This window comes from uncultured Roseibium sp., from assembly GCF_963675095.2.
Lineage (GTDB): Bacteria > Pseudomonadota > Alphaproteobacteria > Rhizobiales > Stappiaceae > Roseibium.
Genome location: NZ_CAXXSJ010000072.1, coordinates 55,988 through 108,342, shown reverse-complemented (window position 1 = coordinate 108,342; position 52,355 = coordinate 55,988). Strand labels below are relative to the sequence as shown.

Genomic DNA, 52,355 nt, shown 5'->3' with positions numbered 1-52,355 from the left:
GGGCATACTTAAAGAATTCACTTCGATTTGGCCTGCACGCCTAGGGAAAGCCCAATCATTACAAAAGACTGTCAGGCACAGTAACCCATGTTTTTCATTTTCTGGAAGGGTAGAAAACGCTCTCTAGCGCCGTTGCTGAATCGTGTTTGGCGCAAAGGCCTGCATTCTTGTTTTTAAATACCCGTCGGCGTGAGGCCAGGTGACAGTTCCCGTAAAGCAGATTTGAGACGGGTGTCTTCAACGACCGCCCCGCTGAAAATCAACGTCTTCAGGTCTTCACTGTTCACGATAGAGCTTTCCAGAAAGGACAAACTTCCCGTTTTCTGGAGTTCCTCATATTGCTTTCGCCAAGTTGCGCCCACGTTCAAAGGAAGCTCGGCATTGTTCATCAAGGCCCTTCCGCCAACGCGTATCTTGTTGGTGTACTGAGCGCGGGATCGAAGCGGAAAGTGCAATATCTCCAACCCTTCCTTCAACTTGCGGGGCTTTTCGATACCGGAAACGGCATGATTTCCATCCGCAACAACCGCCTTTTCCGATGGGCGATGCGCGACCTTGGGCGGCAAAGGGTTTCCAAGGGGGTTCAATGAAACCGTCTTGCGATAGGTCATCCGCTCCCAGAAGGGACGTGGCAGATCCCCTGCCGTTTCATCCTGCACACAGACGAAATCATGGCGCCGCGCTTCGATGATATTCCATTCCTGGCACTGCGAAAAAAACGTTGCCAGGTTCTGATGTCCAACCGGCATCCAGAATTCATCCGCGTCTGAATGAACAACCCAGTCAGCATGAAATGTCTCACATGCCATGCGCGCCATGCGCGTAACCCACCTGGATTGAGAGTGGGTATCTGAGTCTTCAAAAAGATATGTCGCAACACCCTGGCTTACGAAGCTTTGTATTATTTCGCGTGACCTGTCCGAACTCAGGTTGTCGGTGACAATGATATGATCAATTCCCTGGTCCAGATGGTAGCACATGTTTGCTTCAAGGATTTCTTCTTCGTCCCGCACCAGAAGGGTCATGACCAGGACCATCGGATATCCTCTCCTGCGCCGGTGTCCGGCGCGCCTCCATATTGCTATATCCCCTACGCGTTTTTTCATCCCATCGGCAAACAGCGTCGGTCTACCATGGACGTTTTGCCGGAGGACAAACGACTTGGGGTAATAGCATCAGAGTGCCGATGCCTGTTGTCGCCGACAGCAGGTGCGCGGATCGACCCCTTTAGCTAAAGGGCAGCCAAAGCGCGATCTTCGGGAAGACGATCAACAGCACCACGCCCGCCAGGAGTAGCAGGACGAAGGGGAGAGACCCCAGGGTGATATCCTTCAATGGTATTTCACCTGCGACCGCCTTGATCGTGAACAGGTTCATTCCCACGGGCGGCGTTACCAGGCCGATTTCCAGCAGGAGAACCAGAAGCACGCCAAACCAGATCGGGTCGTATCCGAGCATCGTGATCACCGGATGGACGACCGGCACGGTCATCAGCAGCAGTGAGATGGCATCCACGAACATGCCGAGCACGAGATAGATCAGGATCAGAACGCCGAGGATCGCAACGGGCGGCCACGGAAGAGTGCCCACCTGCTCCACGATGATCTGGTTGAAGCCCCAGGTGTAGACCGCATAGGAAAATAGTTGCGCGCCGGTTACGACGAACAGGATCATGGCCGAAAGCCGCGCCGATTCCACGATTGCCCGGAAGAGCAGCTCGCGTGAGAGCGTGCGGGCAATGGCGGCAACGATGACGGAGATCGCAACCCCACCGGCGGCCGCTTCGGATGCGGTCATCAAGCCGCTGTAGATCGTTCCCAGGATGACCAGAATAATCACGGTCAGCGGCAACACGTCCCGGACGAACCGCGCCATCCGGCCGTCGTCGTCGACACTTTTTTCCGGCACCGGCGCACAGGATGGGTTCGCCACGGCACGCACCAGAATGTAGCCGTGGAACATCGCTAACAACATGAGTGCCGGCACAAGGGCCGCAATGAAGGTCAGGCCGACGGATTCCTCGACCAGCGAACAATAGACGATCAGCGGGATACTCGGCGGGATCAGGATCCCCAGGGTCCCGCCCGCGGCCAACGACCCCGTGCTGAGGCGCAGGTCGTAGCCAAAACGGCGCTGGCTCGGGATGGCGGCCGTGGCGATGGTCGACGCGGTCGCGATACTGCTGCCGCTGACGGCGGAAAAAATACCGCAGGCCAGGACGTTTGCGTGCAACAGTCCGCCCGGGAGCCGGACAAGCATGCGGGCTAGCGCTTCGTAAAACCGCTCCGCGATCCGGGCCTTCTGGACGATCTGTCCCATCAGGATAAAGAGCGGGATGGCAATCAGCGTTTCGCTCGAAACCGTGTTGTAGACCGTGTGGGCGAGGCCGGGCAGATATGCCGGGCTGTAGGCCCAGGTCCAGAATATCCCCGTAAGCCCCAGAACCAGCGCGATCGGGAATCCGGCCAGAAGCATCACGATGACGCTCAGGCCCATCAAAAGGAGTTCGGTCATTGCTCCAGTTCGTGCCTTTCGCCTTCGTGGAAGAGAAGACGGAGCTGACTCAGGAAGGTCAGAGCAAGTCCCAGAACCACACCGAATTGCAGGATGGACAGCGGCAGGCGCAGAATGCCCGCGTCACGTGCGCCGCTATGATAGTTTTTCAGGGCCAGATCCCCGCAATACCAGATCAGCACGCCCAGGTACCCCAACATCAGAATGTAGCCGAGAAACCTCAAGGCCCGTCGAAGCAGGGGCGGCAAAGTGCCGGAGGCGATGTCCGTGGAAAGATGCGCCCGGTTTCGGGTGAGCCAGGGCAGGCACAGCACGGTCAGCCAGGCCATCAGGATGCCGCTGAGTTCGGAGCCCCAGTAGAATTCAATCCGCATCATGCGGCAGACCACTCCGATCAGGAGCAGGAAGAAAATCGCGACGAGGCAGAAGGCCCCCAAAGACTGGGCAAGGCGTTCCATGCCTTGCCCGATCTTCCGCGCGCCTGATTGCGTGCCTGACGGCATCAGTCGCCTCCGAGTTGCACGCCCAGTTCCTCGAGCATCTTGCGGCCTTCAGGTCCGGCCCGTTCCGCCCAGGCGGGGTAGGTCACGGTCACCGCGGCGTTGCGCAGCTGCTGGTACATCTCCGGTGACGGCTCGATGAGGTTCAGCCCCTGCTCGCGCAGCCCATCCTGCTGGGCTTGCGTGAACTTCGGCATGAAGTCCCGAAGATCGGCCTGGGCCTTGTTCAGTTCGTCCATAAGGACCGTCTTGTAGTCGTCCGGCAGTTCCGCAAAGCGGTCCTTGTTCACGATCGGTCCGGAGGATGACATCATCACGTTCGCAAGGAAACCGGTCTTCAGCACTTCAGACCATTTGAAACCGGTCACGGCCCCCTGTCCGGTGATCGTACCGTCGACCGTTCCGCGCTGGAGCGCGGTGTAAAGCTCGGCAGGCTGGATGTTAATGGGGCTTGCGCCAATGCCGGTCAGCAGCTCTGCCTGCTCGGGCGTGGAACCGCGGATCTTCATTCCCTTGAGCGCATCGACGCTATCTACTTCCGACGAAACCCAAAGCTGGTAGGGGTCGTAGAACCATGTGATCAGCGGCTGGGCATTGTAGTCGTCAAAGATCTTGCCGAGATAGGCGCTGATGGTCGGCTTCGACCAGGCCTCGACCTTCTGTGCCTGGAGTTCGGCCGGCGTCGTCAGCTTCTCCGGCAGCAGCGGAAGTTCCGGGCCGGCCAGCAGCGGATAGGTCGACGCATTGTAGTTGCGCAGCCATTCGGCCATGTCGATCAGGCCGTCGCGGGTGATCGTCAGGGCGTCATTCACCTTGAACGGCGTCTCGCCGTAGGTCACGAAGCGGATCTTGAAATTGCTGTCGGTGCGTTCCTCCACACCCTTGAAGGCTTCGATCATACGCGCGGCATAACCGTGGCCCGCAGGCACCACGCTGACATAGCGCCATTCCACTTTTTCCTGAGCCATCGCAGGCGTTGCCAGCGCGCAAGCGGCAGCAAGCAGCGGCAAAATGAGTCTTTTCATTTAATCCTCCCTAGCGAGTCCGATCCCACCGACCTCGCTTGATTCATGGACGGGCTCCAGTCAATGGATGCCGCAGCACCAGAATGTGCACATGTGGAGATAATTTGTCTACCCCTGTGATCATTTTCTTTTCAGCGCGCTGATCGGCAGAGATGCTTCATCGTGCCCGTTCCGCCTCCAGCCGCTTCCGGAGTTCGGTCTTGAGAACCTTACCGTAGTTGTTCTTGGGCAGCTCCTCGACGAAGATATACCGCTTGGGTTTCTTGAACCGCGCGATCATGGAGGAACAGGCCGCATCAAGGTCGTCCGCATCGAGCTGCGCGCCCTCGCTGGGTACGATGAAAGCCACGACGATTTCACCCCATTCAGGATCCGGTGTGCCGACGACCGCGATCTCGCTGACGCCGGCGTGGGTCAGGAGCGCCTCCTCCACCTCGCGCGGATAGATATTCGAGCCGCCGGAGATGACGAGATCCCTGGCGCGGTCATGCAGATAGAGATACCCGTCTTCATCCACGTTCCCCATATCGCCGGTCATCAGCCAGCCATCTACGAGCGACTTGGCGTTGGCCTCCGGGTTGTCGAGATAGCCTTTCATGACCTGCGTTCCACGAACGGCGATCTCGCCAATGCCGCCCACCGGCTGTTCGGTTCCGTCACTGCCGAGGATCCGCACCTCGGCGACACTGTGCGGCCTGCCGACCGATGACAGACGCTGTTCCCATTTCGGATGGGTCTTCGCCGCCAGATCCGCGCGCGACAGGGTGGAGATCGTCATCGGCGCTTCCCCCTGACCGTAAATCTGCACGAATTTGGGGCCCATCGCCTCCAGCGCCGCCTGGATATCGGCGACATACATCGGACCGCCGCCATAAACGATGGTCTTGATCCCGTCCCCAGTCCCGCCGGCGGCGCGCACGTGATCGACCAGTCGCTTCACCATCGTCGGCGCCGCGAACATGGAGACATTCCGAAGCGTTTCTGCCAGTGACAGGATTTCCCCGGGATCGAAGCCGCCGCTCTCCGGTACGACGTGGCGCGCACCGCGCAAAACATGCACGAAGTTGTAAAGGCCCGCGCCATGGGACAAGGGCGCGGCGTAGAGGGCCGCATCATCGCCAGAGACATCGTCCACATCGGCAAGATAAGCCAGCGACATCGCCATCAGGTTGCCCGCGGTAAGCATCGCTCCCTTCGGGCGCCCGGTGGTTCCGGACGTGTAGAAAAGCCAAGCGGTATCGTCGGCTGCCATCGGTTCCGGCCATGCCATCGGCCGCTGCGCCAGAAGGCCTTCAAAGTCGCCCCCCCGCGGGGCAATGCAGTCCAGACCGTCGGCGATGTCGCCGGTTTCCCGCAAGGCTTGCGGGTCCTTGGCAAACACCAGTCTGGCCTTCGAATGATTGACGATCCAGGCCGCTTCCTTCGCATGCAGTTTGCCGTTGATCGGCACCACTTCCGCGCCCGCATACCAGATGCCATAGAGGATCGGCAGATAATCGATCGAGTTGGGCAGGAAGAGCGCGACCCGGTCACCCCGGCCAATGCCCCGTGCTCTCAGAGCCGATCCGATCGCCGCCGCGCGTTTCCCAAAGCCGGCGTAATCGGCGACCTGGGTCGCTCCGAGAAAGAGGGCGGGCGCCTGAGGCGTGTTCCGCGCTGTGCGCGCAAGCCATTCCGCCGGATTCATTTCTGCAGCTCCAAAACGCATGAGACGCGGATGGTCGGGACCTGTTCGAAATCAGGGTGTCCGTTTTTGATATGGCCCCCGGCGACAATACATGATTGCATGACATCCTCCATTTTGGTGCCGCATCATAGGAGCCGACCCGAGGCAGACTATTCGGCATTATTACCTAACTGCATGGCTGTGGGATGACTCGCAAGGATTTCGAAAGCCGGATTTTCGAGAATGCACCGATCGGTCTGCTCTACACGGAAGAGCGCATCATTCTTCGCTGCAACTACCGTTTTGCCGAGATGTTCGGATACGAGCGCCAGGAGCTAGAAGGCCAGTCCCTGGCGATTCTCTATCCAAGCCTCGACGACTTCGACACCACCGGCCTGCACTGGACAAAAGAGCTGAGCCTGCACGGGCAGTTCTCCGATGAGCGCATCATGCGCCGGAAGGGCGACATTCTTTTCTGGTGCCGGGTCCGCGGTCAGTCGCTGACGCCGGCCCAACCTCTCGCCCAGGCCGTGTGGACCTTTTCCGATCTTTCCGGAGAGCGCCCCGTTGCGGCTTTGACCCGTCGGGAGCGCCAGGTCGGGATGCTGCTCGTCGAGGGCCTGACCGCAAAGGAGATCGCGCGCCGTCTCGATATCTCGCCGCGCACGGTCCATGTGCACAAGAACCGGCTGATGTCCCGCTTTGGGGTGCGCAATTCCCTCGAACTGGTGAGGTGCCTGACGACCATGCCGATCTGAGCAGGCTCAGAAATTTATTCTTGTGTATGGACAAATAATTTCTGCTGGTGTCTTTTGGCGACATCCTGGGCGAACGCATTCCTTGTCGCCTGTTATCAGGGAGGTCGCAGAAAATGGAACCGAGTCCATCGGACAGATATTGGAAACCGCTTGCGGACCCGGACTATGTCCACCGGGTCCGTGAGCATGTTCAGGCGCATGTCGCCCCCATCGCCGCGGAGATCGACCGGGAAGACAAGTTTCCGCTGCAAATGGTGCGCGATTTCGCAAAGGCGGGCCTGACGCAAAGCATCTTTGCCCCGGAATTCGGAGGGCATGGCGACTATCGCAAAACGATCGCCCTGTTCGAAGAGCTCGGCTATACCAGCTGCGCGGCCGCCGTTTCCGTCATCACCGTCCTGCAGGCGCAGACGATGATCAACAAGTTCGGTAGCCAGGAGCTGAAGGAGCTCTACATCCCGCGCCTCGCCCGGGGCATGACGGCTTCCTATTCCCTGACGGAGACCAGTCACGGCAGCGATATCCGCTCGCTCGACACGAAGGCGGTCCGTGACGGCGACCATTGGGTGCTGAACGGCGAGAAAAGCTTCATGACCTCGGGTGAGGACGCCGAACTCATCGTTCTGCTGGCCGAAACCGAAAAAGGCGTCTCCGTCTTTGCCGTCACGGAGGACATGCCGGGGATCGAGAAATATATCGGCGAACACTCCGCCACGTTCGGCCTGCGGAACGGCCCCCACGTGAACATGAAGCTCAACGATGTCCGCATCCCGGCAAGCCACATGATCGGCGAAGAAGGACGCGGCGTGAAACAGGCGGTCATGACCATGGCCCATTCGCGCACCTGTACCGCCGGCATCTTCGTCGGCATCGCCCGGGCCGCTTTCGACGGCGCGCTCGGCCGGGCCAGCGGCCGTGTCGCTTTCGACAACACGGTCCTGAGCTTCCAGGGCATCCAGTGGTACTTCTCGGAAATGTTCACCGAGATCGAGGCCGCCCGCCTGCTGACCTACCGCGCGGCGGATGCGTTGAACGACGGCGAGGAAGTGGACCGCCATACCAGCGTCGCCAAGTTCAAGGCCGGCTCCGTTGCCACGGACGTATCGCTGAAGGCCATGCAGATCTGCGGCGCATGGGGCACGTCCGACAAGACCCCCTTCTCGCGCTACATCCGCGATTCCAAGACCTACGAGATCGGCGCCGGATCGTCCGAAATCATGAAAAACACGATTGCCAAATACCTGCTTCGGGAGATCAACACATGACACCGCGTACGATCAGCGAGCTTTTACGGGAACACGGAGACAGGGAGTTCCTGGTCACGGACGGCGGACGCTACACATTTGCCGAAGTCCACGACCTGGCCCGCAGGTTCTCTACGCTGCTGCGGGAGAAAGGGATCCAGAAGGGAGACCACGTCGCGATCCTCGCCGGCAACAGCGCCGCCTATGTGGTCGCGTGGTTCGGCTCCGCCCTTGCCGGCTGCGTGACGGCCACGCTCAACAACATGCTTCTCGCGGAGGGAATGCGCTACACGATCGATCAGTCGGAAAGCCGGATCCTGATCTGCGACCGGGCCTGGATCGATACCAGCCACAAGCATCTGGACAAGCGCCAGAAGGACCTCCCCCTGGTTGCGATCGAAAGCGAGGCTGCGTTCTTCGACATGCTGCGCACCTATGCGCCAGGCGAAGAGACCATGTTGCCCATCACCGAGCCGCTGGCAATCCTGTACACCTCCGGCACCACCGGACTGCCGAAGGGCGTGATGAACAGCCAGGCGACCTATTACCGCTCGGGCGCGCAAGCGGTCAGACTGCTGGAACTGACGCCGGACGACAACGTGATGGTCGTCCTGCCGATGTTCCATGTGAACCCCCAGATGATGGGAACGATGTCGTGTCTCGTTTCCGGGGCGACCATGGTTCTGCGTCCCAGGTTTTCGGCCAGCGCCTTTTTCGAGGACGCCGAACGGTTCGGCGCGACGGGATGCACCTTCGTGGGCACGATCCTGTCGATCCTGGTGAACCGGCACCGGGGCGACCAGAAGAACCACAAGATGCGTTTCTGCTTCGGCGGCGGCGCGCCGCGCGAGGTCTGGAAGGTGGTCGAGGACCGGTTCGGCATCATGGTCTACGAAGCCTACGGGATGACCGAGCTCGGCGGCTGGACCAGCTGCAATTCCCGCACGGTGCGCCGGTTCGGGTCCTGCGGCAAGGTTCGCGACGATATCGAGCTGATCGTGGTGAACGAACACGACGAGCCCGTCCCGCCCGGCGTGAACGGCGAAATCATCGGCCGGCCGAGGGTCCCGAACGCGGTCCTGTCGGGCTACTGGAACAAGCCGGACAAGATGGTCGAATCCTGTTCGAACCTCTGGTTTCACAGCGGCGACCTCGGTTCCTACGACGAGGACGGCTTTCTCTATTACCACGGGCGCATCAAGGAACTGATCCGGCGGGGCGGCGAAAACATCTCGCCCATCGAGATTGAATCGAGCCTGATCCAGATGGACGGCATTGCCGATTGCGCCATCGCAGGCGTGCCCGATCCGGTCATGGACGAGGAGATCAAGGCCGTCGTCGTGCGCAAGGATGACATTAGCCCGGAGGATATCATCGCCTACCTCTCCGAGCGTTTCCCGCGTTACATGCTGCCGCGTTATCTGGAATTCGTCGACAGCATTCCGAAGACGGCAAACGAAAAGGTCCGGCGCGAGCTGATCAAGACGATCGAGCCGCCGGTGATCGACCTTGGCGCGAAATCCATCGATCGCGGCAAGCCGGTCAGTGCCGGTCAGGAAGCTGCGGGGTAGATCCGAGGTACTCCTCGACGGCGTCACGCAGCGTGGCGCCGATCTCGCTCATCCGGTCTTTCATCCGTTCGGTCGGACCGGAAACGAGCAATGCGTAACTGTAGGGCGGCATCGCCAATGGAACGGCGATGCCGGCCAGGTTTTCCGAGTAGCCTTCGCTGCCCTGAAACCAACCCCGCTCGAGAGACGCGCTGATGTCCGCCTCGATGTCCTCAAGGCTCATCAGCGTCTTCGGCGTGAACCGGGTGAACTTCGTCTTGCGCAGCACGTTTTCCCGTTGCGCCTTTGTCAATTGAGCCAGCAGCGCCCGGCCGAGAACGGTGGCGAAAAGCGGCACGGTCTGCCCCACCGAAGCGGTAAACCGGACAAGGCTGGTCGACTCGTGAACCTGGTAGAACAGGGCCTGCGTGCCGCTGATCACCCCGACCACGGCCACCCAAGATGGCGGGGCACCTCGGCCAATGTTGCGAGCCTGCGAAATCGGTGAAAATGCGCCCGGAGAACGCGACGCAGGATTTTTTAGCAAGGTGATGGCTGCGTCCCAAGCTAGAATATCTGCTTCAATTAAGTATTCTGCCCACCGTTACACATTTCCCATAGAAAGAACTCAAAAATTCTTTCAAGTTTTGACGCATGTCAATTTGTGACCGTTATCACATCATCGATACAGGCCGTGTCATATATTGAAATCATGCGGCTTAATTCGAAGGAATAGAAATGAACTTGCCGAAAGCAGATCTGCTGACATCGGCCTTAACGCTAACAAACGGCTGCGTTTGACGCAGTGCGGGCTGATCCGCTTTATTCGCAAGCGTATTTTTAAAGGAGTTTCTTATGGGCTTTTACAGGAAGTCATTCACTGTTGCCGCATTCCTTTGCGCATCAGGCGCACCTGGCACATCCGCTCTTGCCGATGTCTGGACCTTCGAGACGCCCTCGAAAAACATCCAGTGCACCGTAGAGCAGGAAGCCGGTGTCCAGTCCGATATCACCTGTACCATTATCGACCGATCCGGGCCGCTGGCCTTGCCGCGCCCGATCGGCTGCAATTCAGACTGGGGGCATACATTCTCGATGCGGGAGCGCGGTCCCGTCGGGATCCTGTGCCAGACGACCGACCGCTCAAAGAACGGCTTCGAAACGGCCGCCTATGGGGTGACCGGGAATTTCGGCGGGTTTAACTGCCATTCCTCGACACAGGGGCTGACATGCACCAATCGCGATGGCAACGGCTTTATGCTTGCCCGGCAGCGGCAGACCGTTATCGGTTCGGCGCTTCAGCCTGACAGTGCTGCCGTCTCGCCAGCGCAGCCCCGCTTCTTCGCAGCTCCCCAACCTCTGTCCAACGCAGCGGCCTATCTGAGGGACCAACAGATCAGTCTTGCCTGCCAGGGAAGGGGCGGAACGATCAGCCCGGACGGACTGATCCAGCGCGATCTGACCGGCGACGGCAACGACGATCTGATCATCGATCACAGCGGCATCAGCTGCAACGGTCCCAAGGCCTCCAGCCTTGAGTGCGGAACGCAGGCCTGTTCGGTTAATCTCTATGTTCGAGAAGGCCGGCTGTTAAAACTCAAGGCCCAATTCCTCGGGCGCAATGTCATCGTGGGAGAGGGAGACATTCCAGCTATCCATGCGCGCGGCCGTGAAAACAGTGACGGGGCCGTCTACTGGACCGGCAACAATTTTGAATGGCGGCAAAACCCTGTTGCCGCCGGTGTTGTGTCAAGCCAACCGGCCACCCCTGCCCCGGGTCAAAAGTTTGCCGATTACCCGCCGGCCGACACATTGAAGACGGCTGCACAATTCCCGGACTTCAACGGACGGGATCGCGCGTTCAGATCCTACCGGACGAGAATCCGGGAAGGGGTCAGCGCAGGCGTGAACTTTGCCGGACACTATTCATTTGTCACCGTCGGATGCGGAACGAATTGCCGGTTCGGATATGTGGTCGATCTCCGCACGGGAGAGGTCTTTGACTTTCCCTATGGCGGTGAAGAGCAGTATCAGATGGACCTGCTCTTCTCTCCCGACAGCCGCCTTCTCAAGGTCCGTTGGAAAGAAAGCTGGGACAGCGAAACCTGCGCAGAAAAGGACATGCTGGTCGAGGGAACGAAATGGCGAATTCTCGCTGAGCGAACCGTTCCCGCAGACGACGGTCTTTGCTACTACGGCCCCGACGCGGCGCCGGACCAAGTTGCCACCACGGCAGGTCCGGCAGAAACGATTGCCTCCGGCACAGCTCCTGCGACGACTGCCGCGGCACAAGGCATCAATGATGACCTGAAACAACACTGGCTGGTCACGGAACAATATCTGCAGACACTGGGTTTCGATCCGGGTCCTGTCGACGGCGCAATCGACGTGGCGACCATCATGGCCGTCAAAGCCTTTCAGAAGGCCTATGGGCTCGAAGCCATCAATGAATTTCCGCCACAGCAATTCGCCGTTCTGGAAGCTTTGGCGAAGGCAAAGACGGCCGTCGCGGAGGCACCGGCGGAAGTGCCCGGGCCGCAGGTTTCAAAGGTAAATTCCTTCGCGCCGAAAGCCGGCCCTGCACCAGACGCCAACCCGACCGCGCAAGGCGCGCGGCCGGAAGACCTGCGCGCGGGCCTGCGCCTGAATTCCAGCCCGGAACCGGTCCGGAACGAGCTCTATCCTGACGCCCGTTTCAGGCTGATCGACGGCCATGCCGCGTTCGATGAAAACGGCGAAGGGACACCGGATGACTATCGTGCCTGGGCGTCCTGGATGCTCGCGAACCTTCCCCTCGCCGTTCCGGAAATCATCGAAAAGAACGACGAGCTGGCGGTGCTTTACGCGCATGTTCTGTTGACAGAGGCGGAAAGGATCGGGATCGAGCAGAATCTTGGCCTGCCTTTCAAGCTGTTCCTGTATCAGAACGACTATCAAAACGTCCGGTCTAGAAATCGGAATATCTGGGCCTTGTCCACCGCGGTAATGCGACATTCCCAGGACCTCGTGAATCGAAAGCTGGACGAGTTCACCCGGCCATCGGCGATGGCCGAAGTCCGAAGGGTATTGGCACAAAAAACGTCCGTCGCTTCGGCCCGGATGCCGCTTGCCGCGGTCCAGATCTACAATGTCACGTTGGGCGAATACGACTTTGCTTCGAAAAGCTTCCCGATCGAAGCCATCCGGGGGGCAGGAAACGCCGCACAATCCAATCCCGCAACAAGCAAGATCCGTGAGTTTGCAAAAGATTCCTATGGTCTGTCGGCGAAGATCGACACCGACGTCAAGGAATTCCCGATCTCCCTTCCCATGGACCCGCAAGCCGCCAAACGCTTCGTGGACGAACTTGCAGCACGGCGCGGCGATCAATATCGCAAGATCCAGGTCGGTATTTTCGGCAAGCTCAATTCCGTCGCCTATGCTCCCGAAGACAGTACCGAGCGCAGGACCGCCGTCCTGTTCTCCCAGAACGTCTCCCGCATCGATTTTGCGATGGACGATGAATTCCAGGAGGTCATCCACCGGGTCATTCCGGACAAGCTGGAGGATGCGGAAATCGCCGCCGCGGTGGAAACCGGACAGAAGGGTCCGGCAACGCTTTACGAGCCGGAGTACCTTGTTGCCGCTATCTCAAACGCCTTTCCCGATTTCCTCGAGGCGCAAGGCGTTGCGGAAACGATGATGCAGGGCCGAATAGAAATCGAGAAAGCCGATCTCGAATCCTACGGGCTCGACGGCAATATGGTCAGCCGGATCCTTCGGCCGGAAGTGGTCGATGGAACCCGCACGCCGAATTCGGATGACCTGCAAAAATACCTTTCGTTCCTGGAAGGCCGTAAAAAGGCGGGGCTGAGCAGGGAAATCATCCTGCCGCTGTCGGTCTGGGTGCGTCAGGGGAACGATGGTGGCAAGTTCATTGAACCGGCCCGTCCGGTCGACCTCGTCGCCAGAGGGCTCAACCTGGCTTCAATGCGCTTTGGCGGCATCGGGTCGAACACAAACTACAGCGGCAATGCCTTTGCAGAACCTGGACGTATCGTCCTGCCCGCTTCGAGCCTGCGCGGCAAGGAAAGGCATAGTGATGCGCCGGTGTTCTTTTCCCTCAAGCTGGACAAGTCCGACACCAATCTGCCCCTGCCGCTTCAAGGCCGGCTGAAAGAGCCTGCCACAGACAGGTCGGGAGACCCGAGGCCCTTCGCCGAAGAACACTATGACGGCGAATTGCGCGGCCATGTCGTGCTCACCCTGGAGGGTTCCCCGACGGTTCTGGAAAATCAGAAGAACATCCGCAGCGGCAGGGCGGTCATCCTCAACGTGTCCCTGAAACGGATCGCGCTTCTGGACCGGGGAACGCCGATACGCTTCGACTATGACAACAACGGACCGGCGGATGCCGCGAAAAGCAGCCAGGCGCAAAATGTCGACGTGCCGCAGTCGCTGTTCCTGGACGCCGAAACGAGCGACCTCCTGGTTCTTCATCACCTTCCCGAGACTGTCACCGATCCGGACTTCGTCCGCATGCTGCTCGCGCGCTGGGATTATGAAAACAGGCACCGGAACATCAACGAAAAACCGGTCTGGGGACGTTTCTTTGAAATCGGCCAGCCCAGGCCCGACGATCAGGCCATTCAGGCCCTGCTCCCCTCGTTCCGGAAATGGTCCGAAGCACGGGCGGCGAACCTGCCCGAAACGATAAGGATCCTGACCAATACGGCCTATATGCCGGGCAACGAGACCCGTGGATTCGGAACAACCTTCGCCAACCCCAACCTGGTCAACACCGGATTGATGAGTTGCGAAACGGAAGTACGGGTCATGAAAGGGCAGACCGGTACGCCCGCGAACAAGCAGAAGACGGTGGAAAATGCCTGTGCCTACATCCGCTCGGCATTCACCAAACCGAGCAACGTCGCCTACATCGGCCGGACGGAGAGCCTGCCCGTGGATATCCGGCGGAACCGAGTGGCAACTACGGGCGCGGGAAATCCCGGCCGGCACGGCACCGTTGGCATCCGGGTCGAATGCGGCCGATATTCGGACGGTCGTGACGACTATTGCCTCGCTGCCCAGAAGCTTCTGAAGGAGGCCTATTGGGGCAAGAAGGTCTTCGCGCTCGATGATGCCTACATATTCGACAAATACGCCGCCTTCACGGACCAAATTGCGGCCGGAACAAAGGGAAAGTCCCATGATGTCCTGCTGACCGTGAAAGTCACCGGCATCGAGCGAAGCAACCGGGCCAAGCTGTCACCAAAGGAAATGGCAATCACAGACGCAAACCGGTTCCTCGTTGCGCAGAAAATCAGAGACGGCAGAAGCGGCGATTTCAACGAAACGCCGGAAGTCGTCGACATGAATTTCTTCACGCTCGAAGTGCAATCCGCGACGCTCTATGACCGGGAAACGCACAAGACTACGATTGCATTTCCATTGGCGGTAGCCTCACCGGCAGCGGACCAGGCGCTTTTGACACCGGTTGCGCAGGAAAAGGTCGAGACACCGACACAAGCCTACGGACAGGACATCGTCGGCCTCCAGCTCGGCATGTCGTTTTCCGAAGCCGACCGTATCATCCGCGACCACATGGATGTCGGACGGGTGATCACCGCCAATGGCGGTTGGGACAGTTTCGAAGTCACCAACCAGATCACCCCCTACACCTCCGGTCTTGCCTATGAGTCCAGGGACCGCAAGGAACTCATCATTATCTTCGACCAGCCGCCGTCCGCCTCGAAAGTGGTCCTCGGAGCCGTCCGGCAAGTGGCTTTCGAAAAAGGCAAGGTCAGCATCTCCCAGGTCTTTTCAGCCGCGCGCAAGAAATACGGTCCGGCGGCTTTCCAGGACAACGGAACATTGTCATGGGGCGACAATCTGGCGTCAGGCATTACCTGCACCGCCTTCATCGGCGCGCGCCAGAATAAAAACGTCTGGACAACCGAAGATCAGTCAGACCCCTGGCCGTACAAGAACAGCACCTTCCGCGGTGGTGGCGGCAATCCACCGGTGCCGACCAACAACGAAACCAGATCGCTTGAGTACAAGGCCAAATGCGGCCCCGGTCTCACGATCACTTTCGACACCCAGGAAAACAGAGACTGGGACCGCCTGGTGTTCCGGCTCTATGACCGGAAGAGCTATCTGGATCATCTGACTCAGAGCGAACAGATGGTGCGGCAGGGGCATATGCCGACAAGTGAAGGTGCCAAAAAGAGCGAGGACCTCAAGATCAAATTCTGAAGGCGGCTCTCGGTTTCCCGGGCGGGGGGCTTAGCCCCCTCGTCATTTCGTCAGGCCTCGATCACTTGACGTCATGTTCTGCCGGACGCAGGTCATGAGTCGACCTCCTCTCGGAGCGTTTCCCGCACAGATCTGCTGGATATCCGGGCCGCCTGTGTCGACCTTGGCGTAAAGTCCGTCGATCGCGGCAAGCCGGTCAGTGCCGGTCAGGAAGCTGCGGGGTCGTTCTAAGGTACTCCTCGACGGCGTCACGCAACGTGGCGCCGATCTCGCTCATCCGGTCTTTCATCCGTTCGGTCGGACCGGAAACGAGCAACGCGTAACTGTAGGGCGGCATCGCCAATGGAACGGCGATGCCGGCCAGGTTTTCCGAATAGCCTTCGCTGCCCTGAAACCAGCCCCGCTCGAGAGACGCGCTGATGTCCGCCTCGATGTCCTCGAGGCTCATCAGCGTCTTCGGCGTGAACTGGGTGAACTTGGTCTTGCGCAGCACGTTCTCCCGTTGCGCCTTTGTCAGTTGCGCCAGAAGCGCCCGGCCGAGAACCGTGGCGAAAAGCGGTACGGTCTGCCCGACCGCGGCGGTAAACCGGACCAGGCTGGTCGACTCGTGAACCTGGTAGAACAGGGCCTGCGTGCCGCTGATCACCCCGATCACGGCCGTCTCCCCGGTGATTTGCGACACATGGGCGAGCAGGTTCTGCATGGCTTCCGACGGCGGCTCCGCCAAACGGATCTTCTCCACCATGCTGGCCCAGCGGGTCGATGGAAAGAAGCCGCCCTTCAATGCAGGCTCGTAGAGATATCCGAGCCTCGCCAGCGTCATCAGAAGATTGTATGTGCTCGAACGCGGCCACCCGAGATGGCGTGACACCTCGGCCAATGTCGCGGGCCTGCCGAAGTTGGCAAAGAATTCGAGAAGCTCAACGACCTGCGCCGCCTGCTTGACGATCTTCTCCTGACTTTCGCTGTTCATCGCCCCCCCTTCGCCACCTGTTCCAAACCCGTCGTTTCACGCAACATAAGCCCGTGTCGATCCGTCCGCAGCGGGAAAATGTCCGCGCGGAGCCTGCCGAGAATCACGCTGCGGGATCCTATGACCGGGAACACTTGGCTGCAATGGGGCTGCAATGGGCGCCGCAGATCCCTGCCGACTGGCATTGTGCCCGATCCTGCCTTTCCCGGTTCTTCGCTTTCCGGAAACCGCTTTAGTTCTGATCAGTTTCCTCTGCCAATGCCTGCTGGATCATGGTCGCGTGTTTCAACTCCTTGCCCTGCACACGCGACAGCGGTCCGGCAACCGTCACCGAAAACGGCCGGCCGCTCACGGTCACGGGAACAGATACCCCACCGAGGTCGGTGGAATAGTTCGAGGCGGAATGAAACCATCCACGTGCGCGCCCTTCGTCGATCCGTTGCAGGACTTCCTCCACGCTCTTGGGGGCATTCGGTCCGGAATCGTCAAAGGTGACCTTGTTGAGAATGACCTCAATGTCGCGCGGGGGCATCTGGGTAAGCAATGCCTGGCCGGAGGCCGTGATATGGATCGGGACCCGTTTGCCGGGCTTGGCGGCGTAGCGGATGGCCTGGAAGGATTCCACGACATCCAGAAAGACCGCGAAGACGCCGCTCGGCGCCGAAACCCAGACCGTTTCGCCCGTTTCTTCCGCCAGCCGGCGAAGTACGCGTGCCAGGGATTCCGGAAGCGGTTCGGCTTCGGAAATCGCCGAGATGACCTGCATCCATTTCGGCGACGGATAAAAGCCGCCCCGTGCCCGCGGTTCGTAGAGATACCCGTTTTCAACCAGCGTCGTCAGGATGTTGAACGCGCTGGAGCGCGGCCAACCGAAATGCCGGACCACATCCGCAAGGGTCGCCGGTTCCCTTCGCTCCGCAAAAAACTCAAGCAAACCCAACATGTTCTCGATCTGGCGGACGGTCATACGCGCTTCCTTTTACGGCCCCGAACCCCGAATGACAGGCTCCGGCTTCAGTCGGTGATTGACTTCAGATTCGTTTAGCGTTTAGCATTGTTTCAAATAGTGACGTATTTGTCCATATATAAGAACAAAATAGAGAGGAGAGCGAATGGGACCGCTGGCGGGCCTTCGCATTCTTGATTTGACGTCCGTACTGATGGGGCCGTACGCGACCCAGATCCTCGGCGATTTCGGTGCCGATGTGATCAAGGTCGAGTCGCCGGAAGGCGATGTCGTGCGTCAGATCGGCCCGGCGCGCCACGACGGCATGGGACCGCTCTTCCTCAACACCAACCGCTCCAAGCGCAGCATCGCTCTCGACCTGAAGAAGCCGTCCGGGCGTGATGCGCTTCTAAAGCTGGCGGAAAAGGCGGACGTCCTGATTTCCAATGTCCGGCCGCGCGCCCTGGCACGGCTCGGGCTCTCCTATGAAGAAGTGGCCACGGCCAATCCGGGGTTGATCTACGCCTCTCTCGTCGGCTTCGACCAGAGAGGCCCCTTTGCCGAACGGCCGGCCTACGACGACCTGATCCAGGGAGGCTCGTGCCTGGCCTACAGCTTCATCCGTGCGGGCCAGCGGCCGTCTTATGTGCCGTCCGCGATCGCCGACCGGATTGTCGGGCTGGCCGCCGTCAACGCAATCCTGGCGGCGGTGGTCGAACGGGACCGTTCCGGGCAGGGCCAGAAAATCGAAGTGCCCATGTACGAGACCATGATCACCATGGTGCTCGGCGATCACCTCGGCGGGCTGACCTTCGATCCGCCGCTCGACAAGGGCGGTTATGCCCGCCACCTCTCCCCGGACCGCAGGCCGTATCAGACCAAGGACGGCTATGTCTGTGCGCTGGTCTACAACGACGGCCACTGGCAGCGTTTTTTCCGCGCCATCGGCCGGCCGGATATGCCGGCAGCCGATCCGCGCATGGCCACGTTCGCAGCCCGCATGAAGCATATCGACGAAGTCTATGCCGAGCTCGGGCAGATCATGCTGACGCGCACGACAGCGGAATGGCTCGACATCTTCGACGAGGCCGATGTCCCTGCATTGCCGATGCATTCCTACGAGTCCGTGCTGGAAGACCCGCACCTGGTCGCGACCAACTTCTTCGAGATGGTGGAGCACCCGCAGGAGGGACCGATCCGGTCCATGGCCATCCCTGCGCAATTTTCCCGTAGCAAGGCCCGGCCCAGCCGTCTGGCGCCCGCACTCGGCGAACATGGCGAGGAGATTTTGTCCGAGGCGGGCTTCTCCGCCGCCGAAATCCAGGAATTACGACAATCGGGCGCCTTGTGCGCCGTAGAAGGAGACTGAGCGAATGGACTTCGCGCTGACCGAAGAGCAGAGGGCTATTCAAAACGCGATCGAGCGGATCTGTTCCCGTTTCGACGATGCCTATTGGCTGGAGAAAGACCGCAAGGGCGGCTTCCCGCATGATTTCTACGATGCCTTTGCCGCCGAAGGCTGGCTCGGGATCTGCACGGCCGAAGCACAGGGCGGAGCCGGGCTCGGCATCACCGAGGCAGCCCTCATGATGCGCACGATCTCCGAATCCGGCGCCGGCCTGTCGGGATGTTCGGCCGTGCACATCAATATCTTCGGGCTCAACCCGGTCGCGGTGTTCGGCACCGAAGAGCAGAAGGAACGGATGATCCGGCCGATGGCGGAAGGCCGTGCCAAGGCCTGCTTCGCCGTGACCGAGCCCAACACCGGCCTCAACACCACCCAGCTCAAGCTCCGGGCTGAAAAGCGGGGCGACAAATACGTCGTCAACGGCCAGAAGGTCTGGATCTCCACCGCACAGGTGGCCGACCATCTCTTGCTTCTTGCCCGGACCACTCCACTGGAAGAGGTATCGAAGCCGACCGAAGGGCTGTCGCTGTTCTACACCCGCTTCGACCGGGACCGGATCAAGGTGGCGGAGATCGAAAAGATGGGCCGCAAGGCCGTGGATTCGAACGAGCTCTTCTTCGAGGACTTCGAAATCCCCGAAGCAGACCGGATCGGCGAAGAAGGCCAGGGCTTCAAATACATTCTGCACGGCATGAACCCGGAACGGGTCCTGATCGCCGCCGAAGCCGTCGGACTGGGATTTGCCGCCTTGCGGCGTGCGGCGGATTACGCACGCGAGCGCGTCGTCTTCAACCGACCGATCGGGAAAAACCAGTCCATCCAGCATCCGCTCGCCATCTGCCAGGCGGAACTGGAAGCGGCATGGCTGCTGACGATGAAGGCCGCCTGGGAATACGACAACGGTCTGCCCTGCGGGGCTTCGGCAAACATGGCGAAGTACCTCGCCGGGGAGGCCGGCTACAACGCCTGCCAGACCGCCGTGATGACCCATGGCGGCTTCGGATACGCCAAGGAATATCACGTGGAACGCTATTTGCGGGAAAGCCTGATTCCGCGCATCGCCCCCGTTTCGCCCCAGCTCGCCCTCTGCTTCATCGCGGAGAAAGTGCTGGACCTTCCGAAATCATATTGAGAGCCCATTCCATGCCCGGACTTTACTTTGAGGATTTCGAGGTCGGCCGTCACTTCCGTCACGAAATCACCCGTACCGTGACGGAGGCGGACAACACGATGTTCAGCCTGATGTCGATGAACCCGCAGCCGCTGCATATCGATGCCGCGTTTTCCGAAAAGACGGAATGGGGACAGCGGCTTTTCAATTCCATGTTCACGCTGGCGATCATGGTGGGCGTCACCGTCCAGGACACCACCCTGGGCACCACGATCGGAAACCTGGGCATGACCGAGGTCCGCTTTCCCAATCCGGTCTTCCACGGCGATACGCTGCGGTCAGAGACCACGATCGTGTCGGTGCGCGAGAGCAAGTCGCGGCCGGAAGCCGGTCTCGTGGAGTTCGAGCACCGCTGCTTCAACCAGAACGACGTTCTGGTCGCCCAGTGCCGGCGCGTGGGTCTCATGCGCAAGCGCGGGACGGCCGCGTGATGCGCAGTTTTCTCTTCGTTCCCGGCGACAGCCAGCGCAAGTTCGACAAGGCGTCCGCTGGTGACGCCGATGCGCTGATCCTGGACCTTGAGGATTCCGTCGCCGCCAGCGCCAAGGAGGCCGCCCGGCAAACGGTAGCGGAGATGCTGCAGGCGCCACGCGGCGCCCAAGCGCGCTTCGTCCGGGTCAATGCGCTCGATACCGGCCTCACCCTGCAGGATCTTGCCGCCGTGATGCCGCATGCGCCGGATGGCATCGTCCTGCCGAAATGCGAGGGACCGGACGATCTGCGCAAGCTCGCGCATTATCTTGCGGCGTTCGAGGCAACCCATGATCTCGGCGAGACGAAGATCCTTGCCATTGTCACCGAGACGGCCGCTTCGCTGTTCACGCTCGGCCAGTACCGGGGTGTCGATCCCAGGCTGTGGGGCATGATGTGGGGCGCGGAAGATCTGGCCGCATCGCTCGGCGCGCGGGAAAACGCTGAGAATGCCGTCTATCACGAGCCCTTCCGGCTTGCGCGCAACCTCTGTCTGGCCGGTGCCGCAGCGGCCGGCGTCGTGGCGGTGGATTCCATCTGCGCGACCCTCGACGACCTGTCGATCGTGGAAACGGAAGCCAAGGCCGCAAGGCGCGACGGTTTCGGCGCCAAGGCGGTGATCCATCCCAAACACGTGGCTCCGGTCAACACGGCCTTCACTCCGACGGAAGACGAAGTCGCCTGGGCGCGGAAGGTGCTCGACGCCTTCGCCGCCAATCCGGACGCGGGCGTCGTCCGCATCGACGGCAAGATGGTCGACAAGCCTCATGAGCGCGCCGCGCGGGCGATCATGACCGCGGCAGACAAACAGACCTGAGGAGGCTGGAGAATGGGAGGAGGAACATTGACGGGAGGACCGGCGGCCAATGGATTTTCCAGATGGCTGGCGCGCGTCGAAACCGGCCTGGTCGCCCTTTCGACGCTGGCGATGGCCGCGATCATGTGCATCGTCGTGGTCGACGTTCTGATGCGTTATGCCTTCGCGGCGCCGCTGGCCTGGTCCTATGACCTCATCGGCCTTTATCTCGTCAGCGCCGTCTTCTTCCTCGCCCTGCCCGACACGATGCATCATCACGGCCATATCGCGCTCGACGTCTTCGCCCCGATGATGCCCGCAAAACTGCGGCATACGTTGCAGTCCCTCGGATACGGCGTCTCCTCCGCTCTGATCGCGGCCATCACATGGCTGGAATTCCAGCAGGCGGAAACCGCCTTTCTCGCAGATCAGCGGATCGCCTCGGTCATTCCCTGGCCAACCTGGATCGCACATGCCGTCTTGACCGTCGGAATGGCCGTTTTGTTCCTGCGCTGCGGCTACCGCGCTGTCTTCCATCTGGCATCAGCCATCACCGGAAGAGACCTGGTCGAAGTGCCGCCGCCGCCGATCACCGAAGACAACACAGCCTGGAGAGCGGAATGACCGTGACGATCGCACTTCTCGTGCTTGTGGCGATGCTCGTCGCCGGTCTGCCGGTGGCGCTGGCCATGGGCGTATCGGGCGCGGTGGGGCTCTACCTCTTCGGCGGCTGGCCGATCCTACAGGGGATCCTGAAAACCACGGCGCTCTCCACGGCCAACGGCTACGAGATCATCACGATCCCGATGTTCATTCTGATGGCCGAGTTCGTGATCATCTCCGGCGTCGCCAATGACCTGTTCCGCGCCGCCACGATCTGGGTCGGCCGGGTGCGCGGCGGTGTGGCGATGGCGACGGTGCTTGCCGGCGCCGGCTTCGGAGCGATTTCCGGATCTTCCACGGCAGCTGCGGCAACACTGGCCTCGACCTCTATTCCCGCAATGCTGAAGGAAGGCTACGAGCCCAAGCTGGCCTGCGGCGTGGTGGCGATCTCGGGCACGCTGGCCATGCTGATCCCGCCTTCGATCGCGCTCATTCTTTACGGCATCATCGCCGATATTCCGATCGGCCAGCTTCTGATGGGCGGCGTGTTGCCGGGCCTTCTGGTCACGGCGACCATCATGCTGACGATTGTCTTCCTCGTCTGGCGCGATCCGGACGCGGCTCCCGCGGGCCGTTCCTATGGGTTTGCGGAGAAATTCGCCTCGCTCAAGAGAGTGTGGCCGGTGGTGCTGCTTTTTACCGCCGTGACCGGCACGATCTACTCCGGCATCGCCACGCCTACCGAGGCATCCGGCATCGGCGCCTTTGCCGCGATGCTGATTGCCGCCTGGGAACGTCAGCTCACGCTGACGAAAGCCTGGCGGGCGATGCGTTCAGCCGCGCAGACGACCTGCATGATCCTGTTCATCATCCTGGGCGCGCATATCTTCGGGTATTTCTTCACGCTGACACGGGTCACCAACGACATGACGGCCTGGGTGGAAGGGCTCGAAATGTCGCGCTGGATGATCCTGGTGGTGATCCTGCTCGGATACCTGGTGCTCGGTTTCTTCATGGATCAGATCGCCATCCTGATCCTGACGGTTCCCGTGACACTGCCGCTCATTCTGCAGCTGCAGTTCGACCCGGTGTGGTTCGGCGTCCTGATCGTGGTGACGGCGGAGGTGGGCATGGTCACGCCGCCCCTGGGCATGAACGTCTTCGTGGTCGCCCGATACACGCGACGACCGTTGGGCGAACTCTTCAGCGGGGTGATCCCGCATGTCTGGGCGCATCTTATCGCAATCGCGATCCTGGCGGCTTTCCCCGCCATCACCTTATGGCTGCCATCGACCATGAGGTAGTCCAACAACTTCAAAATGGAGGAGGAATAGAAAATGAAGATCAGTAAGAAAGGTCTGTTGGCCGCCCTGATGCTGAGCGTCAGTGCAGGAACCGTAACAGCGCAGGAAGTCTCTCTGCGGGCTGCAAGCAGCCTGCCCGTCGGACACTTCATCGCGGAAAGCGTCTTGATACCGCTTATGGATAAGACCGGGGAACTGACCGGCGGCAAGGTTGCCTTCGAGTATTTCCCCGCCCAGCAGCTCGGCAAGGCCAAGGACATGCTGTCCCTGGCGCAGAGCGGGGTCGCCGATGTCACCTACGTCGGCGCGTCCTACGTCTCCGACAAGCTGCCGCTCAGCACCGTTGCCGAAGTGCCCGGGGCTTTCAAAACGTCGTGTGAAGGCACGATGGCCTTCTGGAATATCGCAAAGCCCGGCGGCCTTCTCGACAAGACCGAATACGCGCCGGAAGGCGTGCGCGCACTGGCAGCCCTCGTCTTGCCGCCCTACCAGGTCTTCTCGGCGACCGAGTTGAAAGGCGTCGACGACCTGAAGGGTCTCAAGGTCCGCGCCACCGGCGGCGCAAAGCAGATTGCGCTGACCGAACTCGGCGCAGTGACGGTCTCCATGTCCGCACCTGAAACCCGGGAAGCCCTGTCCCGCGGCACGGTCGACGCGATCGCCTTTCCGCACAGCTCGATCCTGCCCTACGACCTTGCTCCGCTTTTGAAGACGGCAACGGACGGCGCCAACTTCGGTTCCTTCGTGGCCATCTTCATGATCAGCCAGTCGAAGTTCGACAGCCTGCCGGAAGATGTTCAAAAGGCACTGACCGAGGCCGGTGAAGCCGCCACGAAGAACGGTTGCGAAACCGCCGACAAAAAGCTTGCGGATGACAAGCAGAAGATCGCGGACGGCGGTGTGAAATTCATCACGTTCCCGGACGGGGACATGGCGAAGCTGAACGCGGTCCTGGGCGGCGTGGGCGACAACTGGGCCTCTGATCTGGATGGCCGCGGCAAACCCGGCACCGAAACCCTCAACGCTTTCCGGGCAGGCCTGGATAGCAAATAACGCCGGTTGACCGGCAAAGATCCGATCCTGTTTCGGGCACGGGACGCCCTGTCGATCGACAGGGTGCTCCGTGCCCGTTCTTCTTGTGAATTCTTCTCTTTCTCCGAGCAGCCGCAGAGCCGGGCCTGGAACGTCAGGCCGACAGGTTCAGACTGTCCGCCACCTTCACGTTCCGCGTGAAATCGGCAAGGCCCGATTTCACTGGTTCCTGATGCAATAACTCCCCTTTTCTTGCCTCCGGATCGCGCAGTGTCGCGCGTCACAGGTCCCTCGCCCTTTTCCGCATTAGGTATTGGTCATCGGCGGCGCAAAGCCCGTCGAAGTCAACAACCAACAGGAGAAGCGCAGTGCTTCGTCGAACGATCCGCTAGCAGGCGAAACCAGGCATCCGTCTGACCGGACAGTCCGTTCATGGCGGTGCGGTGGAAGCCGAACAAATCTAGCGCAAACACGTCTGATCACTTGAGACACCGCAAGTCCCCCCGGACATGCGAACGGCCTTTTGCGGCCTGCCTCCAGCGGTCTGACCCCACGACCAAAGGAAAAAGTCATGCATATCGAGACCATCAGAAATTCCAACTTCGTCCAGCCCGCTAACCGCACGGGCGCAGAGCATCCGATTACACGGATTGCAGTCGACGCCACCCTCAAAGCAATCAGTCTCCTGGCTTCGGGGTACAACGACCTGCGCAAGTCCATGAAACGGAGGCGCGCCGAGGCGGAGCTGCTCGAGCTTTCCCCGGAGCTGCTGAAAGACGTCGCCCTGAGCCGGGACGGCCGTCACGGGTGGGTGCACAATCCGCACGCATGGAGGAAACAGGCATGACCGCGTTCTTGCTGACGCAGGATGCGTCGGTCCTACTGTCCGGGATTGGCGCGGTTGTGCTGCTCACAGCCGCGCCGGCCTTCCGCACACGCCGGACGATCCTGCTGACCCAGCTCGCCGCCGGCGCCTGCTTCGCCGCCCACTACAGCTTTCTGGGCGTCACCGTGGCGGCGGCGGTCAACATGCTCGGCCTGTTGCAGACGGGTGCCGCCCTATTTTCGACCCGCAACTCCACGATGACCTGGCTCGGCTACGGCCTCATCGTCCAGATGATCCTCGTCTGCCTCGCCTTCTGGCAGGGACCGATCTCCGCGCTGAGCATGATTGCAATGGTTCTGATCGCTTTCGGCCGGATGCAATCCGATCAGATTCGGCTTCGCGTCCTTCTGCTCGCCGGCGGGTCCCTCTGGATCCTGCATGATTTCCTGGCCGAGGCGTGGATTGCGCTCGCCGCTGATATCGGCGCCTTTGCCCTGGGCAGCGTCGCCCTGGCATCGCTTCTGGTCCGTATTCGGATCGAATGGCGCCCTGCCATGATGGCTGTCAACCAGCCTGCGGTCTGATCCGCATCGAAACGGCGGCCGCGCCCAGCACAATCGCAGGCCGGCCGGCCGTTCGCTGAATCCGGGCGCAGCCCACCGCCGATTACGGCAAAACGCTTCTGTTCTTTTGTGGATCTGTGGCCGCAGCCAAAGCGGCCTTCTGCTGCATCGCCGTTGCCTTGTTCAAAATGGTCAGGCAACAAGGTAAAACAAATGCAGGCCGGTGAATGAGACCAGAGTCATTGTTTACAAGTCTGTTGCGAAAAAATGGAATTTGACATGTCGGAACTCACCCAAACCGGAAACACTGCCGGGAACGCCTATCAACTGCCCCGATCCCAACGCTACCCCTCCTCGACCCGCCTGTTGCACTGGCTGATCGCAGCCCTGGTCCTGGCGACATGGCCGCTCGGTTTCGTCATCCAATTCATCAAGAATGAGGCGGCGCTTGATTTCTACCTGATCCACGAAAGCCTTGGCTTCCTGGTGCTCTGGCTCATGCTGGTGCGGGTCGGCAACAAGCTGATTGCCCGTAAAGTCCCGGCCGAAGGGCCGGCAATCGAACGGATGGCAGCGGCTTCGGTCCACGGTCTTCTTTATGCGTTCCTGATCATCATGCCGGTCAGCGGCTTCCTGGCGACGAACGCCCATGGCTTTCCGTTCAGCTGGTTCGGCGTACTGCCGATCTGGAGCCCGATCGGCAAGACACCGGATATCGCCTGGACGCTGTCTGCGATCCATGAATGGAGCGCCTGGATCCTGCTCGGGCTTTTCGCCCTGCATTTCGCGGCGGTTCTCTTCCATCATGTCATTCGGCGGGACACCACGCTCTACCGGATGATCTGACCGGTCCTGGCGTTATCTGTCCGCCCCCAGCGGTGAACAATGCGGCGGACAAGATGGCGGGCCGGTGTTGTAACGACATGTTTTTTTGAAAGTGCGAAAAATGAGCGATCTGGAGAACGTCGGAAAAGAAAAGCTCCTGAGCCGGAGTCTCATCTTTCAGGCGCTGGATGAGGAGAACAGGCGCGAGCTTGCCTCCTTTGCGCACATCAAGCGCTACTCCGCTGGAGACATCATCTTCAACACCGGAGACCCGGGCCAGAGCATGATGGCGATCGCGGAGGGGAGCGTGCGCGTCACCGTGCTGACCCCGTCCGCCCGCGAAGTCACCCTTTCCGAATTGAGCGCAGGCGATGTCTTCGGCGAGATCGCCCTGCTCGACGGCGGCGAGCGCTCCGCAAACGTCAAGGCCCTGACGAACTGCGCACTGGTTGTCGTCGAAAGACGGTCCCTGCTCGAAGTGCTGCAACGCGATCCGAAGCTGTCGATCCGGCTCATCGAGCTCCTGTGCCAGCGGGTGCGCCGGTCCGACGAGCGGATGATGGAAATCGCGTTTCTGGACCTCCCCTCCCGCCTGGCCAAGGCCTTGCTCCGGGTGACCGTCTCTGCACCGGGCAGCCCCGAAAAGCCCCTGACGAAACTGTCGCTCTCCCAGTCGGAAATCGCAGCCATGATCGGCAACACCCGAGAGAACGTGAACAGGTGCCTGCGCAAGTGGCAGCGCGCAGGGCTCATTGAACTCAAGGACGGATGGCTGATCATCTGCAACCGGCCACAGCTCGAACTCGTGGCAGATCCGGCCTAGGGTACGGACCCATAAAAGGAAATGCGGCGACCGTGCCTGGGCAGTGTCGCGCGTCACAGGTCCCGGCCCGGAAACTCCCGTAGGTATCTAGTCATCGGCGGAACGAACTTCACCGCCGAGTTTGAACCGAAAGGAGAACATCATGTTTCGTAAATCCATCCTGTCCGCAGTGACCATTGCAACTCTGGCCGTCGCAACGGCCGCGACCGGTACGACCTCCGCATTTGCGGGTGGCTACGGCTACAACGGTGGCGGTTACAGCTACAATGGCGGCGGCCACAAGAACGGCGGCTATGCCGGAAAGCACGGCATCCCGTCCCACGTCTGGAACAAGCACGTCCGCTGGTGCGGTGGCCGCTACAATTCCTACCGCGCCTGGGACAACAGCTGGCTGCCGCACTACAACGGTCACCGCAAGCAGTGCTGGTCGCCGTTCTACAAGGGCTGACCCAGTCCGACAGGAAACCGGCGCCGGTTTCGGCGCCTGGCTTTAAATGGAAAGGGCCCCTGGCATTTGCCGGGGGCCTTCCTTTTTGCGTTTTCCATTCCCCGACGAAGGTAGCCCTAAGCCACAGCAAGGCAGAACGGTTCCATCCGCCTCTGAACGAGACCGGCAACGGAACCGGACCATTCCCCTTCGATTTGCATCGCTCGTTCCGCCGTTTTGGCAGTGTCGCACGTCACACGTAACTGCCAGCGACCTCACCTAGATTTCTTTCATCGGCGGACGAACGCTGCCGCCGATCCTCTCTGGAAAAGGAAATCGACATGAAGAAGAAATGCATCATTACAATCGCAGCGACCGCCGCTCTGGCCGCCGTGGCAGCCGGTGCCGCAACGACCTCCGCATCTGCAGGGGGCTATGGCTACAACAGTGGCTACGGCGGCGGTTACGGCGGGGGTTCCAACTACGGCTATCAGCAGCATTACAAGGCCCCGCGGCCGAACCACCAGTGGGAGCAGCATGTGAGCTGGTGCTATGATCGCTTCGACAGCTACTATGCTCATGACAACACCTACCAGCCTTACAACGGTCCGCGCCAACAGTGCTGGTCGCCCTACTACAAGGGCTGATCCTCCACGACAGCGGCCCCGATCCTCCGGAACCGTACATCCATATCGCACAACCCCCGGACATGGTCCGGGGGTTTCCTTTTGCCTTTTATTTAGCCGGCTTATTTCTCGCAAATAGAGAGGTCAACCACTGCGTTCGATCCGAAACCGGTTCCGGTTTTAGCAGTGTCGCCCGTCACAGGTCCTGACGGCCGCACTCACATAACGTGTTCCTATCGGCGGAGAAACGGCTCCGCTGCCTACTACGCAGAAAGGACCAACCCATGATACGGAAATCCATTCTTTCGGTGACCACTGTTGTGCTGCTGTCATCCGCCGCCGCCGCAGTTGTCCCCACCTCCGCCTCTGCCGGCGGCTACGGCTACGGCTACGGCAACGGTGGCGGCTATGGCTATAGCTATGGCAACGGCGGTGGTTATGGTGGCTATCAATACAAGAAGCCCCGTACCTACCGTAGCCACAACGCCTACCAGGGCAACAACCCGCATCTTCGCTGGTGTTACAACCGGTACAGATCCTACCGGGAATACGACAACACGTTCCAGCCCTACAACGGACCGCGTCGGGTTTGCCTGTCGCCTTATGAAGAAGAACGGCTTGTCCTGTTTCCGGAAAACCCCGGCGTCGCACCTGATGTGCTGTTCAACAATGAAGCCCGGGCGGTCGATGCACCAGGGCAGCGCGATGAATTCGGCAACCTTCCGGAGGGCCGCCCTCAGCCGGCACCAGATGCAACTGCAGCCGGTTCGGACGACCTCCGGGACGCGTTCGGCAATCTGCCTGAAACCGCACCGGCGGCGGCACCCGCCGATGCGCCTATCGACAGCGAACCGGCTGCTTCCCCTGCTCCCGCTCCTGTAACGTCTGCCCCAGCACCCGGACCTCAGGGCGACGACGTCCGGACAGACGCGACCGGCCTTCCGGCTGGCGAACCGCAGGCTGCGGCAGAGGCCGGGCAAGCGGAGGCTCAGGCACCGGCCGCTGCCGAAGCAGACGACGTCAGTGAGGATTTGCTCCAGGCTCCGGCAGCAGGTGATGATCAATCCGGCTGACCTCTTGCCGCGACACCTCCACGATCAACAGGAACCCCCGGCAGCATGCCGGGGGGTTTCGATCGATCCCGCTTCTGACGTTTATCCGCTGACATCAATTGCACGCGTGGTTTCGAGCCGCATCTCCGGATACAAATCTCTACAAATTGGCAAGATGCGGAAATACATCAAACAACAGCAGCGCCGAGAATTGCTCAGATCTCGAGTTCACTTCGTGCCTCCGGAGCGGGTCGATGAAAATACTGCCGCTGGCGTGCTGCCGTTTGCCGAGGTTTCATGACCGTTGATTTTTGCGCTGCAAAATGTCCATCTAGCGCCATGGAAATCGACAAGAAAATCGTTCTGATCGTTGACGATGACCCGGAAATCCGCCGCCTGGTCGCCGGGTTTCTGCGCACGGAAGGGTTCGACGTCGAACTGGCCGGAGACGGCCGGGAAATGAACGGTGTCCTGGAAAGGATATGCCCCGACCTCGTCATTCTGGACCTCATGCTGCCGGGCGAGGACGGCTTGTCGATCTGCCGCCGGCTGCGCGCCGATCAGAACATCCCGATCCTGCTCCTGTCCGCGAAGGGAGACGAGACCGATCGGGTGGTCGGCCTGGAAATCGGCGCCGATGATTATGTGGTCAAACCCTTCTCGCCGCGGGAACTTCTGGCGCGAATCCGCGCACTCCTGCGCCGGTCGGGACAGCAACCGCAACAGCTGCATTCCCGGCGCTTTTCGTTCGACGGTTTCATTGCCGATCTCGACGCCCGCCAGCTTCTTACTGACGCCGGAGACCTCGTGCCGCTCACCAGCGCGGAATTCGAATTGCTGTCGTGTTTCGTCCTGCGCCCGCGCCGGGTGCTGTCGCGGGACCAGATCCTGGAATGGACGCATCGACGGATCGCCGATCCGATGGATCGGACGGTGGACATTCTGGTGTCCCGCATCCGCAAGAAGCTGGAGAACCAGAAACCGGGCTGCAACCTGATTTCCACCGTCCGCAACGGCGGATACCTGTTCACGGCCACCGTCAAGCAAGTCGGCTGACATGCGCGCCAGCCTGACCTTCCGGCTATTTTTTATTTTCTTCAGCCTGTTGCTCGCCTTCTGGACGATCTTCATCGCCTATTACTATGTGAAAAGCGACCTCTCCGCGGACGAGGTCAATCCGTCGCCAGAAAAGCTGGCCGCCATCGTGCGCCTGGTGGAAAAGACGCCTGGGCCGGAAAGAGACGCCCTGCTTGCCGGGATTCGTTCGTCCTATCTCGATCTCGACCTTCTGCCCATGAAACAGGCCGGTTCGCCCGGGCCGGACCATGAGCTCCTCGGTGAGCCGGTCAGCGCTCCCTATATCGCCGCCCTCGGCGGGCGGCTGCTTCATGTGGAATCGAACCAACGGCGCGTTCTGCTGCAGGGACTGCTCTGGGACAAGCTCCGCAGTCTGGTCACCCGGACCCGGCCTGCCCGCGCGCTGACCTTCCGGATCGCGGTGGGTGACGGATCGGTTCTGGTCGCAAGTTCCCTCGTCCCTGTCCTGGTCACCCCTTTCGGGCTGCCCGTCGGATTGGCTGCGGGACTGCTGGGCACCATCGCCGCCGTCATCGCCTTCGTGCTTTTTCACCGGGAGATCCATCCCCTGAAGAAGTTCGCCGCCGCCGTGGAGCGGATCGACCCCGCCGGCGACAGGGTAGAACTTCCGAGATTCCGGGCGAGCACACCGGAGATACGGACCCTGAGGCAAGCCTTCGAGCGTCTGCAGACCCGGCTGCAGTCGCTGACCCGGTCCCGTATGGCCCTGATCGGCGGCATCCAGCACGACGTGCGCAGCTTCGCGACAAGGCTGCGCCTGCGGGTGGAGGCCCTGCCCGACGACGACGAGCGCGAACGGGCGATCGCGGACATCAACGACATGATCGACCTCCTGGACAATGCGCTGCTGACGACACGGGCCGGTTTCGGCGCGCTCGATCAGCAGATGCTGGAATTGGCGGACTGGCTTCAGCTTGAGATTACCGATCTCAAATCCATCGGTCTCGACGTGACCTTCAACGCGTCGCCGGACGTGCAGGACCTGGTGATCCTCGGCGACCGCCTTGCGCTTCGAAGGATCCTGACGAACCTGATCGAGAATGCCGTGAAATACGGCACCTACGCCCGGGTCTCGCTGCTCCAGGAGAATGAATTCGCGTTGATCACTGTCGACGACGGCGGCCCCGGTTTCGATCCCAAAGAGGCGGATCTCCTGCTGGAACCCTTTGTCCGCGCCGAACCGTCGCGCGCCAGAAATACCGGCGGCGCCGGCCTTGGTCTTGCGGTCGCCCAGACCCTGGCGGAAGCCCATGGCGGCATGATCCAGCTCGCCAGGCATGCCAAAGGCGGACGGGCAACGCTGAAGCTGCCGATCTTTACGAGCTGACACCCGCATCTTCGGCTCAATCCCCCCAGTTACAAACTGAAACAAATCGATACCTCCCGTTTGCACGCGGTTCACGCCCGCTTCCTAGCTAAGGAAAAGGGCGGGTCCGGACGTGGCAGGCGGACCTCCAGGGGCGGTCCTTCATCAGGCGGCTGAAGCCGCCGGTCTTGAATGCATTGCCTGGGACTTTCCGGGCACGAAACTTGGAGAAGATTTATGAAACGCAGTCGCAAACTGGCACTTGCCGCAGGTGCTGCAGCCCTGGTCGGAATGGGTGCCCTTGCCCCGGCCAGCGCCGAGGCGGCCGGTGCCGTCACCGTATCCAATTTGAACATGCGCGCCGGACCGGGAACGGTCTACCCGGTCGTGCGTGTCCTGCCCGCGAATGCCTCCGTCGCCCTTTACGGCTGCAATGCGGGAACAACCTGGTGCGATGTCGGCTTCGGCCGCGACCGGGGCTGGGTCTCGGCCAACTACCTGCAGGTCACCTACCAGAACCGGACCGTTGTCGTCACTCCGGCGATCGCGCCTGCGATCGGGCTCGGCGTCGTTACCTACAACCAGGCCTACTGGAACACCTACTACGTGGGTCGGCCCTGGTATGGCCACTGGAACACCTATTACCGCCGTGCGGCCGGCGGGTGTAACGGCAACGGCTGCGGTGCCGTCGCGGTTGGTCCGAGAGGAGTCGCGGTCGGCGGCTGCAATGACGTCACCTGCGGCGGCGCCGTCGTCCGGCGGACACCCCGCGGCCCCGTCGTCCGCCACGGTTCCTTCAACAGGCCCTGAGCGGCGGTTTTCCCTCTCTTCCAACATTTCAAAGAAGATCGACATCATGAAAAAACTTGCAATCGCCCTCCTGGTTCTCGCGGCAACCCCGGCTGCCGCTCAGCAACCCCAACTGACACGGAACGATGCCCGCCAGATCCGGAACAACTGTGCCGCCGATGTTCAGAAGCTATGCCCCGGCTTGCAACCGGGGAATGGCCAGATCATGAACTGCATGACAGAAAAGAAGGACCAGCTGTCCGAAATATGCCGGCAGACCCTCCAGTCCATCAGGGCGGCAAAGGGGACCTGACGCCGGCGCGCATGATCGGGGCGTGTCGCGCGTCACAGGTACCGGGCCCGCTCACGACCTAGATCTTGGGTATCGGCGGGATAATCCGCCTGCAGCACAAACGAACAGGAGGGCCAGCTGGTCTTGCCCTCCCGTTCACCCAGCCGGCGTCTGTATTTCCGAAAGGAACGGCGTCCCTTTTCGAGGTTCAGGAAAATGACCGAGTTTTCTCCTTTAGCCCGCCACCGCACCAGACGGATTATCCGCTTCGGCGTTCCCCTGGTTCTCGCAGGTCTGGCCGGTGCCTTTTTCATGCAGCCGGGGCGTGGCGAACAGCATGCTCCGGACGTTCCGTCTCCGGTAATGGTTGCGGTCGTGAAGCCGCAATCCGCCACGGTGGAAAGGTATCTGCAGGAAACCGGACGGGTTGAGGCCACCAGCAGCGTTGCCGTCGTGGCACGCGCGACGGGAAGACTTGCCTCGGTCGACTACACCGATGGAACGGAAGTCAAAAAGGGACAGACCCTCTTCACCATCGAGGCCGATGAATACGAGGCGAAGGTCGCACAGGCGGAAGCGAGCGTTGCCCAGGCGAAGGCCAACCTGACCAAGGCCGAACGCCAGTACACGCGAAACAATGTCCTGGTTAAATCGTCCAGCGTCTCCCAGGCGGCGGCGGACGAGGCGGAAACCAACCGCGATTCCGCCCGTGCGCAACTGGCTTCCGCGGAGGCGGAACTGAAGCTCGCGAAGATCAATCTCGGCTACACGACCATCACCGCCCCCTATGACGGCTACGTTACCGCGCACAAGATCGATGTGGGCGCGCTGGTGGAAGGTCAGGCCGGAACCGAACTTGCCCGGGTCGTCACCCTCGATCCCGTTCAGGTCAGCTTCACCATTTCCGAGATGCAGCTCTTGCGGATCCGCAACAACATCAAGGACCGCAAGACCACCCGCGCGGACCTGATCAGGATCCAGGTCGAGGCGGCAACGCAGATCGATGAGGATTTCCCTCTGAAAGGCCATCTGGACTATGTCGCGCCCGAAACGGATCCGAATACCGGAACGCTTTCGGCCCGCGCCGTTTTCGAGAACGGTGAGCGAGCCCTGCTGCCCGGCATGTATGTGCGCATCCGCATTCCGATGAAGCCGGTCGAAGGCGCTCTTCTGGTTCCGGCCTCGACAATCGGAACGGACCAGCTCGGCCGCTATGTTCTGGCGGTCGATCCCGACGGGCAGGTCGAACGCCGTTCGGTCAGGCTGCTGCAGAAGACGGGAGATCTCCAACCCGTCGAAGGCGATCTCGCCGCGACCGACATGGTCGTGCGCAACGTGCTTTCCGGCGCCTCTGCCGGCCAGACCGTCAGCCCGCAGCTGGTCACCCTGCCGGGCAATGACGACAGCCGCAGCGCGTCGCTGAACACCGTTCGGATCGGAGGATAACCCCATGTTCTCGCGCTTCTTCATTCAACGGCCTGTCCTGGCGAATACCATTGCCTTCGTCACGGTGCTGATCGGGATCGTCGCCTATTTCGCCCTTCCGGTCGCCCAGTATCCGAACGTGGTGCCGCCGACCATTCAGGTCACCGCGCGGTTCCCCGGTGCGAACGCGGAGACGCTGATGGAAACCGTCGCCCTGCCGATCGAGCAGCAGGTCAACGGCGTGCCGGGCATGATCTACATGCAGTCGACCAGTTCCAGCGACGGCGCCTATTCGCTCACCGTCACTTTCGAAATCGGCACCGACAGCAACGACGCGCAGATCCTCGTCCAGAACCGGGTCGATGCCGCGATGGCGCGACTGCCGTCAACGGTGCAGAACCAGGGCGTTGACGTTCGCCAGCGCTCCACCTCGCTGCTGGCCTTCGTCGCGCTTAATTCCACGAACCCGGCCTATGACAGCCTGTTTCTCTCCAACTACGCCAAGATCAATCTTGTCGATCCGCTATCGCGCATTCCAGGCGTCGGCGGGGTCTCGATCTTCGGGGCCGGCGAATATGCCATGCGCATCTGGCTCGATGCGGACAAGCTGCACGCGCTCGGCCTGAAGCCGGGCGATATCGGCGCGGCGGTCCAGGCCCAGAGCCAGACCGCGTCCGGCGGACAACTCGGCATGCCGCCGGTTGCCTCCAGCCAGGCGTTCCAGACGGTCCTCGACATTTCGGGACGCCTGTCGGACCTGGAGGAGTTCGAGGACATCGTCGTCAAGTCCGATGCGAAGACCGGCGCCATCGTCCGGCTGCGCGACGTGGCCCGGATCGAACTGGGCGCCCGCTCCTACAGCCAGATCTTCCGTCTCAATGGCCAGTCGACGGCAGCCCTCGGCATCAACCAGCTCCCGGATTCCAACGCGCTTGCCGTTGCCGAAGCCGTCGAGGCGAAGATGAAGGAGCTGGCGCAATCCTTTCCGGAAGGGGTCAGCTATTCGGTGCCCTTCGACACGACCGCTTTCGTCGATGCCTCGGTCCACGAGGTCTACAAGACGCTGATCGAGGCCTTCGTGCTGGTGCTGATCGTCATCCTCCTGTTCCTGCAGGACTGGCGGGCAACACTGGTGCCGGCAACGACGGTGCCCGTCACCCTGATCGGCGCCTTTGCGGCCATGGCCTTGTTCGGCTTTTCCATCAACATGTCGACGCTCTTCGCCCTGGTGCTGGCAATCGGCATCGTGGTCGACGACGCCATCGTCATTGTCGAAGGCGCAGCCCGGCATCTGGAGGAAGGCCATTCCGCTCCGAAAGCCGCGGAAAAGGCCATGACCGAGCTGTTCGGGCCGATCATCGGCGTAACGCTGGTGCTGATGGCCGTCTTCCTGCCGGCCGCCTTCCTGCCCGGTCTGACCGGCCAGCTCTACCAGCAATTCGCGCTGATTATTGCGGCAACGGCCGTCATCAGTGCGCTCAACGCGATCACGCTCAAGCCCGTGCAGGCGGCCCTGTGGATGCGGCCGATCAAGCCGGTGGCTCAGCGCAATATCGTCTACCGCCTGTTCGACAGGGGCTACAAATGGCTGGAAGGGAAATACACAAACGGGCTGAGACGCGTGCTGAGATATCGCTATCCGTTTGCCGCTCTGTCCATGGGTATCGTCTGTCTCGCCTTCGTCGGACTGACGCGCATTCCAACCGGCTTTCTGCCTCCGGAAGACCAGGGCTATTTCGTGACCGCCGTGCAACTGCCGGCAGGCGCCTCCCTGGAGCGCACGGATGCCGCGCTGCTCGACGTGAAGACCCGTCTGGAAAAGGTTCCAGGTGTCGCCAACGTGCTCACGGTGGCGGGCGTCTCGATCCTCGACGGGAATGCGTCGCTCTCCAGCGCCGGCATGGCCTATACCGTGCTGACGCCCTGGGACCAGCGCGGACCCGAACAGGGACTGCTCCCCACCTACAAGGCGATCACCGCAGCGCTTTCGGACCTTGAGGACGGTTCGGCTCTGACGATCCCGCCTCCGCCCATTCAGGGCGTCGGCAACACCGGCGGCTTCTCCATGGTCGTCGAACTGACCGACGGCAGCGGCGATTACCAGCGCCTTCTTGAGACCGCGAACCGTATCGCCGAACGCGCTTCCAGCGAACCGGCCATCCAGCTGGCGCGGGTCAACGCAAACTTCTCGGCCCCGCTCCTGTCGATCGATGTCGACCGGACCAAGGCTGCGACCTACGGCGTGCCCGTGGACGATGTCTTCAAGACCCTCTCGGACTATATGGGCGCGTCCTTCGTCAACCAGTTCAGTCGGTTCGGGCAGACGTTCCAGGTCTATCTTCAGGCGGACGGCGACTACCGCAAGTCGATCGACGGCCTGACGCGGCTCAAGGTGACCAACTCGGCAAACGAACTCGTGCCCCTCGGCAACCTTCTGGAGGTCAAGGAAACGGTCGGCCCGGCGCTGATCTCGCTCTATAACCTCAGACCCTCGGTCACCATCAACGGACGGGCGGGCGCCGGGTTCAGCTCCGGCCAGGCCATGACCGTGATGGAGCAGGCCGCGGCCGAGCTTTCCGGCCCGGGAATCTCGAGCGAATGGACCGGGATCTCCTATCAGGAAAAGGTCGCGGGCAATCTGATCTATATCGCCTTCGGTCTCGCCGTTCTCCTCGTCTACTTCGTCCTCTCGGCGCAATACGAAAGCTGGCTCGGTCCGGTGCCCGTCATCCTGTCGGTGCCGCTGGCGCTGGCGGGAACGGTGGCGGTGCTGTTGCCGCTCGGCGTGCCGAACACGCTCTACACCCAGATCGGGCTGATCCTGCTGATCGCGCTTGCGGCCAAGAACGCCATCCTGATCGTGGAATTCGCCCGGGAGATGCGCATCCGAGACGGCCTATCGCTGATGGACGCGGCGGTCACGGCAGGAAGGCTTCGGCTGCGACCGATCCTGATGACGTCCTTCACCTTCATTCTGGGGATGGTGCCGCTGGTGCTGGCCAATGGCGCGGGCGCCTTTGCCGCCAAGTCGATCGGCGTCGCGGTCGTGAGCGGCATGACGATCTCGACGATCCTGTCGATCTTCGTCGTGCCTGCGCTGTTCATGATCGTCCGCAGCTTCGAGGAGACCCTGCAGACGTCAGGGAAGCCGGCGCGCGCCTAGAAAAACGCACAGGCACAGGCCATCACGGTCTGTGCCTGTGCCGGGACTTCAGACGACCGTAACCACCAGCGGTTCCAGGCCGTCGATGCGGGCCTCGAGCTTGTCGCCCTTGACGACCGGACCGACGCCGGACGGCGTGCCGGACAGGATGATGTCGCCGGCGGCCAGTTCGAAATAGTCCGACAGGTAGGAGATCATTTCCGGCACCTTCCAGATCATCTGATTGAGGTCGCCTTCCTGCTTCAAGGCCCCGTTGACATGGAGCGTCACAGCCCCGTGATCGGGATGCCCGATCTTTTCGGCGGGCAGGAGCAGGCCGACAGGAGCAGAACGCTCGAACGCCTTGCCGATTTCCCACGGCCGGCCCATGTCCTTGGCGATGCCCTGCAGGTCCCGGCGGGTCATGTCGAGGCCGACACCGTAGCCCCAGACATGGGTCAGCGCCTGGTCGATCGGGATGCTGGTTCCGCCCGATTTCAGGGCAACAACCATTTCGACTTCGTGATGCACGTCGGACGATTTCACCGGATAGGGAAACTGGCCCGAACTGTCGAGGTTGTCCGGATTCTTCTGGAAGAAAAACGGCGCTTCCTTGTTCGGGTCATGGCCCATTTCCACAGCGTGGGCTGCGTAATTGCGGCCGATGCAATAGACCCGGCGGACAGGAAATTTTGCATCGCTGCCAGCGACTGGAATGGCCGCCACGGGCGGTGGTGCAATCACGAACTCGGACATGGGAACCTCTTTGTTATTCGCTTGAGACTGTCATTTGCATGACATAGCGTACGTATCCTAGGCCATACCCTAAAGCGGGCTGTCCGTGTTGAAGAGTTCATAGCCTCCGGTTTCCCGGGCAACGAGCTTCGCCTTTTCGAACAGCGCGGTTCTTTCTTCCGGTGCGGCTTCCTGGCCCAGGTTGGTCACGGTTGTCATGACGCAGGCAATTTCCTGCTGCGCATCGAAGACGGGGACGGCCTGCCCGGTGATGTCCGGCAGCAGATGGTTGGTCAGTTCTGCCCAGCAGGAGGCCCGCACCCGCGCCAGCGTGTCCGCGGACGGCTTTTTCCCCCTGAAATGCTCCGGCTGCAGCCGACGCGCCGCCTCGATCCGGTCGGGGGGAAGAAACGCCTGAAACATCAGTCCGCAGGCAGTATTGTCCACCGGGAGTACGTCCCCCAGGCCGACCGAGCTGATGGTGAAATAGGCGCTGCGATACCAGCGCACCAGCGTCGGACCCCGTTCCGTCCAGATCGCGACGCCGCCGCTGGCCGCATGTTCCCGGACGAAATCCTTCATATGCCGGGCAGCGATCTCGACCGGGTCGATCCGTTTCAAAGCGCCGATCCCGATGCTGAGGGCCGAGGGCCCCAGATCGTAAAGCCCTGTTTGGGGGTCCTGCATCGCGAGCCCTTCCTTGACGAGGCTCTGCATATAGCGATGCGCCGTGGAACTTCCCGTGTCCGCGTGGCGGGCAAGCGCCCCCAGCGCCAATGGTTCTTCCGCATTGGCGAGTATGTTCAGGAAACGAGCGGCAATCGAAACGGACTGGATGGTTCCAGACCGTTTTTCGCTCTGAGAGCCGCCGTTTGTTCCTGCTTGATCAGACATGGATAGGGCCAAGAGAGTTCCTTCAAGAACAGCCATCGAAACATGGGCGGACCGACGCCCCTCCCCCCGGAACCGGTCCGGCCAGGGGCACGGATCGATACCGCGCGTCGGGACAGGCGAGCATCTTAGGAGCCGAATTCCCCCCGCGCAATCAAACGCCTGTCATTTTCCAGACACGCGGTCGGATCGCATTCGAGCTTGAGTCACAAAAATGCCACAGTTATTTATGAGTTAAAAACTCATATTGTAATGCGGAATGCTTTCTGTATTGTGGAATTCATCAGGGCGCGCCGGCAACGTTTCTGAGTTCCCGCCAGGAGCGCACGCCGGCCGTCTCCTCCCATCAGAATCAGTTTCCAGGAATTGCAGCCAGCACTCGTTGCCCGCCAGCAGTCACATTGTGAGGAACGACATGAAACCGCATACACTCGCAAAGATGCTGGGCAGCATCAGCACCGTTTCGGCTTTCGCCGCCATGGCGACACCCGCCTGGGCGCAGGACCAATCGGCTGCGGAGGTAACGGAACTTCAGACCATCGTGGTGAAAGGCGAGAAAGTCGACCGCGATATCATGGACACCCCCTCTTCGGTCACCGTCCTCGGCGCCGAGGAACTGGAAGGCAAGAAAGGCGCCCTGACCATATCCGATGCCATCCGGGATGTTCCCAACGTCGCCTATACCAGCACGGTCGGCGCGCCGATCATCCGCGGTCAGGATGCCCAGGGACCCAATTTCGGATCGACGGCCTTCTTCGGCGGCACGATCCCGCGCGCCTCGATCAACCTCGATGGCCATTACCTGAACTACTACGAGTATGTTTTCGGCGGAACGTCGATCTGGGACGTCGAAGACGTCGAGGTCTTCCGCGGGCCGCAGACCACCTCCCAGGGCGCCAATGCGATCGCCGGCGCGATCATCGTCAACACGAAGGATCCGACCTTCACGCCAGAGGGCGCCCTCCAGGTCGAATACGGCAGCTACAACATGAAGCGCGCCGCCGCCATGCTGTCCGGTCCGCTGGTCCAGGACCAGCTCGCCGCCCGGGTCGCGATCGACTACTGGGGGCGCGACACGTTCATCGACTATATCAATTCCGGCTTCAACAAGGGCGACACGGACCAGAACCTGCGCACGCTCAATGCCCGCGCCAAGCTGTTGTGGGAACCCGCGGGGCTATCCGGGTTTTCCGCCAAGCTGACCTATTCGCATCTCTATAACAACCGCCCGACCTACGAGAGCGCTTCCTTTCCTTACGAGGATCTGAACAACGCCACGACATCCATGCCGAGCTGGGAGCAGGACACCGACACGGGTATCCTCGACATTCACTACGAGTTCGACAACGGCCTGAAGCTCCACAATCAGAGCCAGTACTCGAAAATCCATGTCGACCGGGTGGCGTCGCCGGCGACCAACGGCTCCGCGGTGATCGACCAGCAGAACATGACCAACGAACTGCGCCTCCTCTACGGCGATACCGAGTCGCGGTTCAGCGGTGTGGCCGGGCTTTTCTTAGGCCATACGGTCTCCGACGAAACCCTCTACATCCGGGGAACATCCGACTATGACGACGAGAAAGACAACCTCGGTGTCTACATGGATGTCACCTACAAACTGACAGACCGGTGGACCCTGACCGCCGGCCAGCGTTTCCAGTACGACCACATCCAGCGCACAGGCACCTCGCCCTACGCCGCCGGCGTCAACCTCGACTATGACGAGAGTTTCGGCGCCTGGTTGCCGAAGATCTCGCTCGCCTACGACCTGACGCCCGGCGTGACCGTCGGCGCCCTGGTGAGCCGTGGCTACAATCCGGGCGGCATCAATCTCAGCTTCGCGAGCGCCGACTACATCTCGTTCGATCCGGAAACCGTCTGGAACTACGAGCTCTTCGGCCGCGCCAGGCTTCTGGATGACAAGCTGACGCTTACCGGTAACCTGTTCTACAGCGACACCAAGAATTCCCAACGGCTGCTGCCGGACTATCTGGGCACGATCCAATACGGAAGCGTCGTCTACAACGCCGATCACGCAACCACCTACGGTCTGGAACTCGGCCTGGACTATCAGGTCCTCGACAATGTGCGCCTCAAGGGCGGCGCCGGTCTGCTGCATTCGGAAATCGGCGAATTCACCAATGTGGCGACCGGAACGACGCACGAGGGCAACGAGTTCGGCGGCGCTCCGGGTTACATGCTCAGCGCCGGCGTTTCCTGGGACATCCTGCCGGAGGTCACGCTGAGCGGTGAGGTGCGCTACACGGACGGCTATTATTCGACGGACGAGAACGACCCCGATTACGAGGTCGACAGCTACGCAATCGCCAATGCCCGGCTCACCTATCAGCCGCACGAGAATTTCCAGGTCTTCGGTTACGTGAACAACATCTTCGACGAGCGCGCCGAGACGGAATATTACGACGACCGGACCCTGACCACCGGTATCGCGGCGAAGATGGTCGAGCCGCGGATATTCGGGATCGGCCTGAAGGCGACCTTCTGACGACGTAAACTGCGAAACAAGAGAAGGCCGCGGACACACCCTGTCCGCGGCCTTGTCCTTTCTACTTCCGGTCAGCGCCCAGACCAGGCCTCAAAAGCGTCGAGCGTCTTTTCCGCGCTGGCGATCGACGGCGTCGTCACTTGCGCTGAATCGAGATAAAGGATCCGGCCTTCCCGGGCGGGTTTGAGAAACCGCTCCCAGCCCGGCACGATCCGGGTCAGGGCCGCCTGAATGGCGGCTTCACCCCGCTCCTTTGCGGTAAAGGTGGACATCACGATCAGAAGGTCGGGATCGAGCCGGCCGACGATTTCCGGGCTGATCGGCACCAGCAGGGTCGAGCCGAACCCTGAAATTGCGCCCACCTTGTCCAGTTCCAGGCGCTTGTAACCCAGGTCCTCGATCGCCTGAACGGCCCCCGACATCTCGCCGACCGCGTTGACCTGATCGGTGAGGAAGAGCGCGAGATACGTCCGGCCTTCCGGGTCGAAAGGCAGTTCTGAACGGACCCGGTCCAACCGCGCCAGATAATCGGCCTTGCGTACCTGGAATTCCTCCTCCCGGCCGAGCAATCCGGCCAGGGCTTTCGTCGGGCCGAAGCCGCGCACCAGGCCCGTGCTGCTGTTTTGCAGATAGATCGGCGCGATCGCCGAAAACAGCTCGGTCTTGTCCTTGTCGTATTCCGTGCCGATGATCAGGTCGGGATTGAGCGCGCGCAGTTTCTCCAGATCGATGTTGCCGAGAACGCCGATGCCCTTCGGCATCGGGTCCGGCGCCCTCGGCCCCAGGATCACGTCGTAGAAATCCACCGCCATCAGCGTCCCGCCGTCGTCGTCGCGGCCGTAGCTGCCCACGGGCGCGAGCCCCAGATCGGCGATGGGTACGCCGAGCGCGGGCTCGTGCAGCACGACGATGCGCTGCGGATCCTCCGGAACCGTGACCGAACGTCCGGCATCGTCGGTGACCGTGCGGTCCGCGGCAAACACGGTGTTCGCGGCCAGAAGCGCCGGTATCAGAATGGACAATCGCATGGTGTTCCTCATTTTCAGTCGGTCTGCATGTTTCGAAGCGCCCTCAGGCGCAGGGAGATGATGAACAACGGGACGCCGAGCAGGGTCAGGCTCAGGCCGATCGGCAAGGCCACTTCTCCGCCCAGACCCCGCGTCAGACTGTCAGCGCCGACAACGAGAATTCCGCCGGTCAATCCCGACAGGATCAGCCGGACACGACCCGTGGACGGAGACAGGAAGCCGGCCAGATGCGGCGCCATGACGCCGAGGAAAATCAGTGGCCCGACCGCGGTCACCGAAGCGGAGCTCAACAGCACCGCAATCACCAGGATCGCCGGCCTCGACCACCTGATCGGCTCGCCCAGCGCCAGCGCCATCTCGTTGCCCAGGTCGTAGCAACGCAGCGCCCGCCCGATCAGAAAGGCGGCGGGCAGGCTCAGCAGGAACCAGGGAGCAAGGGCCGCGATCCCCGTCCAGCTCGCCTGGAAGAGCGAACCGGCCAGCCAGTCCGACAGGGCGTAGGAGGTCTCGTTCGGCGTGTAGAGGATGAGGAGCGAGCTTATCGACGACAGGACCGTCTCGACAGCAATGCCCATCAGCAGGATCGCAAGTCCGCTGGAATGGCTGCCGCCGACCAGCCAGATCAGTAGAAACGCCACGCAAAGCCCGCCCGCAAGGGCTGCCAGCGGGATCGCTTCCTTTGGCGCATCGGGCATGAACACGATCAGCAGCATGATCATCAGCATCGAGCCCTGGCTCAATCCGAACAGCCCGGGATCAGCGAGCGGATTGCGGGCAAGGGACTGGAGCATCGCCCCGGTCATCGCCACCAGCCATCCGGCCATGAAACCGATCAGCGCCCGGGGAAGACGGACACTCCACAAGGCGAATGCCTGTTCGCCGGACAGGGATCCGCCGGTCAGAATGCCGGGCAGGTCCCAGATCCCCAGCCGGGTCGCGCCGACGCCGAGCGCGACCGCCGTCACTACGACGGCGAGCAGACCGAGAAAACCCGCCGCGCCCAGGTTGCCCAGCCTGATCTGCAGTCCGGTCTTCAGACGCAGAACCGGTTTGCCGTCGGTCGCCCGGCCCAGTCTCATGCGTGCCTCCCTACGGCCGGCGAGAGATAGTATCGCTTGACGATCAGGGCGAAGACCACGCCTCCCGCCAGATCCATGATCAGCCCGGTGTGCAGAATGAAGGGCGCGAAGGCCTGGCGCGCGACAAGATCGGCGAGCAGGCAGACAGTCGCCCCCAGAAGGGCGCTGGCAGGCAGGTTCACGCCGAACCGGGCTCCGGCGAGCGGACGCACGATATGCGGGACGACAAGGCCGACGAAGCCCACCGGCCCGCAGATCGCCACCGCCGAGCCGGCACCCAGCATGACGGCCGCGATTGCCAGCCGGGAAACCCGGACGACATTGACCCCGGCCGAAGCCGCCTTTTCATGTCCGAGCGTCATCAGCGTCAGCGGGCGCGCGAGCAGCAGCAGCCCGGCGAAGGCCAACGCTCCGATCCACCAGAACCTGTAAAGGCGCGCAGCGTAGACATGGTTGATATTCCCCGTCACCCAGCCGAGGAAATCGGTCCGCCCGGCCGGGTCGGACAGAAGAAATGCATTTGCAATGCCGATGAACAGCATCGAGATCAGCGCACCCGACAGGATCAGCGCCAGCCCGCGCGGATCCCGCGAGAGCCCGGCCAGACGCGCCACGACGAAACAGCTCAGGAAACCGAACACAGCGCCAGCAAGGGCCGCGCCCCCCTGCGCCTCGATCCCCAGATTGAACAGATAGGCGCCGGCGACGACGAAGAGCGTGGCTCCGGCGTTGATGCCCAGGGTCGACGGCGAGGCCAGCGGATTGCGCGTCAGCCCCTGCAGGACCAGCCCGCCCGAAGCCATGAGCACACCGACATAGATTGCAATCAATGCCCTGGGCAGACGCTGATAGAGAACGATGTAGTGGTCGTAGTTCTCCGGATCGAACCGGAACAGGGCACCGGCCACCTCCGCGGGTCCGATGGACGTGGCCCCGGTCGACAGGTTGAAATAGAGGCTAGCGAGCAGGACGAGAAAGGCGACCGCCAGGATGGAAAAGCGTCCCCTCATGCGGTTACCGCCGGCGCGCCGGAGATCCGCGGCACGCAGATGAGGCGCCCGGACCGGTCGAAGATGTCGGTTTCAAGCCCGAAGACGTCCCTGACATTGTCCGTATTGACCGTTTCGCTCACCGGTCCGGCCGCAACGACCCGTCCGTCTAGGAGCATCACAACGTCGTCGGCGAAGGCGGTCGTCAGATTGAGATCGTGCAGAACCGTGACGACGGTCTTGCCGAGCCGCCGGGTGAGGCCCTGCACCAGTTCCAGAACCGCGTATTGATATTTGACATCGAGATGGTTCACCGGCTCGTCCATCAGGATGATCTCCGCATCCTGCGCGAGCACCATCGCGATCCAGGCCCGTTGCCGCTGGCCGCCGGACAACGCGTTAACCGGCCTGCGCGCCATGCCGGAAAGGCCGACGATCTCCAGCGCCTCGCTAAACAGCTGCCGGTCCCGCGCCGACGGGCCACCGATCAGGGAATAGCGCGCATATCCGGCCAGTTCGATCAGTTCGCCCAGCGTCATGTAGTCGGGGCAATGGTTTTCCTGCGGCAGATAGGCGATACGCCTCGCGAGGGCCCGGCGTCCGATGCCCTGGACCGACTGCCCGTCCAGCGTGATCCTGCCCCCGGTAATCGGCATGAATCCCATGACGGCCTTGAGGAAGGTCGATTTGCCGCAACCGTTGGGACCCACCAGTGCCGTCAGCCGGCGGCGGTCAAACCGGACGGATAATCCCTCCAAAACCGGGACCTGGCCATAAGAGGCCGCAATGTCTGTCGCTTCGAGCACCCTGTGCACTCCACAGATTCCACGTTTGCGCGGAACCTAAACTAGAGTATTACAGTCAGCAATTCGAAAAATGAAACGCATTCCACAATGCGGAGAGCAAAATCCATTGCATCAGCGAATTCCGCGCCGAAAGGAGCGTCTGCATGACGAAACGAAACAAGCTGCACATCGGGATGTCTCTGGCGCCCACATGGCTCAACGGCGATGCCTGGCGGCGCCCGGACAGCGACATCGAAGGTATCTTCGGCACGGACTTTTATGTCGACATTGCGAAGCGATCCGAGGCGGCAAAGCTCGACTTCGTGTTCCGTCCGGACAGCCTGTTTCTCAACGCGGCAGTGCTGGAGGACGGACCGGGTTTTTCAGCGCTCGACCCGACGATCCTACTGGCGGCCATCGCGCGCGAGACTTCCCGGATCGGCCTGCTGTCGACCGTTTCGACGACCTTCTATCCGCCCTATGTCATCGCCCGGCAAATCCAGTCCCTCAACTGGATCAGCAACGGGCGGGCGGGCTGGAACATCGTTACCGCCCTTGACGGCAACGAGAACTTCGGGCTCCCCGCCATGCCTTCTCCCCAGGAGCGTTATGACCGAGCCGCGGAATTCGCCGGGGTCGTGCGCCGGCTCTGGGACAGCTATCCAAACGAGGCCCTGAGAGTCGACCGGGCCAGCGGGCGGTACGCGGATCCGTCCCTTATCCGGCCGATCGATCACGAGGGACCTCATTTCAGCGTCAAGGGTCCGCTGAACCTGCCCGCTTGCGGCCGAACCCGGATCCCGCTCATTCAGGCGGGCGCCTCCCCCGCGGGCCGCAATTTTGCCGCGTCCATCGCCGATGCGATCTTCGCGTCCACGCCGGACCGGGACGCGGCGACCGAATTGCGCAAGGACCTGCGCGAGCGCGCCGTTGGGCACGGCCGCAAGGCGGATGATATTCGTGTCCTGCCGGGTCTCAGCCTTTATCTGGCGGGCAGCCGGGAGGAAGCTCGGGACCTGTTCGCCGAGACCCACGCCCGTGTGGACCGGGCCCGCAAGATCACTTCGATCCGCGACATGACCGGACTGGACCTTACCGAGTGGGAGGACGACAGGGCCGTGACCGGAGCCGATCTGCCGGAACCGCCGCAGAAGGTCCGCAGCCGAACCCATTCAGACCTTCTCCGACGCCTGATCCTGCGCGAGGAGCCCAGACTGGCGGACTTGCTGATGCGTCCGGAAGTCATCGGCTCCGCCCATTGGCAGCTGATCGGCACGGTGGACGACGCCGTCGCGGAAATCCGCGCCTGGGCCGAAGCCGGCGCTATGGATGGCTTCATTGCCGTGCCCGGCGGATCGGTCGACTGCATGCGGCTGGTGCTGGAGCAACTTGTGCCGGCACTGGCGGAGGAGGGCCTGTTCCGCCAGGATTATGCGGGTACGACCTTTCTCGACCACCTCACGGAGTAACCTGCCCGTTTTCGCCCGGGCAGGATGCGATTAGCCGTGGATCATTTCCCGGTTTTTCTGCCGGGACCTACCGCCTTTCGCATTTTGCAAGATATTATCGATTGGTTAATGACTGTCCCAGTATGACTTGGACCAACCCGATCATACGATAAGTCCGACGGTGAACAGAGATTGAAAGCAGTTAGGGTTGCCGCCTTCGGCCGGGGTACTCCGGACCACCTGTTCGCCCGGGACTTCTCGGCGAGGCAGTGATGAACTTTGTCGCTCCAACAAGCTTTCCGGATACGCTCGGGTCCAACGCGCTGAAAGGCGTGAAGGTGCTCCTGATCAACATGCCCATTCGTGAGCAGGCGCGGCCGAACAATCCGCCGGTGGGCCCCGCGCTGCTGGCAGGGCGCCTGCGCGCATACGGCGCCGAACCCAATATCGTCGATTTGAATATCTACCGTATCCAGGACGAGGAAGCGGCACGGCGCGGGTTGGAGTCCGGCCGCTCGCTGACCTTCGCGGAAGCCCGCGCGCTGCTGTCGCGCACCCTGGACAAGATCGGCCCACAGCATGTGATCGGCCTGTCCGGCCTGATCACCACATTGCCGTGGCAGACGGAAGTGGCGAAGATCATCCGGGATCTGGATCCGGACGCCATGCTGGTCAGCGGCGGCGGCCTTGCGACCCAGTTCCGTACCACCCTCTTGGACTGGATACCGGAACTCGACGCGGTATCCCACAGCGAGGGCGACGACGTCATCCTGAAGATGGCGCTCGATGCCAAGACGATCCGCGACCTCGGCTTCGACCGCGCCGAGAAATCCGGACGGCTGGCGCCCTATTTTCACGACACCAAGAACGGGCGCCCGCGGTTCTTCTATCAGGGCTTCCGGACGGCGGATCTCGATGCCCTGCCCTGGCCGGCCTATGACCTTCTACAGGAAGACGTCGACGGATTTCCGGTGCTGGAGACCTATCTGAACACGCCCGTTTGGGGCGGGTCGGCAAAGAACAGTTCCGCGACCAGCTTCGACATGCCGCGCAGCATCTCCACCATTTCCAGCCGCGGCTGTCCGTTTGCCTGCAAGTTCTGCTTCCGCGGCGGACAGGGCGAGCGCAATTACGGTGTGCGCAGCGCGCAGAACATCGCCGACGAGTTCCTGCACTACCGGGACTGCTACGGCGTGGAGTTCATCGCGCTTCTGGACGACAATTTCATGGTGAGCCCGAAGCGGATCACCGAGTTGGCCGACATCCTGGAGCCCTATGCCCGCGACGGCAAGCTGCAGTGGGGAACCCATGGCCGGCTGGACGAGGCCGCCGATCTGCGCCCGGACCGCAACGGCGGTTACAAGAAGGCGGATGTGCGCCGGGTCGACGAAATGGCCCGCGCCGGCTGTGTCTATATCGGCTTCGGCGCGGAATCCGCCGCTGCGAGGACGCTGGATGCCATGGGCAAGGGCGGATTCATGCTGTCCAACGGCATTACCAAAATCAACGGCTACGAATTCCCGCTGACCATGGTGGAAGGCATCCGCAACACCTATGCGTCGGGCATTCACGGCAACTGTACCTGGATCATGGGTTATCCGGGCGAAACGCTCGCCGATCTCCAGACCAGCGTCGCCTTCATCCGCTGGCAGGAGGAGGAAATCTCCAAAGGCCTGACGCCGGGATCGGACGAGCACAAGCGCGCGCTTGCCTCGATCAACAAGGCGCTGTTCACCGCGACTGCCTATCCGGGCACCGAAATGTTCCAGGCGCCGAAGGTGATGGAATCGCTCGGTGAGGTGTTCGGCCTGACCTTCGATGCGAAGACGAAGCAGCCGGTGCCGGACGAGAACTACCGCAAATACGTGCTGGAGCTGAACGACGCGAGCAAGATGATCGCCAACAGCGACGGCCGCCCCCTGAATTACAGCGACATGCCAGACGATCAGTTTGTAGAGGTTCGGTCGATGCTGGATGCCGGAAAACTGGACGAAGTGCTGGGCCTCTGATGAAGAAGAATATCGTCGCCATGATTCCGGCCCGGTCGGGGAGCCAGGGTCTGCCGGACAAGAACATCCAGATGCTGAACGGCATCCCGCTGGTCGCGCACAGCATCCTGCCGGCCCTCGATTGCCCGGATATTTCCGCCACCTATCTGAACAGCGACAGCCAGCAGTATCTGAACATCGGCGCCTCCTTCGGCGCGCAGACCTACTATCGGCCGGACACGCTCGCCTGCAACGTCTCGACCATGCAGGCGGTCATCGCGGATTTCATCGAAGCCCTGCGGACGATGGGCGAACAGGTGGATGCTGTTCTGGTGCTCTACCCGACCTATCCGTTCCGCACCGCCAAGCAGCTTTCGGACATCATCGCCTGTTACAACGCGGCAGAGGATTGCAGCAGCGTGGTCGGTTTCAAGACGCCGGACACCCATCCGTTCCTGTGCGCCAACCTGTCGGACGACGGCGAGATCTCGTCTTATGTGGACTACGATCCGAACCGGTATTACCGGCGCCAGGACTATCCGACCTGCTTCGAGTTCACCGCCTGGGCGATGATCGTCGATGCGGATCGCATCGATGAGCTCAACGCCTATCTGATCGGCCCGGGCTCCCGCGGCTTCCGCGTGCCGGACGACGTCAAGGTGGTCGACATCGACACAATCCACGACTTTCACTACGCGGAGTTCCTGGTGGAAAAGGGCTACGTCAAGGCCTACGGCGGTCCATCCTTCGCCGGCCGCCCGCTGAGGGTGAAGACCGGCTGATCATTCCACCAGATTGAGATCCGCCATCATGTCGGCGGCGGTGGCCTGGAGCGCTTCGCTCAGTTCCGTCGGTTCCATGCCGTCCGGAAGGCGCAGATCGGCGGTGGCCTTAAACAGCCGTTCGCCGGACATGGAGCCGGCTACGACGGCGGTTTCCAGGTGTTCGATACTTACGCCGTGGCGGGTCAGGACACGGGTGATCTGGCGCAGGATGCCGGGATGGTCCTGGGAAACCAGATCCAGATGGGCGGCCTTGCCAGTGGGGTCCTCGTTGTTGTGCACATCCGAGCGCAGGGTGATGGCGATGCCGTCCGTCAGCAGGCTGTCGAAATGGGCATGCAGATTGTCGATCGCATCATCCTGGATCTCGACGCTGACGATCCCGGCGAATTCGCCGCCAAGACGCGCCATCGAGCTTTCCACCCAGTTTCCGCCGGCCTGCTCGATGGCATCCGCAAGACGCTCGACCAGGCCCGGACGATCCTGCGCGATCACAGTAAAAACCAGATGGTTCAGCATGGATGTTCCTTTTCACGAGTTCGGGCGCAATACCGTCGCAGCGTCCGGATACACTACTAGATTACCAAAATCCCTGACAGACAATGAAAGGTTGTCAATCTTTTGGCGCTGAAAGATCGAAGGCCGGATCCACCGGGACCTGCATGGCGGTGACCAGATGGTTGGTCTTTCCGGCCAACGAGACGATCTTCAGCAGTTCCGCATATTGGGCGTCGGTCATGCCCTTGGCCCGGGCGCTCGCGGTGTGCGAATGCACGCAATAGGAACAGGCATTGGCGATAGACACCGCGACATAGATCATTTCCTGGGTCATGGGATCGAGTTCCCCGGGCACGGCCATGACGCCCTTGACCTCTTCCCAGGTCGCCTTCAGGAGCGGCCCGTCCACGGCGATCGCCCGCCAGAAATTGTTGATGAAATCGGTTTTCCGGGTCTTGCGGATATCGGCGAAGACCTCGGCGACGAGACCGCTCGCTTCTTCGTCTGACACGAGTTTGACGGTGGACATGGACGTCTCCTCTGGCTTTCAAATCGGTTGTCCCATTCCATCCCCCCGGCCGTCGCGGCGCAAGTCCCATGGTGCCGCAGTCTGTCCTCTTTGGCTTTCCGCCGGACATCGGCCGGTCAGGACGCTCTCATACTTTTTCCTGTCGGATTGACGCTTGATCCGGAAACCGCGCTCCACTAGCTTGGCCGCCACTGGACGGCGTCCCCCCGAGGGACTGAAAGCGATTCCGGTGACGGTTGACCCATATCGGGGACCCAGTCCGGAGCTGTCGACGTTGATGCCCTGCCTGCTCTCACGGAGCGGGGCGGTGTGTATTTGGCGCCCGCTTTCTCCCCCTCGCCGGACGCCAGCAAAAGATCACGGCCGTGCAGACCACCGTGACCACGACGAGGGAGACTTTCCAATGCTGAAGAGTGCCGAGGCCGCCCGATGAGTGAAAAACTCGGACTGATGATCTGCGGCCATGGCAGCCGCAACAAGGGCGCCGTCGGGCAGTTCGCGAAGCTCGCGGAAGCTTTGAAGAAGCGCTTTCCCGACTGGCCGGTGGAATACGGCTACCTGGAATTCGCCAACCCGGTGATCAAGGACGGGCTTGACCGCCTGCGCGCCGAGGGCTGCACCCATGTGCTTGCCGTGCCGGGGATGCTGTTTGCCGCCGGCCACGCCAAGAACGATATTCCCTCCGTGCTCAACACCTATCAGGCGCAGCACCCGGAGATGAAGATCACCTACGGCCGCGAACTTGCCGTCGATACGCGCATGGTGCGCGCAGCCGGCGACCGCATCCGCGAGGCGCTGGCAGCAGCCGGCGGCGACGTGGCGATGCATGACACGCTGCTGATGGTGGTCGGCCGCGGCGCCTCAGATCCGGACGCCAACTCCAACGTCACCAAGATCACCCGACTGCTTTGGGAAGGCATGGGCTTCGGCTGGGCGGAGACCGCTTATTCCGGCGTGACTTTTCCGCTGACCGGGCCAGGGCTCGAACATGCCGCGAAGCTCGGCTACAAGCGCATCGTCGTCTTCCCGTATTTCCTGTTCACCGGTGTTCTGGTGCAGCGGATCTATTCCACGACAGACGAAGTCGCGGCCAGACATCCTGACATCGAGTTCATCAAGGCCGGTTATCTGAACGACCACCCACAGGTGATCGACACCATGGCCGACCGCGTGCAGGAAATCCTGCAGGGCGCCAACGTGATGAACTGCCAGATGTGCAAGTACCGCGAACAGGTGCTCGGCTTCGAGGCCGAGATCGGCCTGGCGCAGGAAAGCCATCACCATCACGTGGAGGGCCTGGGCGCGGAAGCCGAATGCCAGCTGTGCGAGGAATTCTGCACCGGCGCCTGCGAGGAAAAGGTCCGGGCTGCCGCCCATCATCACCATCATGATGACGGCCACCACCATCATGACCATGATCACGCGCATGGGCATGACCACCACGGGCATGGTCATAGTCATGATCACGGGCATTCCCACAACCACCATCATGACCACGATCACGGGCATGACCACGGGCACGGGCATGACCACCATCATCACCCCTACCCGCATGCGGACCATCCGCTCGGGCCGAAATCGATGGAACGAAAAGGGTGAGCGAAACGGTGCCTTCCGGTCCGCTCTATACTTATGAGCACGACCCTTTGGCGATCTACCGGCAGTCGTTCGCGACCGTGCGCGCGGAGGCAGCGCTCGACCTTCT

Annotated in this window: 47 protein-coding genes (1 of these 47 cut by a window edge); 31 read left to right on the top strand and 16 right to left on the bottom strand. The window is 61.5% G+C overall.

The window, feature by feature from the left end; genetic code table 11:
* Positions 1–173: 173 nt before the first annotated feature.
* The 5 genes from ABIN98_RS28890 to ABIN98_RS28870 all read right to left on the bottom strand — a co-directional run bounded on the left by ABIN98_RS28890 (position 174) and on the right by ABIN98_RS28870 (position 5,726).
* Complete coding sequence (locus ABIN98_RS28890; protein WP_346915747.1) at positions 174–1,037, bottom strand: glycosyltransferase family 2 protein; 864 nt, start codon at positions 1,035–1,037, stop codon at positions 174–176.
* 190 nt (positions 1,038–1,227) lie between these two features.
* Positions 1,228–2,514 (bottom strand): TRAP transporter large permease subunit, encoded by a 1,287-nt coding sequence (locus tag ABIN98_RS28885; protein WP_346915745.1) that lies wholly within the window; start codon positions 2,512–2,514, stop codon positions 1,228–1,230.
* Positions 2,511–3,017 (bottom strand): TRAP transporter small permease subunit, encoded by a 507-nt coding sequence (locus ABIN98_RS28880; protein WP_346915743.1) that lies wholly within the window; start codon positions 3,015–3,017, stop codon positions 2,511–2,513. The genes ABIN98_RS28885 and ABIN98_RS28880 overlap by 4 nt, the downstream gene beginning before the upstream one ends.
* Entirely contained in the window at positions 3,017–4,039 is a 1,023-nt protein-coding gene (dctP, locus tag ABIN98_RS28875) for a TRAP transporter substrate-binding protein DctP (protein WP_346915741.1), read from the bottom strand. Before dctP (ABIN98_RS28875) ends, ABIN98_RS28880 begins: the two co-directional genes overlap by 1 nt.
* 157 nt (positions 4,040–4,196) lie before the next feature.
* Entirely contained in the window at positions 4,197–5,726 is a 1,530-nt protein-coding gene (locus ABIN98_RS28870) for an AMP-binding protein (protein ID WP_346915739.1), read from the bottom strand.
* A 185-nt stretch (positions 5,727–5,911) separates the two neighbouring features.
* Here ABIN98_RS28870 and ABIN98_RS28865 point away from each other — a divergent pair, with 185 nt between their 5' ends.
* The 3 genes from ABIN98_RS28865 (at position 5,912) to ABIN98_RS28855 (ending at position 9,278) form a co-directional block, all read left to right on the top strand.
* Positions 5,912–6,463, top strand: a complete 552-nt coding sequence (locus tag ABIN98_RS28865; RefSeq protein ID WP_346915737.1) for a LuxR C-terminal-related transcriptional regulator — start codon at positions 5,912–5,914, stop codon at positions 6,461–6,463.
* Between the two features lie 113 nt (positions 6,464–6,576).
* Entirely contained in the window at positions 6,577–7,728 is a 1,152-nt protein-coding gene (locus ABIN98_RS28860; RefSeq protein WP_346915735.1) for an acyl-CoA dehydrogenase family protein, read from the top strand.
* Positions 7,725–9,278 carry an AMP-binding protein gene (locus ABIN98_RS28855; protein ID WP_346915733.1) on the top strand — a complete coding sequence of 518 codons (1,554 nt, stop codon included), beginning with the start codon at positions 7,725–7,727 and terminating at the stop codon, positions 9,276–9,278. The genes ABIN98_RS28860 and ABIN98_RS28855 overlap by 4 nt, the downstream gene beginning before the upstream one ends.
* Here ABIN98_RS28855 and ABIN98_RS28850 read toward each other — a convergent pair.
* A complete protein-coding gene (locus ABIN98_RS28850) occupies positions 9,250–9,708 on the bottom strand; it encodes an IclR family transcriptional regulator C-terminal domain-containing protein (protein WP_346915731.1) in 459 nt (152 codons plus the stop codon). The genes ABIN98_RS28855 and ABIN98_RS28850 overlap by 29 nt on opposite strands.
* Before the next feature lie 404 nt (positions 9,709–10,112).
* On the opposite strand from ABIN98_RS28850, the gene ABIN98_RS28845 reads away from it, so the two are divergent.
* Positions 10,113–15,494, top strand: coding sequence for a peptidoglycan-binding domain-containing protein (locus ABIN98_RS28845; protein ID WP_346915729.1), 5,382 nt, complete (start codon positions 10,113–10,115; stop codon positions 15,492–15,494).
* A 196-nt stretch (positions 15,495–15,690) separates the two neighbouring features.
* Here the strand turns inward: ABIN98_RS28845 and ABIN98_RS28840 are convergent, their stop codons facing one another.
* Positions 15,691–16,467 carry an IclR family transcriptional regulator gene (locus ABIN98_RS28840; RefSeq protein WP_346915727.1) on the bottom strand — a complete coding sequence of 259 codons (777 nt, stop codon included), beginning with the start codon at positions 16,465–16,467 and terminating at the stop codon, positions 15,691–15,693.
* Between the two features lie 232 nt (positions 16,468–16,699).
* The gene (locus ABIN98_RS28835) at positions 16,700–17,434 is read right to left on the bottom strand and encodes an IclR family transcriptional regulator (RefSeq protein WP_346915725.1); all 735 of its coding nucleotides are present in this window, start codon (positions 17,432–17,434) and stop codon (positions 16,700–16,702) included.
* Positions 17,435–17,579: 145 nt separating this feature from the next.
* Between ABIN98_RS28835 and ABIN98_RS28830 the strand changes: the two genes are divergently transcribed.
* The 21 genes from ABIN98_RS28830 to ABIN98_RS28730 all read left to right on the top strand — a co-directional run bounded on the left by ABIN98_RS28830 (position 17,580) and on the right by ABIN98_RS28730 (position 37,413).
* Positions 17,580–18,782 (top strand): CoA transferase, encoded by a 1,203-nt coding sequence (locus tag ABIN98_RS28830; protein WP_346915723.1) that lies wholly within the window; start codon positions 17,580–17,582, stop codon positions 18,780–18,782.
* 4 nt (positions 18,783–18,786) lie between these two features.
* Entirely contained in the window at positions 18,787–19,953 is a 1,167-nt protein-coding gene (locus ABIN98_RS28825; RefSeq protein WP_346915721.1) for an acyl-CoA dehydrogenase family protein, read from the top strand.
* Between the two features lie 11 nt (positions 19,954–19,964).
* A complete protein-coding gene (locus ABIN98_RS28820) occupies positions 19,965–20,423 on the top strand; it encodes a MaoC family dehydratase (RefSeq protein ID WP_346915719.1) in 459 nt (152 codons plus the stop codon).
* Positions 20,423–21,280 (top strand): CoA ester lyase, encoded by an 858-nt coding sequence (locus ABIN98_RS28815; RefSeq protein ID WP_346915717.1) that lies wholly within the window; start codon positions 20,423–20,425, stop codon positions 21,278–21,280. The genes ABIN98_RS28820 and ABIN98_RS28815 overlap by 1 nt, the downstream gene beginning before the upstream one ends.
* Before the next feature lie 12 nt (positions 21,281–21,292).
* Positions 21,293–21,883, top strand: coding sequence for a TRAP transporter small permease subunit (locus ABIN98_RS28810; protein ID WP_346915716.1), 591 nt, complete (start codon positions 21,293–21,295; stop codon positions 21,881–21,883).
* Positions 21,880–23,166, top strand: coding sequence for a TRAP transporter large permease (locus tag ABIN98_RS28805; RefSeq protein WP_346915714.1), 1,287 nt, complete (start codon positions 21,880–21,882; stop codon positions 23,164–23,166). The genes ABIN98_RS28810 and ABIN98_RS28805 overlap by 4 nt, the downstream gene beginning before the upstream one ends.
* A gap of 33 nt (positions 23,167–23,199) precedes the next feature.
* Positions 23,200–24,219: a TRAP transporter substrate-binding protein DctP gene (gene dctP / locus ABIN98_RS28800; protein WP_346915712.1), complete on the top strand. Its 1,020-nt coding sequence runs from the start codon at positions 23,200–23,202 to the stop codon at positions 24,217–24,219.
* Positions 24,220–24,769: 550 nt separating this feature from the next.
* Positions 24,770–25,045, top strand: coding sequence for a hypothetical protein (locus tag ABIN98_RS28795; RefSeq protein ID WP_346915710.1), 276 nt, complete (start codon positions 24,770–24,772; stop codon positions 25,043–25,045).
* Complete coding sequence (locus ABIN98_RS28790; protein ID WP_346915708.1) at positions 25,042–25,608, top strand: YgjV family protein; 567 nt, start codon at positions 25,042–25,044, stop codon at positions 25,606–25,608. Before ABIN98_RS28795 ends, ABIN98_RS28790 begins: the two co-directional genes overlap by 4 nt.
* 258 nt (positions 25,609–25,866) lie before the next feature.
* Entirely contained in the window at positions 25,867–26,433 is a 567-nt protein-coding gene (locus tag ABIN98_RS28785; protein ID WP_346915706.1) for a cytochrome b, read from the top strand.
* Between the two features lie 100 nt (positions 26,434–26,533).
* A complete protein-coding gene (locus ABIN98_RS28780; RefSeq protein ID WP_346915704.1) occupies positions 26,534–27,235 on the top strand; it encodes a Crp/Fnr family transcriptional regulator in 702 nt (233 codons plus the stop codon).
* 142 nt (positions 27,236–27,377) lie between these two features.
* Positions 27,378–27,683, top strand: coding sequence for a BA14K family protein (locus ABIN98_RS28775; RefSeq protein WP_346915702.1), 306 nt, complete (start codon positions 27,378–27,380; stop codon positions 27,681–27,683).
* A gap of 320 nt (positions 27,684–28,003) precedes the next feature.
* Positions 28,004–28,309 (top strand): BA14K family protein, encoded by a 306-nt coding sequence (locus ABIN98_RS28770; protein ID WP_346915700.1) that lies wholly within the window; start codon positions 28,004–28,006, stop codon positions 28,307–28,309.
* A 263-nt stretch (positions 28,310–28,572) separates the two neighbouring features.
* A complete protein-coding gene (locus ABIN98_RS28765) occupies positions 28,573–29,361 on the top strand; it encodes a BA14K family protein (RefSeq protein ID WP_394701655.1) in 789 nt (262 codons plus the stop codon).
* Positions 29,345–29,641 (top strand): hypothetical protein, encoded by a 297-nt coding sequence (locus ABIN98_RS28760; RefSeq protein WP_346915698.1) that lies wholly within the window; start codon positions 29,345–29,347, stop codon positions 29,639–29,641. Before ABIN98_RS28765 ends, ABIN98_RS28760 begins: the two co-directional genes overlap by 17 nt.
* A 38-nt stretch (positions 29,642–29,679) precedes the next feature.
* A complete protein-coding gene (locus ABIN98_RS28755) occupies positions 29,680–30,396 on the top strand; it encodes a response regulator transcription factor (RefSeq protein WP_346915753.1) in 717 nt (238 codons plus the stop codon).
* A 1-nt stretch (position 30,397) separates the two neighbouring features.
* Positions 30,398–31,765 carry an ATP-binding protein gene (locus ABIN98_RS28750; RefSeq protein WP_346915696.1) on the top strand — a complete coding sequence of 456 codons (1,368 nt, stop codon included), beginning with the start codon at positions 30,398–30,400 and terminating at the stop codon, positions 31,763–31,765.
* A gap of 216 nt (positions 31,766–31,981) precedes the next feature.
* Positions 31,982–32,554 (top strand): SH3 domain-containing protein, encoded by a 573-nt coding sequence (locus ABIN98_RS28745; protein WP_346915694.1) that lies wholly within the window; start codon positions 31,982–31,984, stop codon positions 32,552–32,554.
* 46 nt (positions 32,555–32,600) lie between these two features.
* On the top strand, positions 32,601–32,846 hold the full coding sequence (locus tag ABIN98_RS28740) for a cysteine rich repeat-containing protein (RefSeq protein ID WP_346915692.1): 246 nt from the start codon (positions 32,601–32,603) through the stop codon (positions 32,844–32,846).
* 195 nt (positions 32,847–33,041) lie between these two features.
* Positions 33,042–34,271: an efflux RND transporter periplasmic adaptor subunit gene (locus tag ABIN98_RS28735; protein ID WP_346915690.1), complete on the top strand. Its 1,230-nt coding sequence runs from the start codon at positions 33,042–33,044 to the stop codon at positions 34,269–34,271.
* A gap of 4 nt (positions 34,272–34,275) precedes the next feature.
* Entirely contained in the window at positions 34,276–37,413 is a 3,138-nt protein-coding gene (locus tag ABIN98_RS28730) for an efflux RND transporter permease subunit (protein WP_346915688.1), read from the top strand.
* A gap of 48 nt (positions 37,414–37,461) precedes the next feature.
* On the opposite strand, the gene ABIN98_RS28725 is transcribed toward ABIN98_RS28730, so the two are convergent.
* Together ABIN98_RS28725 and ABIN98_RS28720 are read right to left on the bottom strand one after the other, a co-directional pair.
* The gene (locus tag ABIN98_RS28725; RefSeq protein ID WP_346915686.1) at positions 37,462–38,148 is read right to left on the bottom strand and encodes a fumarylacetoacetate hydrolase family protein; all 687 of its coding nucleotides are present in this window, start codon (positions 38,146–38,148) and stop codon (positions 37,462–37,464) included.
* 69 nt (positions 38,149–38,217) lie between these two features.
* Positions 38,218–39,021, bottom strand: a complete 804-nt coding sequence (locus tag ABIN98_RS28720) for an IclR family transcriptional regulator (protein ID WP_346915684.1) — start codon at positions 39,019–39,021, stop codon at positions 38,218–38,220.
* A gap of 412 nt (positions 39,022–39,433) precedes the next feature.
* Here ABIN98_RS28720 and ABIN98_RS28715 point away from each other — a divergent pair, with 412 nt between their 5' ends.
* Positions 39,434–41,524 (top strand): TonB-dependent receptor, encoded by a 2,091-nt coding sequence (locus tag ABIN98_RS28715; RefSeq protein WP_346915682.1) that lies wholly within the window; start codon positions 39,434–39,436, stop codon positions 41,522–41,524.
* A gap of 71 nt (positions 41,525–41,595) precedes the next feature.
* Here the strand turns inward: ABIN98_RS28715 and ABIN98_RS28710 are convergent, their stop codons facing one another.
* Genes ABIN98_RS28710 through ABIN98_RS28695 form a run of 4 tightly spaced genes read right to left on the bottom strand, consistent with a single transcriptional unit; the run spans position 41,596 to position 45,435 of the window.
* On the bottom strand, positions 41,596–42,552 hold the full coding sequence (locus ABIN98_RS28710; protein ID WP_346915680.1) for an ABC transporter substrate-binding protein: 957 nt from the start codon (positions 42,550–42,552) through the stop codon (positions 41,596–41,598).
* 14 nt (positions 42,553–42,566) lie between these two features.
* Positions 42,567–43,631: an iron ABC transporter permease gene (locus tag ABIN98_RS28705; protein WP_346915678.1), complete on the bottom strand. Its 1,065-nt coding sequence runs from the start codon at positions 43,629–43,631 to the stop codon at positions 42,567–42,569.
* Positions 43,628–44,641 carry an iron ABC transporter permease gene (locus ABIN98_RS28700; RefSeq protein WP_346915676.1) on the bottom strand — a complete coding sequence of 338 codons (1,014 nt, stop codon included), beginning with the start codon at positions 44,639–44,641 and terminating at the stop codon, positions 43,628–43,630. Before ABIN98_RS28700 ends, ABIN98_RS28705 begins: the two co-directional genes overlap by 4 nt.
* On the bottom strand, positions 44,638–45,435 hold the full coding sequence (locus tag ABIN98_RS28695; protein ID WP_346915674.1) for an ABC transporter ATP-binding protein: 798 nt from the start codon (positions 45,433–45,435) through the stop codon (positions 44,638–44,640). The genes ABIN98_RS28700 and ABIN98_RS28695 overlap by 4 nt, the downstream gene beginning before the upstream one ends.
* Before the next feature lie 134 nt (positions 45,436–45,569).
* On the opposite strand from ABIN98_RS28695, the gene ABIN98_RS28690 reads away from it, so the two are divergent.
* The 3 genes from ABIN98_RS28690 (at position 45,570) to ABIN98_RS28680 (ending at position 49,623) form a co-directional block, all read left to right on the top strand.
* Positions 45,570–46,874: an NtaA/DmoA family FMN-dependent monooxygenase gene (locus tag ABIN98_RS28690; protein WP_346915672.1), complete on the top strand. Its 1,305-nt coding sequence runs from the start codon at positions 45,570–45,572 to the stop codon at positions 46,872–46,874.
* A gap of 251 nt (positions 46,875–47,125) precedes the next feature.
* A complete protein-coding gene (locus tag ABIN98_RS28685; protein ID WP_346915670.1) occupies positions 47,126–48,862 on the top strand; it encodes a radical SAM protein in 1,737 nt (578 codons plus the stop codon).
* A complete protein-coding gene (locus ABIN98_RS28680; protein WP_346915668.1) occupies positions 48,862–49,623 on the top strand; it encodes an acylneuraminate cytidylyltransferase family protein in 762 nt (253 codons plus the stop codon). The genes ABIN98_RS28685 and ABIN98_RS28680 overlap by 1 nt, the downstream gene beginning before the upstream one ends.
* On the opposite strand, the gene ABIN98_RS28675 is transcribed toward ABIN98_RS28680, so the two are convergent.
* Together ABIN98_RS28675 and ABIN98_RS28670 are read right to left on the bottom strand one after the other, a co-directional pair.
* A complete protein-coding gene (locus ABIN98_RS28675; protein ID WP_346915666.1) occupies positions 49,624–50,142 on the bottom strand; it encodes an ACT domain-containing protein in 519 nt (172 codons plus the stop codon).
* Positions 50,143–50,236: 94 nt separating this feature from the next.
* The gene (locus ABIN98_RS28670) at positions 50,237–50,650 is read right to left on the bottom strand and encodes a carboxymuconolactone decarboxylase family protein (protein WP_346915664.1); all 414 of its coding nucleotides are present in this window, start codon (positions 50,648–50,650) and stop codon (positions 50,237–50,239) included.
* Positions 50,651–51,079: 429 nt separating this feature from the next.
* Here ABIN98_RS28670 and ABIN98_RS28665 point away from each other — a divergent pair, with 429 nt between their 5' ends.
* Together ABIN98_RS28665 and ABIN98_RS28660 are read left to right on the top strand one after the other, a co-directional pair.
* Positions 51,080–52,249 carry a sirohydrochlorin chelatase gene (locus tag ABIN98_RS28665; RefSeq protein ID WP_346915662.1) on the top strand — a complete coding sequence of 390 codons (1,170 nt, stop codon included), beginning with the start codon at positions 51,080–51,082 and terminating at the stop codon, positions 52,247–52,249.
* Positions 52,246–52,355, top strand: partial view of a precorrin-8X methylmutase gene (locus tag ABIN98_RS28660; RefSeq protein ID WP_346915660.1) — the start only. 562 nt of this gene lie beyond the right edge of the window; the window shows 110 of its 672 coding nt (coding positions 1–110); its start codon is at positions 52,246–52,248; its stop codon lies beyond the right edge, outside the window. Before ABIN98_RS28665 ends, ABIN98_RS28660 begins: the two co-directional genes overlap by 4 nt.

Bases quoted from the DNA above. Each gene is read 5' to 3' on its own strand.
- ABIN98_RS28890 (WP_346915747.1), bottom strand. From the start codon at position 1,037: ATGGTCCTGGTCATGACCCTTCTGGTGCGGGACGAAGAAGAAATCCTT.
- ABIN98_RS28885 (WP_346915745.1), bottom strand. From the start codon at position 2,514: ATGACCGAACTCCTTTTGATGGGCCTGAGCGTCATCGTGATGCTTCTG.
- ABIN98_RS28880 (WP_346915743.1), bottom strand. From the start codon at position 3,017: ATGCCGTCAGGCACGCAATCAGGCGCGCGGAAGATCGGGCAAGGCATG.
- dctP (WP_346915741.1), bottom strand. From the start codon at position 4,039: ATGAAAAGACTCATTTTGCCGCTGCTTGCTGCCGCTTGCGCGCTGGCA.
- ABIN98_RS28870 (WP_346915739.1), bottom strand. From the start codon at position 5,726: ATGAATCCGGCGGAATGGCTTGCGCGCACAGCGCGGAACACGCCTCAG.
- ABIN98_RS28865 (WP_346915737.1), top strand. From the start codon at position 5,912: ATGACTCGCAAGGATTTCGAAAGCCGGATTTTCGAGAATGCACCGATC.
- ABIN98_RS28860 (WP_346915735.1), top strand. From the start codon at position 6,577: ATGGAACCGAGTCCATCGGACAGATATTGGAAACCGCTTGCGGACCCG.
- ABIN98_RS28855 (WP_346915733.1), top strand. From the start codon at position 7,725: ATGACACCGCGTACGATCAGCGAGCTTTTACGGGAACACGGAGACAGG.
- ABIN98_RS28845 (WP_346915729.1), top strand. From the start codon at position 10,113: ATGGGCTTTTACAGGAAGTCATTCACTGTTGCCGCATTCCTTTGCGCA.
- ABIN98_RS28840 (WP_346915727.1), bottom strand. From the start codon at position 16,467: ATGAACAGCGAAAGTCAGGAGAAGATCGTCAAGCAGGCGGCGCAGGTC.
- ABIN98_RS28835 (WP_346915725.1), bottom strand. From the start codon at position 17,434: ATGACCGTCCGCCAGATCGAGAACATGTTGGGTTTGCTTGAGTTTTTT.
- ABIN98_RS28830 (WP_346915723.1), top strand. From the start codon at position 17,580: ATGGGACCGCTGGCGGGCCTTCGCATTCTTGATTTGACGTCCGTACTG.
- ABIN98_RS28825 (WP_346915721.1), top strand. From the start codon at position 18,787: ATGGACTTCGCGCTGACCGAAGAGCAGAGGGCTATTCAAAACGCGATC.
- ABIN98_RS28820 (WP_346915719.1), top strand. From the start codon at position 19,965: ATGCCCGGACTTTACTTTGAGGATTTCGAGGTCGGCCGTCACTTCCGT.
- ABIN98_RS28815 (WP_346915717.1), top strand. From the start codon at position 20,423: ATGCGCAGTTTTCTCTTCGTTCCCGGCGACAGCCAGCGCAAGTTCGAC.
- ABIN98_RS28810 (WP_346915716.1), top strand. From the start codon at position 21,293: ATGGGAGGAGGAACATTGACGGGAGGACCGGCGGCCAATGGATTTTCC.
- ABIN98_RS28805 (WP_346915714.1), top strand. From the start codon at position 21,880: ATGACCGTGACGATCGCACTTCTCGTGCTTGTGGCGATGCTCGTCGCC.
- dctP (WP_346915712.1), top strand. From the start codon at position 23,200: ATGAAGATCAGTAAGAAAGGTCTGTTGGCCGCCCTGATGCTGAGCGTC.
- ABIN98_RS28795 (WP_346915710.1), top strand. From the start codon at position 24,770: ATGCATATCGAGACCATCAGAAATTCCAACTTCGTCCAGCCCGCTAAC.
- ABIN98_RS28790 (WP_346915708.1), top strand. From the start codon at position 25,042: ATGACCGCGTTCTTGCTGACGCAGGATGCGTCGGTCCTACTGTCCGGG.
- ABIN98_RS28785 (WP_346915706.1), top strand. From the start codon at position 25,867: ATGTCGGAACTCACCCAAACCGGAAACACTGCCGGGAACGCCTATCAA.
- ABIN98_RS28780 (WP_346915704.1), top strand. From the start codon at position 26,534: ATGAGCGATCTGGAGAACGTCGGAAAAGAAAAGCTCCTGAGCCGGAGT.
- ABIN98_RS28775 (WP_346915702.1), top strand. From the start codon at position 27,378: ATGTTTCGTAAATCCATCCTGTCCGCAGTGACCATTGCAACTCTGGCC.
- ABIN98_RS28770 (WP_346915700.1), top strand. From the start codon at position 28,004: ATGAAGAAGAAATGCATCATTACAATCGCAGCGACCGCCGCTCTGGCC.
- ABIN98_RS28765 (WP_394701655.1), top strand. From the start codon at position 28,573: ATGATACGGAAATCCATTCTTTCGGTGACCACTGTTGTGCTGCTGTCA.
- ABIN98_RS28760 (WP_346915698.1), top strand. From the start codon at position 29,345: ATGATCAATCCGGCTGACCTCTTGCCGCGACACCTCCACGATCAACAG.
- ABIN98_RS28755 (WP_346915753.1), top strand. From the start codon at position 29,680: ATGGAAATCGACAAGAAAATCGTTCTGATCGTTGACGATGACCCGGAA.
- ABIN98_RS28750 (WP_346915696.1), top strand. From the start codon at position 30,398: ATGCGCGCCAGCCTGACCTTCCGGCTATTTTTTATTTTCTTCAGCCTG.
- ABIN98_RS28745 (WP_346915694.1), top strand. From the start codon at position 31,982: ATGAAACGCAGTCGCAAACTGGCACTTGCCGCAGGTGCTGCAGCCCTG.
- ABIN98_RS28740 (WP_346915692.1), top strand. From the start codon at position 32,601: ATGAAAAAACTTGCAATCGCCCTCCTGGTTCTCGCGGCAACCCCGGCT.
- ABIN98_RS28735 (WP_346915690.1), top strand. From the start codon at position 33,042: ATGACCGAGTTTTCTCCTTTAGCCCGCCACCGCACCAGACGGATTATC.
- ABIN98_RS28730 (WP_346915688.1), top strand. From the start codon at position 34,276: ATGTTCTCGCGCTTCTTCATTCAACGGCCTGTCCTGGCGAATACCATT.
- ABIN98_RS28725 (WP_346915686.1), bottom strand. From the start codon at position 38,148: ATGTCCGAGTTCGTGATTGCACCACCGCCCGTGGCGGCCATTCCAGTC.
- ABIN98_RS28720 (WP_346915684.1), bottom strand. From the start codon at position 39,021: ATGTCTGATCAAGCAGGAACAAACGGCGGCTCTCAGAGCGAAAAACGG.
- ABIN98_RS28715 (WP_346915682.1), top strand. From the start codon at position 39,434: ATGAAACCGCATACACTCGCAAAGATGCTGGGCAGCATCAGCACCGTT.
- ABIN98_RS28710 (WP_346915680.1), bottom strand. From the start codon at position 42,552: ATGCGATTGTCCATTCTGATACCGGCGCTTCTGGCCGCGAACACCGTG.
- ABIN98_RS28705 (WP_346915678.1), bottom strand. From the start codon at position 43,631: ATGAGACTGGGCCGGGCGACCGACGGCAAACCGGTTCTGCGTCTGAAG.
- ABIN98_RS28700 (WP_346915676.1), bottom strand. From the start codon at position 44,641: ATGAGGGGACGCTTTTCCATCCTGGCGGTCGCCTTTCTCGTCCTGCTC.
- ABIN98_RS28690 (WP_346915672.1), top strand. From the start codon at position 45,570: ATGACGAAACGAAACAAGCTGCACATCGGGATGTCTCTGGCGCCCACA.
- ABIN98_RS28685 (WP_346915670.1), top strand. From the start codon at position 47,126: ATGAACTTTGTCGCTCCAACAAGCTTTCCGGATACGCTCGGGTCCAAC.
- ABIN98_RS28680 (WP_346915668.1), top strand. From the start codon at position 48,862: ATGAAGAAGAATATCGTCGCCATGATTCCGGCCCGGTCGGGGAGCCAG.
- ABIN98_RS28675 (WP_346915666.1), bottom strand. From the start codon at position 50,142: ATGCTGAACCATCTGGTTTTTACTGTGATCGCGCAGGATCGTCCGGGC.
- ABIN98_RS28670 (WP_346915664.1), bottom strand. From the start codon at position 50,650: ATGTCCACCGTCAAACTCGTGTCAGACGAAGAAGCGAGCGGTCTCGTC.
- ABIN98_RS28665 (WP_346915662.1), top strand. From the start codon at position 51,080: ATGAGTGAAAAACTCGGACTGATGATCTGCGGCCATGGCAGCCGCAAC.